Annotated in this window: 45 protein-coding genes, 1 tRNA gene and 3 pseudogenes; 23 read left to right on the top strand and 26 right to left on the bottom strand. The window is 63.5% G+C overall.

Features of this window, described 5'->3' with window-relative positions:
* Window positions 1-65: 65 nt before the first annotated feature.
* The 5 genes from HU729_RS06800 to HU729_RS06780 all read right to left on the bottom strand — a co-directional run bounded on the left by HU729_RS06800 (window position 66) and on the right by HU729_RS06780 (window position 5461).
* Entirely contained in the window at window positions 66-800 is a 735-nt protein-coding gene (locus HU729_RS06800) for a phosphoadenylyl-sulfate reductase (protein ID WP_054895447.1), read from the bottom strand.
* Window positions 801-950: 150 nt separating this feature from the next.
* Window positions 951-2294, bottom strand: coding sequence for an aminodeoxychorismate synthase component I (pabB, locus tag HU729_RS06795; RefSeq protein WP_186669559.1), 1344 nt, complete (start codon window positions 2292-2294; stop codon window positions 951-953).
* Between the two features lie 109 nt (window positions 2295-2403).
* Entirely contained in the window at window positions 2404-3384 is a 981-nt protein-coding gene (locus tag HU729_RS06790; RefSeq protein ID WP_063544141.1) for an alpha-L-glutamate ligase-like protein, read from the bottom strand.
* On the bottom strand, window positions 3384-4919 hold the full coding sequence (locus tag HU729_RS06785) for an inactive transglutaminase family protein (protein WP_186669555.1): 1536 nt from the start codon (window positions 4917-4919) through the stop codon (window positions 3384-3386). Before HU729_RS06785 ends, HU729_RS06790 begins: the two co-directional genes overlap by 1 nt.
* A gap of 5 nt (window positions 4920-4924) precedes the next feature.
* Window positions 4925-5461: an ATP-dependent zinc protease gene (locus HU729_RS06780; RefSeq protein WP_186669553.1), complete on the bottom strand. Its 537-nt coding sequence runs from the start codon at window positions 5459-5461 to the stop codon at window positions 4925-4927.
* 276 nt (window positions 5462-5737) lie between these two features.
* On the opposite strand from HU729_RS06780, the gene HU729_RS06775 reads away from it, so the two are divergent.
* The 5 genes from HU729_RS06775 (at window position 5738) to prpF (ending at window position 12717) form a co-directional block, all read left to right on the top strand.
* Window positions 5738-6454 carry a GntR family transcriptional regulator gene (locus HU729_RS06775; protein ID WP_186669550.1) on the top strand — a complete coding sequence of 239 codons (717 nt, stop codon included), beginning with the start codon at window positions 5738-5740 and terminating at the stop codon, window positions 6452-6454.
* Window positions 6451-7341: a methylisocitrate lyase gene (prpB, locus tag HU729_RS06770; protein ID WP_186669548.1), complete on the top strand. Its 891-nt coding sequence runs from the start codon at window positions 6451-6453 to the stop codon at window positions 7339-7341. The genes HU729_RS06775 and prpB overlap by 4 nt, the downstream gene beginning before the upstream one ends.
* Window positions 7342-7499: 158 nt before the next feature.
* Window positions 7500-8627 (top strand): 2-methylcitrate synthase, encoded by a 1128-nt coding sequence (gene prpC, locus HU729_RS06765; protein ID WP_186709263.1) that lies wholly within the window; start codon window positions 7500-7502, stop codon window positions 8625-8627.
* Window positions 8628-8789: 162 nt separating this feature from the next.
* Window positions 8790-11378, top strand: a complete 2589-nt coding sequence (gene acnD, locus HU729_RS06760) for a Fe/S-dependent 2-methylisocitrate dehydratase AcnD (protein WP_186709267.1) — start codon at window positions 8790-8792, stop codon at window positions 11376-11378.
* A 145-nt stretch (window positions 11379-11523) separates the two neighbouring features.
* Window positions 11524-12717: a 2-methylaconitate cis-trans isomerase PrpF gene (gene prpF, locus HU729_RS06755; protein ID WP_186669544.1), complete on the top strand. Its 1194-nt coding sequence runs from the start codon at window positions 11524-11526 to the stop codon at window positions 12715-12717.
* Between the two features lie 104 nt (window positions 12718-12821).
* On the opposite strand, the gene acnB is transcribed toward prpF, so the two are convergent.
* Window positions 12822-15431 (bottom strand): bifunctional aconitate hydratase 2/2-methylisocitrate dehydratase, encoded by a 2610-nt coding sequence (acnB, locus tag HU729_RS06750; protein WP_063544151.1) that lies wholly within the window; start codon window positions 15429-15431, stop codon window positions 12822-12824.
* A 408-nt stretch (window positions 15432-15839) separates the two neighbouring features.
* On the opposite strand from acnB, the gene HU729_RS06745 reads away from it, so the two are divergent.
* Complete coding sequence (locus HU729_RS06745; RefSeq protein WP_186669542.1) at window positions 15840-16307, top strand: DUF1289 domain-containing protein; 468 nt, start codon at window positions 15840-15842, stop codon at window positions 16305-16307.
* A gap of 54 nt (window positions 16308-16361) precedes the next feature.
* Here HU729_RS06745 and queD read toward each other — a convergent pair whose 3' ends face one another.
* Together queD and HU729_RS26040 are read right to left on the bottom strand one after the other, a co-directional pair.
* The gene (gene queD / locus HU729_RS06740) at window positions 16362-16718 is read right to left on the bottom strand and encodes a 6-carboxytetrahydropterin synthase QueD (RefSeq protein ID WP_186669540.1); all 357 of its coding nucleotides are present in this window, start codon (window positions 16716-16718) and stop codon (window positions 16362-16364) included.
* 63 nt (window positions 16719-16781) lie between these two features.
* Window positions 16782-16993, bottom strand: a pseudogene (locus HU729_RS26040) (AlpA family transcriptional regulator).
* An 871-nt stretch (window positions 16994-17864) separates the two neighbouring features.
* Between HU729_RS26040 and HU729_RS06730 the strand changes: the two are divergent.
* Together HU729_RS06730 and HU729_RS06725 are read left to right on the top strand one after the other, a co-directional pair.
* Window positions 17865-19190, top strand: a complete 1326-nt coding sequence (locus HU729_RS06730; RefSeq protein WP_186709261.1) for an HDOD domain-containing protein — start codon at window positions 17865-17867, stop codon at window positions 19188-19190.
* A 111-nt stretch (window positions 19191-19301) separates the two neighbouring features.
* The gene (locus HU729_RS06725) at window positions 19302-21404 is read left to right on the top strand and encodes an EAL domain-containing protein (protein ID WP_186669536.1); all 2103 of its coding nucleotides are present in this window, start codon (window positions 19302-19304) and stop codon (window positions 21402-21404) included.
* Between the two features lie 58 nt (window positions 21405-21462).
* On the opposite strand, the pseudogene ychF reads toward HU729_RS06725, so the two are convergent.
* From ychF to HU729_RS06705, 4 genes and pseudogenes are all read right to left on the bottom strand, one after another.
* A pseudogene (ychF, locus tag HU729_RS06720) lies at window positions 21463-21579 on the bottom strand (redox-regulated ATPase YchF); the annotation flags it as partial.
* A gap of 75 nt (window positions 21580-21654) precedes the next feature.
* The gene (locus HU729_RS06715) at window positions 21655-21972 is read right to left on the bottom strand and encodes a hypothetical protein (protein ID WP_186709259.1); all 318 of its coding nucleotides are present in this window, start codon (window positions 21970-21972) and stop codon (window positions 21655-21657) included.
* Window positions 21973-22382: 410 nt separating this feature from the next.
* Window positions 22383-23175: pseudogene (locus tag HU729_RS06710) on the bottom strand (transposase).
* A 353-nt stretch (window positions 23176-23528) separates the two neighbouring features.
* A complete protein-coding gene (locus HU729_RS06705; protein WP_186709257.1) occupies window positions 23529-24608 on the bottom strand; it encodes a patatin-like phospholipase family protein in 1080 nt (359 codons plus the stop codon).
* Between the two features lie 167 nt (window positions 24609-24775).
* Here HU729_RS06705 and HU729_RS06700 point away from each other — a divergent pair, with 167 nt between their 5' ends.
* The 5 genes from HU729_RS06700 (at window position 24776) to HU729_RS06680 (ending at window position 28786) form a co-directional block, all read left to right on the top strand.
* On the top strand, window positions 24776-25084 hold the full coding sequence (locus tag HU729_RS06700; RefSeq protein WP_186709248.1) for a PepSY domain-containing protein: 309 nt from the start codon (window positions 24776-24778) through the stop codon (window positions 25082-25084).
* Complete coding sequence (locus tag HU729_RS06695) at window positions 25084-25398, top strand: PepSY domain-containing protein (protein ID WP_186669530.1); 315 nt, start codon at window positions 25084-25086, stop codon at window positions 25396-25398. The genes HU729_RS06700 and HU729_RS06695 overlap by 1 nt, the downstream gene beginning before the upstream one ends.
* Complete coding sequence (locus tag HU729_RS06690) at window positions 25399-26070, top strand: response regulator transcription factor (RefSeq protein ID WP_186709246.1); 672 nt, start codon at window positions 25399-25401, stop codon at window positions 26068-26070.
* Entirely contained in the window at window positions 26067-27386 is a 1320-nt protein-coding gene (locus HU729_RS06685) for an ATP-binding protein (RefSeq protein WP_186709244.1), read from the top strand. The genes HU729_RS06690 and HU729_RS06685 overlap by 4 nt, the downstream gene beginning before the upstream one ends.
* A gap of 242 nt (window positions 27387-27628) precedes the next feature.
* Entirely contained in the window at window positions 27629-28786 is a 1158-nt protein-coding gene (locus HU729_RS06680; RefSeq protein WP_186709242.1) for an HPP family protein, read from the top strand.
* Here HU729_RS06680 and HU729_RS06675 read toward each other — a convergent pair.
* Window positions 28760-29626 (bottom strand): LysR family transcriptional regulator, encoded by an 867-nt coding sequence (locus HU729_RS06675; protein WP_186669522.1) that lies wholly within the window; start codon window positions 29624-29626, stop codon window positions 28760-28762. The two genes, HU729_RS06680 and HU729_RS06675, sit on opposite strands and share 27 nt — an antisense overlap.
* Window positions 29627-29724: 98 nt before the next feature.
* On the bottom strand, window positions 29725-31017 hold the full coding sequence (locus HU729_RS06670) for a leucine-rich repeat-containing protein kinase family protein (protein ID WP_186709240.1): 1293 nt from the start codon (window positions 31015-31017) through the stop codon (window positions 29725-29727).
* 160 nt (window positions 31018-31177) lie between these two features.
* Here HU729_RS06670 and HU729_RS06665 point away from each other — a divergent pair, with 160 nt between their 5' ends.
* Entirely contained in the window at window positions 31178-33067 is a 1890-nt protein-coding gene (locus tag HU729_RS06665; protein ID WP_186709238.1) for a propionyl-CoA synthetase, read from the top strand.
* A gap of 30 nt (window positions 33068-33097) precedes the next feature.
* Here HU729_RS06665 and zapE read toward each other — a convergent pair whose 3' ends face one another.
* Both zapE and HU729_RS06655 read right to left on the bottom strand, forming a co-directional pair.
* Window positions 33098-34174: a cell division protein ZapE gene (zapE, locus tag HU729_RS06660; RefSeq protein ID WP_186709236.1), complete on the bottom strand. Its 1077-nt coding sequence runs from the start codon at window positions 34172-34174 to the stop codon at window positions 33098-33100.
* Between the two features lie 109 nt (window positions 34175-34283).
* The gene (locus tag HU729_RS06655; RefSeq protein WP_186709228.1) at window positions 34284-34526 is read right to left on the bottom strand and encodes a hypothetical protein; all 243 of its coding nucleotides are present in this window, start codon (window positions 34524-34526) and stop codon (window positions 34284-34286) included.
* 291 nt (window positions 34527-34817) lie between these two features.
* Here HU729_RS06655 and HU729_RS06650 point away from each other — a divergent pair.
* Window positions 34818-34892, top strand: a tRNA-Gln gene (locus tag HU729_RS06650).
* Between the two features lie 98 nt (window positions 34893-34990).
* Here HU729_RS06650 and HU729_RS06645 read toward each other — a convergent pair.
* From HU729_RS06645 to HU729_RS06635, 3 genes are read right to left on the bottom strand one after another with little or no spacing between them, the layout of a single operon-like run.
* On the bottom strand, window positions 34991-37378 hold the full coding sequence (locus tag HU729_RS06645) for a response regulator (protein WP_186709226.1): 2388 nt from the start codon (window positions 37376-37378) through the stop codon (window positions 34991-34993).
* 11 nt (window positions 37379-37389) lie between these two features.
* The gene (locus HU729_RS06640) at window positions 37390-37851 is read right to left on the bottom strand and encodes a response regulator (RefSeq protein ID WP_186669516.1); all 462 of its coding nucleotides are present in this window, start codon (window positions 37849-37851) and stop codon (window positions 37390-37392) included.
* A gap of 24 nt (window positions 37852-37875) precedes the next feature.
* Window positions 37876-40119: an ATP-binding protein gene (locus tag HU729_RS06635; protein WP_186709224.1), complete on the bottom strand. Its 2244-nt coding sequence runs from the start codon at window positions 40117-40119 to the stop codon at window positions 37876-37878.
* 289 nt (window positions 40120-40408) lie between these two features.
* On the opposite strand from HU729_RS06635, the gene HU729_RS06630 reads away from it, so the two are divergent.
* The 7 genes from HU729_RS06630 (at window position 40409) to HU729_RS06600 (ending at window position 46765) form a co-directional block, all read left to right on the top strand.
* On the top strand, window positions 40409-40936 hold the full coding sequence (locus HU729_RS06630) for a spore coat U domain-containing protein (RefSeq protein WP_186669513.1): 528 nt from the start codon (window positions 40409-40411) through the stop codon (window positions 40934-40936).
* Window positions 40937-40969: 33 nt separating this feature from the next.
* Complete coding sequence (locus HU729_RS06625) at window positions 40970-41503, top strand: spore coat U domain-containing protein (RefSeq protein ID WP_186709219.1); 534 nt, start codon at window positions 40970-40972, stop codon at window positions 41501-41503.
* A gap of 17 nt (window positions 41504-41520) precedes the next feature.
* Window positions 41521-42054 (top strand): spore coat protein U domain-containing protein, encoded by a 534-nt coding sequence (locus HU729_RS06620; RefSeq protein ID WP_054894731.1) that lies wholly within the window; start codon window positions 41521-41523, stop codon window positions 42052-42054.
* 3 nt (window positions 42055-42057) lie between these two features.
* Entirely contained in the window at window positions 42058-42561 is a 504-nt protein-coding gene (locus tag HU729_RS06615) for a spore coat U domain-containing protein (protein WP_186669510.1), read from the top strand.
* Between the two features lie 51 nt (window positions 42562-42612).
* The gene (locus tag HU729_RS06610) at window positions 42613-43392 is read left to right on the top strand and encodes a molecular chaperone (protein WP_186669508.1); all 780 of its coding nucleotides are present in this window, start codon (window positions 42613-42615) and stop codon (window positions 43390-43392) included.
* A 107-nt stretch (window positions 43393-43499) separates the two neighbouring features.
* The gene (locus HU729_RS06605; RefSeq protein ID WP_186709265.1) at window positions 43500-45797 is read left to right on the top strand and encodes a fimbria/pilus outer membrane usher protein; all 2298 of its coding nucleotides are present in this window, start codon (window positions 43500-43502) and stop codon (window positions 45795-45797) included.
* A complete protein-coding gene (locus HU729_RS06600; RefSeq protein ID WP_186709218.1) occupies window positions 45794-46765 on the top strand; it encodes a spore coat U domain-containing protein in 972 nt (323 codons plus the stop codon). The genes HU729_RS06605 and HU729_RS06600 overlap by 4 nt, the downstream gene beginning before the upstream one ends.
* Window positions 46766-46793: 28 nt before the next feature.
* Here the strand turns inward: HU729_RS06600 and HU729_RS06595 are convergent, their stop codons facing one another.
* From HU729_RS06595 to HU729_RS06585, 3 genes are all read right to left on the bottom strand, one after another.
* The gene (locus HU729_RS06595) at window positions 46794-47942 is read right to left on the bottom strand and encodes a carboxypeptidase family protein (protein ID WP_186669504.1); all 1149 of its coding nucleotides are present in this window, start codon (window positions 47940-47942) and stop codon (window positions 46794-46796) included.
* Window positions 47943-48052: 110 nt separating this feature from the next.
* Window positions 48053-48568, bottom strand: coding sequence for a DUF4880 domain-containing protein (locus tag HU729_RS06590; protein WP_186709217.1), 516 nt, complete (start codon window positions 48566-48568; stop codon window positions 48053-48055).
* Window positions 48569-49008: 440 nt separating this feature from the next.
* Complete coding sequence (locus HU729_RS06585; RefSeq protein WP_186709216.1) at window positions 49009-49317, bottom strand: hypothetical protein; 309 nt, start codon at window positions 49315-49317, stop codon at window positions 49009-49011.
* Between the two features lie 130 nt (window positions 49318-49447).
* Here HU729_RS06585 and HU729_RS06580 point away from each other — a divergent pair, with 130 nt between their 5' ends.
* On the top strand, window positions 49448-50107 hold the full coding sequence (locus HU729_RS06580; protein ID WP_238343291.1) for a S24 family peptidase: 660 nt from the start codon (window positions 49448-49450) through the stop codon (window positions 50105-50107).
* A 96-nt stretch (window positions 50108-50203) separates the two neighbouring features.
* Here the strand turns inward: HU729_RS06580 and HU729_RS06575 are convergent, their stop codons facing one another.
* Genes HU729_RS06575 through HU729_RS06560 form a run of 4 tightly spaced genes read right to left on the bottom strand, consistent with a single transcriptional unit; the run spans window position 50204 to window position 55762 of the window.
* The gene (locus tag HU729_RS06575) at window positions 50204-52159 is read right to left on the bottom strand and encodes an acetyl/propionyl/methylcrotonyl-CoA carboxylase subunit alpha (RefSeq protein ID WP_186669498.1); all 1956 of its coding nucleotides are present in this window, start codon (window positions 52157-52159) and stop codon (window positions 50204-50206) included.
* Window positions 52156-52968, bottom strand: a complete 813-nt coding sequence (locus tag HU729_RS06570) for a gamma-carboxygeranoyl-CoA hydratase (RefSeq protein WP_186669496.1) — start codon at window positions 52966-52968, stop codon at window positions 52156-52158. The genes HU729_RS06575 and HU729_RS06570 overlap by 4 nt, the downstream gene beginning before the upstream one ends.
* A gap of 3 nt (window positions 52969-52971) precedes the next feature.
* Entirely contained in the window at window positions 52972-54579 is a 1608-nt protein-coding gene (locus HU729_RS06565) for a carboxyl transferase domain-containing protein (RefSeq protein WP_186709214.1), read from the bottom strand.
* A gap of 19 nt (window positions 54580-54598) precedes the next feature.
* Complete coding sequence (locus tag HU729_RS06560) at window positions 54599-55762, bottom strand: isovaleryl-CoA dehydrogenase (protein ID WP_186669492.1); 1164 nt, start codon at window positions 55760-55762, stop codon at window positions 54599-54601.
* Between the last annotated feature and the right edge of the window lie 40 nt (window positions 55763-55802).

Genomic DNA, 55802 nt, shown 5'->3' with positions numbered 1-55802 from the left:
GGCCCATCGCGGGGCAAGCCCGCTCCTACAGGTTTTGTGTAGGTGCGGGCTTGCCCCGTTTGTTTTCAGGCCTTGCTGATCAGGTTGCCGGCGTGCAGCCCGCATTCCTTTTGAGTCGACTCTTCCCACCACCAGCGTCCTTCACGCTCGTGCTGGTTCGGCAGCACCGGGCGGGTGCAGGGTTCGCAGCCGATGCTGATGAAGCCGCGTTCGTGCAGGCTGTTGTACGGCAGCTCGAGCATGCGGATATAACCCCAGACTTCCGCGCTGCTCATCTGCGCCAGGGGGTTGAACTTGTACAGGGTGCGTTCGGGCGTGGAGAACGCCGAATCGATCTCCAGTGCCGCGACCTGGCTGCGGGTGCCAGGGCTCTGATCGCGGCGCTGGCCGGTGGCCCAGGCGCTGACGGTGGCCAGCTTGCGACGCAGCGGCTCGATCTTGCGGATGCCACAGCATTCGCCATGGCCATCCTTGTAGAAGCTGAACAGGCCCTTTTCCTTGACGAAAGGATCGAGCTTGGCGCGATCCGGGCTGAGGATTTCGATTGGCAGGTTGTACTGCTCGCGAACCTGGTCGATGAAGCGATAGGTTTCCGGGTGCAGGCGACCGGTGTCGAGGCTGAACACCTTGACTTGCTTGTTCAGCTTCCAGGCCATGTCTACCAGCACCACGTCCTCGGCACCGCTGAAAGAGATCCACAGGTCGTCGCCGAAGTGTTCGAAGGCGAGCTTGAGAATGTCCTGCGGGGACTTGCTGGCATAGGTCGCGGCCAGGGCGGCGACGTCGAAGGGTTGGCTCATCAGGCGGTTTCCATCGTGTGTATGGCGCTGTGCGCTCGTAATGGGGCGATGGTAACAAAAAATGGCGGGGTAGACGGGCTCGAATAGAGGGTGCCTGCTTCGCGGGCAAGTCGGGGCGCCGAACCGCCGCTCCTACAGGCGAATCATCGGCTATAGGCCCTGCAAGGTCTCCATCAACACCCGCACCTTGGCGATCGACTCCTCGTATTCGGCCTCCCACGCCGAATCAGCCACCACGGCGCCACCGCCCCAGCAACTGACCTGGCCATCCTTGATCAGCAGGCTGCGGATGGCGATCGAGCTGTCCATCTCGCCGCGCACGTCAACGTATAGCAGCGACCCGCAGTACAGTGCCCGGCGTGTCGGCTCCAGTTCATCGATGATCTGCATGGCGCGGATCTTCGGAGCCCCGGTGATCGAGCCGCCGGGGAAACTGCCGGCGATCAGGTCCAATGCATCCTTGCCGACGGCCAGGCGTCCGGTGACGCTGCTGACCAGGTGGTGGACGTTGGGGTAGCTCTCCAGGCTGAACAATTCCGGCACCTTCACCGAACCGATCTCGCAGGTACGGCCGATGTCGTTGCGCAGCAGGTCGACGATCATCAGGTTCTCCGAGCGATCCTTGGTGCTGGCTTGCAACTCGCGAGCGTTGCGCAGGTCTTGCTCCGGGTCTGGCGAGCGTGGGCGGGTGCCTTTGATTGGGCGAGTCTCGACGTCGCCCTGATTGACTCGGATGAAGCGCTCTGGCGAAAAACTCAGCAGTGCGCTGTCTGGGCTCAACTGCTGGAAGCCGGAGAAGGGCGTCGGGCAGGCGCTGCGCAGCGCTTGGTACGCCTGCCACGGGTCGCCCTGGCAGGGGGCGCGAAAGCGCTGCGTGAGGTTGATCTGGTAGCAGTCTCCGGCGTGGATGTAGCGTTGTACCTGATCGAAGGCCGCGTGGTACTGCTCGGCACGAAGGTCGCCCTGCATGGGCGCGAGCAGCTTGAAGGTTCCGTTGGGTGACCTGTCATCGCCCTCGAACAGGCGGATCAGGCGCTCGCGTTCGCTGCTGGGCAAGGCGGGATGGAACACCAGTTGGCTGGTGCGCAGCTGGTGGTCGGTGATGGCAGCCCAGGCGTACAGGCCCAGTTGCGCATCGGGCAGGCCGAGGTCGTCTGTCGCCAGGTGCGGTAGATGCTCCAGGCGCCGGCCGAAGTCATAGCTCAGGTAGCCGATCAGTCCGCCGGCGAACGGCAGTTTGCTGCCCTCGGGCAGCGTAGCCTCGCCAAGTCCCGCCAGCGCCTCGCGCAACCGCTGCAGATAGCTTTCGCCGCTTTCGCCGTTCTGTGCTTGCAGTTGTTGCAGCGGCCAGGCACTGAACAGGTCGAAGCGCCCGCGCTCGGCGACCGGACGGGCGCTGTCGAGCAGGATGGCGCCGGGGGCCAGGCGCAAGCGGCTGAAGTAATGCGCAGGATCGGGCTGGTAGGGCAGGGGGTGCAGCGTACAGGTCGGCATCGGAATGGACGGCGATGAAAATCAAGGAGGGGGATTGTAGGCCGCTGTAGGAAAAGTGCCTAGCACCAGTTGGAGCAGGCCGCCCCTGCAGGGACGGCCTGTGCTGGAGTCATTGCTGGACGACGTGGCCGAACAGCCCCTGTGCCACCCGCACGCGAGTCTCGGCATCTTCGCTGATGCCGTCCTTGGCCAGCGCCTCGATATGCGCCTCGATGGCGTGGGTGCGCTGGGTCAGGCCGCAGTCGTTGGCGATCTGGATGTTCAGGCCGGGGCGGGCGTTGAGCTCCAGGATCAGCGGGCCCTTGTCCTGGTCCAGCACCATGTCCACGCCGATGTAGCCCAGCCCGCACAGCTCGTAGCAACTGGCAGCCAGCTTCATGAAGCCGTCCCAGTTCGGCAGCTGCACGCCGTCCACTGCGTTGGTGGTGTCCGGGTGTTTGCTGATGATCCGGTTCAGCCAGGTGCCGCGCAGGGTGACGCCAGTGGCGAGGTCCACGCCGACGCCGATCGCACCCTGGTGCAGGTTGGCCTTGCCGCCGGACTGGCGGGTCGGCAGGCGCAGCATGGCCATCACGGGGTAGCCCATCAGCACGATGATGCGGATGTCAGGCACGCCTTCGTAGCTGATGCTCTTGAAAATCTGGTCGGGGGTGACGCGGTACTCGATCAGGGCTCGGTCGCGGTGCCCACCCAGCGAATACAGCCCGGTGAGAATGCTCGAGATCTGGTGCTCGATTTCCTCATGGCTGATGATCTTGCCAGAGACCGTGCGATAACGGTCCTCGAAGCGGTCGGCGACTACCAGGATGCCATCGCCGCCAGCGCCCTGCGCTGGCTTGATCACGAAGTCGCTACGCCCGCCGATGATCTCGTCGAGCTTTTCGATCTCTTTTTCGGTTTCGATGATGCCGTACATCTCCGGCACATGGATACCGGCCGCCAGTGCGCGCTCCTTGGTGATGATCTTGTCGTCGACGATCGGGTACAGGTGGCGTTTGTTGTACTTCAGAACATAGTCCGCGTTGCGCCGGTTGATACCCATGATGCCCCGGGCCTCCAGGGCTTTCCACGTCTTGATCAGTCCGAACATCAGGCGTCAGCCTTCTTCAGGAATGCCTTGAAGCGAACGAGCTCGGTCAGGCGGTAGCCGCGATAGCGACCCATCGCCAGCATGAAGCCCACCAGGATCAGCAGCACGGCCGGGAAGGTGAAGACGAAGTACACGGCTTCCGGCACGGTCATCAGCAGGTGCGCCAGCGAGGCTGCGAACAGGGTGCCGACGGCGACTTTCATCGCATGGCCGCCGCCACGTTCTTCCCAGGTGATCGACAGGCGCTCGATGGTCATGGTCAGGATCACCATCGGGAACAGCGCCACCGACAGCCCGCGCTCCAGGCCCAGCTTGTGGCTGAACAGGCTGATCGCAGCGATCAGCACCACGACGAAGGTCAGCACCACCGACAGGCGGGGCAGCATCTGCAGCTTCAGGTGTTCAAGATAGGAGCGCAGCGAAAGGCCCAGGGCGGTGATCACCGTGAACAGCACGATGCCGAAGCCTAGCTGCGTTTCGCGGAAGGCCAGGGCAATCAACACCGGGGTGAAGGTGCCGAGGGTCTGAATGCCGATCAGGTTGCGCAGTACGAGGATGACCAGCACGCCGATCGGGATCATCACCATGATCATGAAGGTCTGCTGGGTTTGCAGCGGCAGGCCGTACAGGGAGTATTCGAGGAAGTCGGCATCGGTGTTCTCGTCGGTCAGCTTGGCCAGGCGGATGGCGTTCATCTCGCTGTTGTTCATGCTGAAGGTGACGGTGGCCTTCTTGCCACCATCGACGGTGATCAGGTTTTCATCGCCGGTCCACCACAGCAGGCGGTCACTGGGCAGGCCTTGCTCGCCGGTTTCCGGGTTGAAGTACAGCCAGGCGTTGCCGTTGAAGCTGCGGAGCCACAGCTCAGGGCTCTGCGGGGTGTCGGCAACCAGGCGGATGGTATGGACCTTTTCCATCGGCACGTGGGCGATCGACAGCAGCAGGTCGATGACCTGGGCTTTCTTCATGGGGGAGTTGTCGCCGGCCAGCAGCAGCTTGGCGTTGTCGTCGTTGGCGTTGTTGACACGCTTGATGGTTTCGCTGACGAAGGTCTCGACGTCGGCAGAGTGTTGGCGAATCGGTGCCATCAGTGCTTCGGCGGCGATCTTTTCGGGGCCTTCGACCGCCAGGCTGTCACGGAAGGTCGGACCCTTGATCTTGGCTTTCTCGGTGCTGTAGCGCTTGGTCAGGACCAGGCGGTAGTAAAGGGTCTGGTTGCCACTGGCGCGGCGAGCCGACCAGGTGACCTTGCGATTGCCGTCGGTGCGATTGACGCTGACCCCGTAGTTGTTGGAGATGAAGCTCTCGTTGAGGCTCACGTAGTCGCGGTTCAGCGGCGGCACGAACATCTGGATCTTCACCGGGTCCTTGGGACTGGCGACGAACTCGACCTTGGCGTCGATGTTCCACAGATCGTCGGTCTCGTCTTCGGTCACCGGGATGCCCAGGATGAAGATCTGGTAGCAGGTGACCGTCACGCCCAGCAGCACCAGGATGGTGATCAGGACTTTCAGGTGCAGGGTAAGAGAGCGCATCGGAATTACTCTACTTTGGGAGCTTCGGTGGCACAGGCAGGTTTGCCGGCGGCGTATTTGAGGCTGGGGTCGACCAGCGCGTCGAAGTGCTTGAGTGCCTCGGAGCCAATCAGCAGCGGGAACTGGAAGGCGCTGCGGTCGGTGAGGTTGACTTCGATGGTGCGCAGGGCCTGGCCCATGCAGATGTTCAGTTCGATCACCGGACGGGCGGTGTAGGCCTTGCCTTCGTCCGGGTCGTAGTCACCGGCACGCCGCTTGATCTTGCTGACGCGGGCCAGTGGGCGTTCGATGGGGTGCTTGTGGGCGGCGTCGATGGCCAGGTAGAAGCGCACCCAGCTTTCGCCATCGCGCTTGAAGCGCTTGATGTCGCGTGCGCTGAGCGAGGCGGTCTTGGCGCCGGTGTCGAGCTTGGCGGCCACTTCAAGGTCGAGATCGCCCAGGCGGGCGTATTCGTTCAGGCCGTACACGGTCTTTTCGGCCGCATGGCCAAGCGCCGGCAGCAAGGCGAGGCTGAACAACAGTGAATAAAACGTGGGTCTCATAGTCCTGGCGCGGTGCTGTCTGTGTTCGGGGCAGGGCGCAAGCGCCTCGTTCATCTGTCAACAGCATGAAATGATGACAGGCACACTATCCGTAATCCTTGGGAAGCGCGGCATTCTATCACGCCGACGTCTTGACGCCAGCGCGCTGCGATGAGACCGCGACAGTGCGGGGTAAGTTCGTTATTAGACAATTGTCGACAATGTTGTTTTTGTCTTTGACTATGCGCCTTCATTTGGCTAGTTTTGGCGCTATCAATTTGCAAGGTGTCGACAATCATGCTTGAAGCCCCTCAGGCCCTCGCACCGGTTGCAGATGAGTCCGAAACGCTTTCAGAGAATGTCTTTCGGCGCATCCAGGCGGCCATCGTGAAGGGGGATATCGCCCCGGGCAGCAAGATTTCCGAGCCGGAGCTGGCCCGCACCTACGGCATCAGCCGCGGCCCGCTGCGCGAGGCCATTCATCGCCTCGAGGGTCAGCGCCTGCTGGTGCGTGTGCCGCATGTCGGTGCGCGGGTGGTATCGCTCAACCATGCCGAGCTGATAGAGCTGTACGAAATCCGCGAATCGCTCGAAGGCATGGCCTGCAGGCTGGCCGCTGAGCGCATGACAGTGGCCCAGATCGACGAACTGCGCCAGGTGCTCGACACCCACGAGCGCGATGCGGCATTCCAGGCTGGGCTTGGCTACTACCAGCAGGAAGGCGATTTCGACTTCCACTATCGAATCATCCAGGGCAGCGGCAACCAGACCCTGGTCAAGATGCTCTGCGGCGAGCTGTACCAGTTGGTGCGCATGTATCGCATCCAGTTCTCGGCCACCCCCAACCGTCCGCGCCAGGCCTTCGCCGAACACCACCGCATACTCGATGCCATCGCCGACCGTGACGGCGAGCTGGCCGAACTCCTGATGCGCCGCCATATCGGTGCGTCCAAGCGCAATATCGAGCGTCACTACCAGGACGCCCACAACAACAGCCCACGAGGTGAGTCATGACTGTGAAGAGCACCCCCGGTCAGCGTTTTCGCGACGCCGTAGCCGCCGAGCATCCGCTGCAGGTAGTCGGAGCCATCAACGCCAACCATGCGCTGCTGGCCAAGCGCGCCGGGTTCAAGGCCATCTACCTGTCCGGTGGCGGTGTCGCTGCCGGCTCCCTGGGCCTGCCGGACCTGGGCATCAGTGGGCTGGACGACGTGCTGACCGATGTCCGCCGGATCACCGATGTGTGCGATCTGCCGCTGCTGGTGGATGTCGACACCGGCTTTGGTGCCTCGGCGTTCAACGTCGCCCGCACGGTGCGCTCGATGAGCAAGTTCGGCGCTGCGGCCATTCACATCGAGGATCAGGTCGGTGCCAAGCGCTGTGGTCATCGGCCGAACAAAGAGATCGTCTCGCAGCAGGAGATGGTCGACCGTATCAAGGCGGCAGTGGATGCGCGTACTGACGACAGCTTCGTGATCATGGCGCGTACCGACGCCCTGGCGGTGGAAGGCTTGAATGCGGCATTGGACCGTGCCCAGGCGTGCGTCGAGGCCGGCGCCGACATGATCTTCCCCGAAGCCATCACCGAGCTGCAGATGTACAAGACCTTCGCCGACCGGGTGAAGGCGCCGATCCTGGCCAATATCACCGAGTTCGGTGCCACGCCGCTGTACACCACCGACGAGCTGGCGTCGGTCGATGTATCGCTGGTGCTGTATCCACTGTCGGCGTTCCGCGCCATGAACAAGGCTGCCGAGAACGTCTACGCCGCCCTGCGCCGCGACGGTACTCAAAAGAATGTGATCGACACCATGCAGACTCGCATGGAGCTCTACGATGCCATTGGTTATCACGCGTTCGAGCAGAGCCTCGATGCGCTGTTTGCGCAGAAGAAAGGGTAAGCCATGCCGGCGGTGTCGGCCCCATCGCGGGGCAAGCCCGCTCCCACAAGGATCACGCAGTCCTCTGTAGGAGCGGGCTTGTCCCGCGATAGGGCCGATGCGATCGCTGCAGATTAGCCAGAACGACTTCATAACAAATTCAAGAAAGGAGAAACACCATGGCCGAAGCAAAAGTACTCAGTGGTGCCGGCCTGCGTGGCCAGGTGGCCGGGCAGACCGCGCTGTCGACCGTCGGCCAGGCCGGTGCCGGCCTGACCTATCGTGGCTACGATGTGCGCGACCTGGCCGCTGGCGCCGAGTTCGAGGAAGTCGCCTACCTGCTGCTCTATGGTGAACTGCCGAGCAAGTCCGAGCTGGCCGACTACAAGCACAAGCTCAAGGGCCTGCGCGACCTGCCGCAAGCGCTCAAGGAAGTGCTCGAGCGTATTCCGCGCGACGCCCATCCAATGGATGTGATGCGCACCGGTTGCTCGGTGCTCGGTACCCTGGAGCCGGAGCTGACCTTCGACGCCCAGCGCGACAAGACCGATCGCCTGCTGGCGCTGTTCCCGGCGGTGATGTGCTACTGGTACCGCTTCACCCACCACGGTGTGCGTATCGACTGCAGCAGTGACGAGGACACCCTCGGTGGCCACTTCCTGCACCTGCTGCATGGCAAGAAGCCCAGCGACCTGCACGTGAAGGTGATGAACGTCTCGCTGATCCTCTACGCCGAGCACGAATTCAACGCCTCGACCTTCACCGCACGGGTCTGTGCCTCGACCCTGTCGGACCTGTACTCCTGCGTCACGGCAGCCATCGGCTCGCTGCGCGGGCCGCTGCACGGCGGCGCCAACGAGGCGGCGATGGAGCTGATCGAGCGCTTCCAGAGCCCGCAGGAGGCCGCTGCCGAACTGCTGCGCATGCTTGAGCGCAAGGACAAGATCATGGGCTTCGGCCACGCCATCTACAAAGAGTCCGACCCGCGCAACGAGGTGATCAAGGGTTGGTCGAAGCAGTTGGCCGACGAAGTGGGCGACAAGGTGCTGTACCCGGTGTCCGAGGCCATCGACAAGACCATGTGGGAGCAGAAGCGCTTGTTCCCCAACGCCGATTTCTACCATGCCTCGGCGTATCACTTCATGGGCATCCCGACCAAGCTGTTCACCCCGATCTTCGTCTGCTCGCGCCTGACCGGCTGGGCGGCGCACGTGTTCGAACAGCGTGCCAACAACCGCATCATCCGCCCGAGCGCCGAGTACACCGGCGTCGAGCAGCGCCAGTTCGTGCCGATCGACAAGCGCTGAATAGATATAGAGAGGCAACCCGTTTCCCCTGTGGGTGCGGGCTTGCCCGCGAATGCGTCCGTTCGGGCAACCGCTTCGCACCTGCTGACGCATTCGCGGGCAAGCCCGCTCCCACAGGGGCGGTGAAACCTTCCGAATCCTGTGAACGAGCCTGATTCCATGATGAACACCGCATACCGCAAGAACCTGCCAGGCACCACCCTGGACTATTTCGACACCCGCGCGGCGGTCGAGGCGATCAAGCCCGGCGCCTACGACGGGCTTCCCTATACTTCCCGCGTGCTCGCCGAAAACCTTGTGCGCCGCTGCGATCCGGCCACCCTCGACGCCTCGCTCGGGCAATTGATCGAACGCAAGCGCGACCTCGACTTCCCCTGGTTCCCGGCGCGCGTGGTGTGTCACGACATTCTCGGCCAGACCGCCCTGGTCGACCTGGCTGGCCTGCGCGATGCCATCGCCGACAAGGGTGGCGATCCGGCCCAGGTCAATCCGGTGGTGCCGGTGCAATTGATCGTCGACCACTCGCTGGCCGTGGAGTGCGGCGGCTTCGATCCGCAGGCATTCGAGAAGAACCGCGCCATCGAAGACCGACGCAACGAAGACCGTTTCCACTTCATCAACTGGACCAAGCAGGCGTTCAAGAACGTTGATGTGATCCAGCCGGGCAACGGCATCATGCACCAGATCAACCTGGAGAAGATGTCGCCGGTGATCCACAGCGATCGCGGCGTGGCCTACCCGGACACCTGCGTCGGCACCGACAGCCACACACCGCATGTGGACGCCCTGGGCGTGATCGCCATCGGCGTGGGTGGCCTTGAGGCCGAGAACGTCATGCTGGGTCGCGCCTCGTGGATGCGCCTGCCGGAAATCGTTGGCGTCGAGCTGACCGGCCGACTGGCACCGAACATCACCGCCACCGACCTGGTGTTGGCCCTGACCGAGTTCCTGCGCAAGCAGAAAGTGGTTGGCGCCTACCTCGAATTCCATGGCGAGGGTGCCCGGGCGCTGACCCTGGGCGACCGCGCCACCATTTCCAACATGGCACCTGAATACGGCGCCACCGCGGCGATGTTCGCCATCGACCAGCAGACCATCGACTACCTGCGCCTGACCGGTCGTGACGACCAGCAGGTGCAACTGGTCGAGACCTACGCCAAGGTCGCAGGCCTCTGGGCCGGCAGCCTGGCCAAGGCCGAGTACGAGCGCACGCTGACCTTCGACCTGTCGAGTGTAGTGCGCAACATGGCCGGCCCGTCCAACCCTCACGCCCGCGTGGCCACCAGCGATCTGGCGGCAAAGGGCATTGCAGGGGCTTGGGAAGAAGTGCCAGGACAGATGCCTGACGGTGCAGTGATCATCGCCGCCATCACCAGTTGCACCAACACCAGCAACCCGCGCAACGTCATCGCCGCCGGCCTGCTGGCGCGCAACGCCAACCGGCTCGGCCTGGTGCGCAAGCCCTGGGTCAAGTCGTCGCTGGCGCCGGGCTCCAAGGCTGTGCAGCTGTATCTGAAGGAGGCGGGCCTGGAGCAGGAGCTCGAGCAGTTGGGCTTCGGTATCGTTGCCTTCGCCTGCACCACCTGCAACGGTATGTCTGGCGCACTGGACCCGGTGATCCAGCAGGAGATCATCGACCGTGATCTCTATGCCACTGCAGTGCTCTCGGGCAACCGTAACTTCGACGGGCGCATTCATCCCTACGCGAAGCAGGCGTTCCTGGCGTCGCCGCCGCTGGTGGTGGCCTACGCCATCGCCGGCACCATCCGCTTCGATATCGAGAAGGATGTGCTCGGTGTGGTCGACGGCAAGGAGATCCGTCTGAAGGATATCTGGCCAAGCGACGAAGAGATCGACGCAGTGGTGCGTGCCTCGGTCAAGCCCGAGCAGTTCCGCCAGGTGTATATCCCGATGTTCACCATCGAGGAAGACAAGGGGCCGAAGGTTGCGCCGCTGTACGAATGGCGCCCGATGAGCACCTACATCCGTCGCCCCCCTTACTGGGAAGGCGCCCTGGCCGGTGAGCGCACCCTGCGCGGCATGCGTCCGCTGGCGGTATTGCCGGACAACATCACCACCGACCACCTGTCGCCGTCGAACGCCATCATGCTCGACAGCGCTGCTGGCGAGTACCTGGCGAAGATGGGCCTGCCGGAGGAGGACTTCAACTCCTACGCCACCCACCGCGGCGACCACCTCACCGCGCAGCGGGCGACCTTCGCCAACCCCAAGCTGTTCAACGAAATGGTGCGCAAGGAAGACGGCAGCGTGAAGCAGGGGTCGCTGGCGCGCATCGAGCCGGAAGGCAAGGTGACGCGCATGTGGGAAGCGATCGAGACCTACATGGCGCGTAAGCAGCCGCTGATCATCGTCGCCGGTGCCGACTACGGGCAGGGCTCGTCGCGGGACTGGGCGGCCAAGGGCGTGCGTTTGGCGGGCGTCGAGGCGATCGTCGCCGAGGGCTTCGAGCGCATCCACCGCACCAACCTGATCGGCATGGGCGTGTTGCCGCTGGAGTTTCAGCCGGGCACCACGCGCGTGACCCTGGGCCTGGACGGCAGCGAGACCTACGATGTGGTCGGTGCGCGCACGCCGCGCGCAACCCTGACGCTGGTGGTAACCCGCCGCGATGGCGAGCGTGTCGAAGTGCCGGTGACCTGCCGCCTGGACACCGCTGAAGAAGTGTCGATCTACGAGGCGGGCGGGGTGCTGCAGCGCTTTGCCCAGGACTTCCTCGAAGCGACGGCCTAATGACCTGAACCCCGCCTTCACCCTGTAGGAGCGGGCTTGTCCCGCGATTGCGTCAGCAGGAGCAATATCGCTGTCTGTTCTGACGCCATCGCGGGGCAAGCCCGCTCCCATAGGGGACGTGTGGGGCCTTGAAGGATGAGTGCTCATGGCATCTGTAGCGCAAGTGAAAATCCCCGCCACCTACATCCGTGGTGGCACCAGCAAGGGCGTGTTCTTCCGCCTGCAAGACCTCCCCGAGCGCGCCCAGGTGCCAGGCCCTGCGCGCGATGCCCTGCTGTTGCGGGTGATCGGCAGCCCCGACCCCTATGGCAAGCAGATCGACGGTATGGGCGGTGCGACTTCCAGCACCAGCAAGACCGTGATTCTTTCGCCAAGCATCAAGGCCGATCACGATGTCGACTATCTGTTCGGCCAGGTCGCCATCGACAAGGCCTTCGTCGACTGGAGCGGCAACTGCGGCAACCTGTCGGCGGCCGTCGGTTCGTTCGCCATCGCCAGTGGCCTGGTGGATCCGGCACGCATTCCGCGTAACGGCATGGCGACCGTGCGCATCTGGCAGGCCAATATCGGCAAGACCATCGTTGCCCACGTGCCGATCACCGAGGGTGAGGTGCAGGAAACCGGCGACTTCGAGCTCGATGGCGTGACCTTCCCGGCAGCGGAAGTGCAACTGGAGTTCCTCGACCCTGCAGCCGATGAAGACGGCGAGGGCAGTGGGGCGATGTTCCCTACCGGCAACCTGGTTGACGACCTCGAGGTGCCGGGTGTCGGCACGTTCAAGGCGACCCTGATCAATGCCGGCATCCCGACCATCTTCGTCAATGCCGCCGACATCGGTTACACCGGTACCGAGCTTCAGGATGCGATCAATGGCGATGCCGCCGCGCTGGCGCGTTTCGAGACCATTCGCGCCCATGGTGCGGTGCGCATGGGGCTGATCGAGCACATCGATCAGGCCGCTGGCCGCCAGCACACGCCAAAGGTCGCTTTCGTCGCGCCCGCTACGTCTTACACCGCTTCCAGCGGCAAGGCCGTGGCGGCTGGCGATATCGACCTGGTGGTGCGGGCGCTGTCGATGGGCAAGCTGCATCACGCCATGATGGGGACGGCGGCGGTGGCTATCGGCACGGCTGCAGCGATTCCGGGTACGTTGGTCAATCTTGCCGCAGGTGGCGGCGAACGCAGTGCGGTGCGTTTCGGTCACCCGTCCGGCACCCTGCGGGTGGGCGCCGAGGCGCAGCAGATAGACGGACAGTGGACGGTGACCAAGGCCATCATGAGCCGCAGTGCGCGGGTGTTGATGGAAGGGTGGGTGAGGGTGCCTGGCGACGCCTTCTAACCCTGGGTTTGGCGATAGGGCCTCCACTCACTCCACAATCGCCCAGCCACGAAAAAGCCCCGGTATTTCTACCGGGGCTTTTCATTTACAACCGACTGCTCGGCTTACGCCTGAACCACCGGGATCTTGGCGTTGGCCGCCGCTTCACGGAACTCGGCGATCTGGTCGAAGCTCAGGTAGCGGTAGACGTCGGCAGCCATGCTGTCGATATCCTTGGCGTACTGCAGGTACTCTTCGACGGTCGGCAGCTTGCCGAGGATCGATGCGACTGCAGCCAGCTCCGCCGACGCCAGGTAGACGTTGGTGGCATCGCCCAGACGGTTCGGGAAGTTACGGGTCGAGGTGGAGACCACGGTCGAACCGGTCTGCACACGTGCCTGGTTACCCATGCACAGCGAGCAGCCTGGCATTTCCATGCGCGCGCCAGCCTTGCCGTAGATGCCGTAGTAGCCTTCCTCGGTCAGCTGGTGGGCGTCCATCTTGGTTGGCGGCGCCAGCCACAGACGGGTCGGGATACCGCCCTTGACCTTGTCCAGCAGCTTGCCGGCAGCGCGGAAGTGACCGATGTTGGTCATGCACGAACCGATGAACACTTCGTCGATCTTCTCGCCTTGTACCTGCGACAGCAGGCGGGCGTCGTCCGGGTCGTTCGGCGCGCAGAGTACAGGCTCCTTGACGTCGGCCAGGTCGATTTCGATGATCTCGGCGTATTCGGCATCGGCGTCGGCCGACAGCAGCTCAGGGTTAGCCAGCCAGGCTTCCATCGCTTGTGCACGGCGCTCCATGGTGCGAGCGTCGCCGTAGCCTTCGCTGATCATCCAGCGCAGCAGGGTGATGTTCGACTGCAGGTACTCGGCGATGGCCTTTTCCGGCAGCTTGATGGTGCAACCGGCAGCCGAACGCTCGGCCGAGGCGTCGGACAGCTCGAACGCCTGCTCGACGGTCAGCTCGTCCAGGCCTTCGATTTCCAGGATGCGGCCGGAGAAGGCGTTCTTCTTGCCTTTCTTCTCGACGGTCAGCAGGCCCTTCTGGATGGCGTAGTAAGGGATGGCGTGGACCAGGTCACGCAGGGTGATGCCCGGTTGCAGCTTGCCCTTGAAGCGCACCAGTACCGACTCCGGCATGTCCAGCGGCATGACGCCGGTGGCAGCGGCGAAGGCGACCAGGCCGGAACCGGCCGGGAACGAGATGCCGATCGGGAAGCGGGTGTGCGAGTCGCCACCGGTGCCGACGGTGTCAGGCAGCAGCATGCGGTTCAGCCAGCTGTGGATGATGCCGTCGCCTGGACGCAGGGACACGCCGCCACGGGTGCGGATGAAGTCCGGCAGGGTGTGGTGGGTGTTGACGTCGATCGGTTTCGGGTAGGCCGCGGTGTGGCAGAACGACTGCATGACCAGGTCGGCGGAGAAGCCCAGGCATGCCAGGTCCTTCAGCTCGTCACGGGTCATCGGGCCGGTGGTGTCCTGGGAACCGACGGTGGTCATCTTCGGTTCGCAGTAGGCACCCGGGCGTACGCCTTGGCCTTCCGGCAGGCCGCAAGCGCGACCGACCATCTTCTGTGCCAGGGTGAAGCCCTTGCCGGTGTCGGCAGGCTGTTCTGGTTTCTTGAACAGGTCCGAAGCACCCAGGCCCAGTTCGGCACGGGCTTTTTCGGTCAGGCCACGGCCGACGATCAGCGGGATACGGCCGCCGGCGCGGACTTCGTCCAGCAGCACTTCGGTTTTCAGTTCGAAGGTGGTGACCAGCTCGCCGCTGTCGTGACGCTTGACTTCACCTTTGAACGGGTAGACGTCGATGACATCGCCCATGGCCAGGTTGGTGCAGTCGAATTCGATCGGCAGGGCGCCGGCGTCTTCCATGGTGTTGTAGAAGATCGGGGCGATCTTGGTGCCGAAGCAGAAACCACCGGCGCGCTTGTTCGGCACGTACGGGATGTCGTCGCCGAAGAACCACAGCACCGAGTTGGTGGCGGATTTACGCGAGGAGCCGGTGCCGACCACGTCACCGACGTAGGCAACCGGGAAGCCCTTGGCCTTGACCGCTTCGATCTGGGCCAGTGGGCCGACCGAACCTGGCTGCGAAGGCTCGATGCCGTCGCGGGCCATCTTCAGCATGGCCAGGGCGTGCAGTGGGATGTCAGGGCGCGACCAGGCGTCCGGGGCAGGGGACAGGTCATCGGTGTTGGTTTCGCCTGGCACCTTGAATACGGTCAGGGTGTACTTGTCGGCGATGGCTGGGCGCGAGGTGAACCACTCGCCGGCAGCCCAGGACTCCAGGACGGCCTTGGCGTGTACGTTGCCGGCCTTGGCTTTTTCGGCCACGTCGTGGAAGGCATCGAACATCAGCAGGGTGTGCTTGAGCTGTTCGCCCGCGACGGCGCCCAGTTCGGCGTCGTCCAGCAGCGCGACCAGCGTCTCGATGTTGTAGCCGCCCTGCATGGTGCCCAGCAGTTCAGTGGCGTGCTTGCGGTCGATCAGTGGCGACTTGGCTTCGCCCTTGGCGACAGCGGAGAGGAACGCGGCCTTGACGTAGGCAGCTTCGTCGACTCCTGGCGGAACGCGGTTGGTGATCAGGTCTACGAGGAAGGCTTCTTCGCCGGCCGGCGGGTTTTTCAGCAGCTCGACCAGGCCTGCAGTTTGTTCGGCGTTCAGCGGCTGGGGCACGATACCCAGGGCGGCACGCTCTTCGATGTGTTTGCGGTAGGCTTCAAGCACAGTTATTACCCTCATCAGTGGTCCCTAAAGGGAGTCCGGGACGCTCATCCAGCATTCCCTGCACCCATGCGCGGATCACGGCTTTTTGAGCCGTCCAGCCAGGGTCGCAGAGAATCCTTACAGAAGCTGCTTTCAAAGTTTTACGCCTGTAGAACGGAGCGTTGATGAGGGGTTGGCGCGGGTCATGCGAGGGGGCATGACCTGGGCCAACACCGTTCTACCGGATGAACTGTGCTCGTGACGCTTTGAAAACAGCTTCCAACGGACATTGTTGCCTTGAAAAGGCGGGATGATTCTACGGCAAAAAAGCACGGAAGGTAAGTTGCCGACGATGACTTTAACGAGTGACCCCGGTTAGACAAAGGGCTAACATGAAGCCGTGTTCCACCGCCAAGCCGTTGTTTTTCCATGTCCAATCAGTCCATCAAGACCCCTTGCGTCGGCCTTTGCTCAACTGTCTACGGAGACACCGTCTGCCGTGGCTGCAAGCGCTTTCACCATGAAGTGATCAATTGGAACGGTTATGACGAGGAGCAGAAGCGTGCAGTCTGGCTGCGCCTGGAGCAGTTGCTGGTGCAGGTGATGATGGCCAAGCTTGAAGTGTTCGACAAAGACCGTTTGCGCGAGCAGCTCGAACAGCGCTCGATCCGCTTTCTTGCACACCAGTCCGAATACTGCTGGGCCTACCAGTTGATCGCCCGCGGTGCCCGTATGATCCGTGACCTGGAAGCCTACGGCATGGCCCTGCTGCCGGAGTTCCGCGATTGGGAGCTGCCGCAGTTGCGCGATGCCATCGACCGGGAGTTCTTCCTGTTGTCGGAGGCGCACTACCAGCGCTACATCGCCCCGAGCTTTCTACGCGATGCCATCGGTTAGCACCTGTGCGGGAGCAGCACAAGGCTGCTCTCGCACAGGCAGACGCTGGCAGGTTCAGTCGCCGGTGTATTCGCAACCGCTGGTGCAGGTCTCGTGGATACGCACTTTCGACAGCTCCGGCAGCAGCGGCTTGACCTGTTCCCAGATCCACTTGGCGATGACTTCGCTGGTGGGGTTTTCCAGGCCGGGAATGTCGTTCAGGTAGTTGTGGTCGAGCCGTTCGTAGATCGGCTTGAAGATCGCCTTGACCTCGGCGAAGTCACGGATCCAGCCGGTGTGCGGGTCGAGCGGGCCGGTCAGGTGCAGGGCGACCTTGAACGAATGGCCGTGCAGGCGACCGCATTTGTGTCCTTCGGGGACGTTGGGCAGGCGGTGAGCGGACTCGAAGGTGAACTCTTTGAAAATTTCCACTAGTGGACCTGTAAAGCTTGTGGGGTAAGGGCTTGAGCTTGATCTTGCGTCTGGGTGTACTGATCAGTGTACTGATTGGTCGCTGCTGGGGTTCAGCGAGGCCATCCATTCGTTGATTCAGACTGGCGCCAAGCAACGGATTTCGGCCCTATCTTAACCTGTTTTGGGAAGGTGCCTTCCTTTATTCGTGTGTACACCGTGTTGCGACCCATGCCAGTGATCCGGAGCACGTCCGGCAGGCGAAGCAGGCGGTCAATTCCTTCTGTGTGTGCCATTTGAGCCTCCTCAGGCCAAAAAATGGTGCCGGACCTAGCTTCTTCGGTGCGAGCCATGAGCCGGGCCTTTTTGGCTTTTCCATATGCCTGGTACTCAGCTTCGACCCGCCAGCCGCCAGTTGGTAGCGCTGCGCAGGGTCGATATGCCCACGGCATCCGCAGCAGGCGTAGCGCTGCCTGACCACCGGTTCGGTCGTGGTCTGAATATCAGACATGCTTCGTCATCGCGCCCTGGGCAGCGCTGGCGGTTAGCTCAGGGGCATCGAAGCCTTTACTCTCAACGTGCCATCCGTGCATCACGGCAATGAATCGGCTCACCTAGGTGCCTAACAGATCAGGTAGACCATGTACATCAGGGGCAGGATCTTGGCGCCACCTGCTTGCGGTAGCCTGCATCGTGAAACTTTAAACCCATACTGTTCAGATTCATACCTGGCATCCAGGCACATTTGTCGCGCAGCCCGCGACGCTCTTCAGCTGCTGCTCTTGGCTCAAAGCATGATCTGGACGCCGTCGCAGAACCGGTGCGCAAAGCTGCTGTCTTACGATGCTTAAACGTTTCTTCGCGTGATTGACAGCGCTATCTCGTGGAATTCTCGTTTTTTTGGAGTTTAAGATCCTTCTTATGTTGCCTAAGGGCCATCTTGCTTAGGCTATCCACTAGCCATTCAGTTTTGCCGCGCGCTCCTCATTTTCAGGCCTCCAGCCAGGTAAAGCGTCAGTCACGCTTTCCTTGCCGCTTACCCCGCACAAGCATGGTCCTGCTTCCCTCGGTGCAGGGCAGGTTTCCACTCAGGACAACAGGCATCGCGACTTTCTGATGGATGTCTTGAACTACTGGATGACGTGCTCGGACACTTGAGAGTTACCAATGAACGCTAAAGATGACCTCGCTCCACGAATTCTTATCGCAGAAGGCGATCCTTCGGTGCGAGATATGCTGCGGCAAATGCTGCTTAGCATTCGCGGCGATGCTCATCTGGAGATTTGTGAGGATGGCGCTCAAGCCCTTGCGGCATTTTCGACGGATCCAGATGTGATCATCGCAGGGCGAGAGCTGGCGGGTATCAGCGGCCTGGATCTGCTGCGGAATGTGCGCGGTAATAGTGACAAACCGCAGTTGCCGTTCATTCTCATGAGCGAGCATGTTGATGTTGCCAGCGTGCGCGAAGCGCTGCCGTACAGTCCCACCGCTTACCTGGGTAAACCCCTTAACCTGGACAGCTTGCGCATACGCCTCGAGGGGCTTTTGCTTGAAGTCGGCCGGCAGATTGGCTGCTCGACACCTGCGGTGCAGCCCGGCGTCAGCCTATCGGCCTTTCTGGACCAGCGCCGCGCAAGTACCGATGGTGGTCCGCTGTTTGCCGATGTGAGTAGGCTCGTGCTCAATACGTCAGATGCCCAGGAGCTGGACTTGGGCAGGCTCGAGCAGCAGTTGTGCCAGGACCCGCAGCTAACCGCAGTGCTCATCGCCGCCGCCAACAGTGCGGAAGCACACTGTGATGGCTCTGTGCAGACCTTGCCGCAGGCATTGAACAAACTGGGCAGTGCCCAGAGTCTGAGCCTGATCATGGGGCTGGAACTGAAACGTAGCGCGCGCCTGAGCGATCCGCTGTTGGCGCGGCACGCTGAGCATTTTCTGAACCTGTCGCTGCAGGTTGCCGAGTTCGCCCACACCCTGGCGGGCATGTTGAACGTAGACCAAGCGCGTTGCTATTACGCAGGTCTGCTGCATTGCTTGGGTGATCTTGCGGTGATTCGAAGCTTGCAGCAATGGCGCACACAGGGTGGCGAACTGGACGACGACATGGTGCAGGTGTCGCTAAACCGTTATGGCGCGCCATTCGGCTCGGCCTTGCGCGCTCTCTGGCGCCTGCCTTTTCGACTGCGGGGGCTGGTTGCTGCAATTTATCATTTGTGGGGGGGCGTATACGCTCGCGACTGTCTGGTGATGAACCTGGCGGGCCAACTCGCATACGCTTCACCCACCCAGAGCAACGCGGCGATCGCCGGCAGTACCGCTGCGCGCCTGCTCAAAGTGGATCTGCCGACGCTCGACATGCTGCGAGAACCTTCAGCAGTACCCATCCAGAAGCGCACAGGCGTCGCGCGCAAAGAAAGCCCAGCCAGTCATCCGGCGGCAGCGATGTGCGGGCCGTGGGCGGACAGTCGTGTTCGACAAGCCAGAACGGCGTGACTTCGTCATGGATGGTCACAGGGAGGGCGCGCGAGCGCCCTCTAAAAGCCTTTTCACACACCATCATGAAGCCAGCTTTTGGAAATGTTCTCGCTGTGCTGGGGGTACTGTATGTTGATGGATGCTAGTTCTGATGTGATGTATCGGCTGCTGGTGCAAAGTGTGGTGGACTACGCGATCTATTTGCTCTTGCCCAACGGAGTGGTCGCTAACTGGAACCCCGGCGCGCAGCGTGCAAAGGGTTATGAAGCCAGTGAGGTGGTCGGAAAGCATTATTCGATGTTCTTCACCGAGGCGGATCGCACTGATGGCGTGCCGGCAGCCAATCTTGAACATGCCCGTCTTTTTGGCAGATTCGAGGATAATTGCTGGCGTTTACGCAAAGATGGCAGCTTTCTGCGCGCACATGTCGTGATCGAAGCAGTACGGGACGATGATGGGGTACTGGTGGGGTTTGCGAAGATCACCCGGGATATCTCCGAGCGCTATCGTAGTGAGTTGGAAGTGCTGCAGGCCAAGCAGTTAGCCGAGCAGTACAGTCAAGAAATGGGCAACCTCTCGCAGTTTCTCGACTCTGTGATCGCTAATATCCCCGCCTGCGTCATCGTCCAGGACCTCGCTAGCCGACGTGTGCTGTTGGCCAACAAGCATGCAGATCGGCTTTTCAGCGGGGTAAATGCGCAACTTGTGGGGCGATTGCCACAGGAGTGTGCATTGCCGGGCGCGGCTGAGTTTCTAGAAGAGCAATTGACGCGGGGGGCCTGCACGGTCAAGGGCTACGCCGCCGAGACCCGCGTACAGACGGCCATCGGTTGGCGCACATTGAGAAGCCGCGCGCTCCTGAGTCAGAACATGGGCAAGCAGGCAGACTACGTCCTTTTCATTGCCGAGGATGCAACCGACGAGCTTGCCGCGCACGCGCAGATACACCACATGGCTCACCATGATGCGCTCACTGGACTGCCCAACCGCACATTGTTCAACGAGCGCCTCGAGAAGGCGCTCGCTCAGGGGGCAGGGAGCGGCAGGCTCACAGCGATACTGTGCCTGGACCTCGATAACTTCAAGAATATCAACGACTCGTTTGGTCATGGCTTCGGCGACAAGCTGCTGCGAGCCTTGGGCAAGCGCTTGCGCGATGAGCTGCGCGATGCGGACACGCTAGCCCGGCTGGGCGGAGATGAGTTTGCGGTGGTCCTTGCGGAACTGGATTCCTCAGAGTCAGCCCGCGCTGCGGCACAGCGTCTGATCGAAGTGATCGAGCCGCCTTTCCATATCGAAGGTCATCAGTTCTCTGTCGGCATGAGCATTGGTATTGCTTGCGCGCCTGAGGATCATGGTAGCGCTGAGCAGCTGCTCAGTTACGCTGACATGGCCCTCTACGAAGCCAAACGAAATGGCCGTAACCGCTATGAATGCTTCAACGTTGGACTTTATGACGCCGCGCACAAGCGCCGCCTGGTCGAAACCGACCTGCGTAAGGCGTTGCACCAGGGGCAGTTGCAGTTGCACTACCAACCGATCATGGATCTGCAGAGCAACACAATTTCTGGCTATGAGGCGCTGATGCGCTGGGAACACCCGAGCCGCGGCATGATCATGCCAATGGATTTCATTCCGGTAGCCGAGGAGACCGGGCTCATCCACGAGCTTGGTGCCCGGGCCTTGAACCTTGCCTGTCAGGAGGCTGTTACCTGGGAGGGGCAGGAGAGTGTCTCGGTTAACTTGTCCCCTGTGCAATTCAAGAATGCCGGGCTTATACGCACTGTAGCTCTGGCACTGTCGGACTCCGGGCTGGCCCCGCAGCGGCTGGAACTGGAAATTACCGAGTCGGTACTGCTGGGCCAGACTGACGAAAATGCGCGGGTTCTGCGCGAGCTGAAAGACCTTGGGGTAGGGATTGCCCTCGACGATTTTGGCACTGGCTACTCGTCGCTGGGTTACCTGCGTGCTTTCCCGTTCGACCGGATCAAGATTGACAAGTCGTTCGTTAACGATATGTGTGAAAGTGCCGAGGCCCTGTCGATCATCCGCGCGATCACCGAGCTTGCCAGAAGCCTGATGATCAATATCACTGCCGAGGGGGTAGAGTCTGCAGAGCAACTGGAAAGGCTGGTGGCCGAAGGGTGTTCGCATGTGCAGGGGTACTTCTGTGGGCGCCCGGCACCGGCCAGCGAGCGCATGAAGCAGGTGACGGGAGTGGCGAAAGGCTAATCAGGGCAGTCCTGAATACGCTGAGCTTGGCGGCGTAAAGCGTTGCCAGCGGAGGCTCCTGAGCGTCGTGCTTGGGATCGACGTTGTTGGAGGCGTGGATCATGTTCTCGTCTTCGAAGCAGCGCACTACGTGGGCGATGGCGTCGTTCTCGCGAATGTTGGCGAGGAACTTGTGCCATGGGGGGCAGCGCCGGCCGCAGAGTGCAGCGCAGCGGCCCTGGCTACCTCACGTTGTCGCGGTCATGGGGTTTTACTCCTGGATCGTGTCCTGGGAGAGATCGGTGCTTACTCCCAGGCGATTGGCCTCCATTTTTAATATGAGTTTTCCAGCGGCGCGATCGCCGCCATGAAGACGATCAAAGAGGAATGCGAAAATAACGAGCATCAAGTATTCGGCATTGGCGGGCGAGTGATGATCGAATCGTATATTCTCGGCTTTGAATTTGGCATTAGCGGCTGACTCAGCGTCATGGATTGATGTCATGACGCGCTTGATTAATTCTTGCTCAGCATCGTGAAGTGTTTTAACGATAAACGCATGTTGTGATTTAGTGTGCGTGCCACTCATAAAGGTGCCTTTTCAAGGAAGGGAATCGATCGTCGCTAGTGGAGGGTGGAGAACGTGTGCCCGTTAAGTCATAGGCTGAGGGCGGGCCGGGCGCTATAAGACGCATCTTAAATGTGGAGGTTTTTGGATGTCGCTCCAGGGTTTATGGGGGGCAAGCAGTTGCTAGGCGCAGTAAGAAAACCGTGATACTCGGTGATGCTGCGTTGAAAACAGCCTGGTGTGCCAGCCCGGTCGGAATGCTCTTTTCAACCCGTAAAGTCGAGCGCGAATACGACCGTTCCTCGGCAGTTTTCGCCTTGCCTGACCTTCGTCTCAAGGCTTTTCATACAGACCCTAGCCTCGCCGATTTCTGGAGGAGGGTATGTGCGCAAAGATTGTTTCCGCATCTCTCGCGCTAGCGTCCTGAGCGCTTAATTCATTAGCTTATTTTTGATCACGCTCAGCTTTGGCATATGTACCGAGCTGATGGTGGTCGCTGCGGTTTTTGTCCATTTGAACGACTTGGCTGAATGTTCGTTATGAGCAGTGATGAACTGGCGGATCGCGACTTTCAGATCAGTGCACTGGTGAAGACACCTCGATACAGCGCGCGTCTCTCCAGCCGTGAAAACCAGCCTTCCACCGCGTTCTGCCAGGACGCACTGGTCGGCGTGAAGTGCAGCTTGAAACGTGGATGTTTTTCCAGCCAGGCCCTGTTCGCTGCGGTTTTGTGGGTTGAACCGTTGTCCTGGATCACATGGAGATCCAACTCGGCAGGCTCGCCGTGCCATGGCGCTTGTAATCATGGGGTCGTCGCTCGGCCTGCCCAGCCCGAAGTTGCAGCATTGGCTGGGTAGAATCCAGTGCTTGGAACTAAGTTTTTTCGTCAACACACAGCACCATGGCGTTGTCCGGAGGGCTCAGGTAGAGCCCGTCCACATCAATCACCTTCTCAGCGCCCAGCTTCAAAGGCTGGCCGCTGCGCGGCAGGTCGCTCTGGCTCTCCGTGCCCGTCTCCAGATAGCGCTTTGGCCACTGAACACGGTCGGTGTCGTGATCTGCAACTGCCCCCAGATGGCAATGGACGTCCCCCCATCATTGAGCAAAAGCAATATCTGCAGCCCGCTGCGCAAGGCTCTGCGCCAGCGTATTCATTCGCAGCCAAGCTTGAAGCGTAACAACGTCGGCGGGTTGCAGTGCGAAGGGCGCGATCGGACGAGGCATGCCGGAACCATCTCTGGGCGAGGGGCGCACAACCCCGGCGAGGTGTAGTGCGCTGGGTGACCTGGTCCTGCTGAGCATCGACCAGCGGCCGGAAGTGGCAGGTGGTGGCCCAGATGCCGACGGCGATACCCAGCTGGATCAGCAGAACGGCGCCGGCGAGGCAGCCAGGTGTTCATGCCAGCACGCACAGCCAGGTCATAACACGTTTTGTGCTCAGTTGCGCCATGCGGGCGCCTAACTGCTGTCGTGACTTGTCGGTTTTTGGCGGGAGCCCATCGTGGAATCTTTGAAAATTTCCACGCTGGCAGAACTCTGTGTGAATCAAGAATGCGCGCGGTCTACCAGCATGCTTGCTACAAGGCTTGCAAGCGTTCATGCAGCCGCCCGGTGGCGACCAGTTCCAGCAGCTCGTCGCCCAGGCGCTGGCTTTCGGCGATGGCCTTGTACCAATAGCGCTTGCGTGTCGGCGCATCCCCCATGAAACGCTTGAAGTCGTTGCGGTCCGGCAGCTTGCCATAGGGCAGGGCGGCCAGGTAATGCGGCGATGGGGTCATCAGCAGCACATTGTGCAGGCGTGTGGCATCGCCGCGACGCCAGGGCAGGGCTTTGTCGAACCAGCCGGGCACGACCTTGTCTGTGAAGTGCGGATAGAGCACCAGGTCGTCGCCTCGATAGGGCAGGTCGAGGTGGTAGTCCAGCAGGCCGCCGTCACGGTAGGTGCCGTTGCCAGCGCCGGGAATATCGCGCACGCCCTCCATCACCATCGGGATCGAGCCCGACGCGAGCAGCGCCTGGCGCAGGTTGCCCAGGTCCAGGGGCAGGCAGCGCGAGGGAAAGTCGGTCAGTGCGTCCAGCGGTGGTGCGCTACGGCTGTCATGCAGGATGATGCGTTCGAAGTGGCGGCCCAGCCGCGAGCGCCCGAGCAGATTGCTGGCAATCACCGAGGACAGGCCCATGCCCAGCCGCGCGGGGTGATCATGGGCAAGCTGGCCATGGCTCTTCACCACCAGGATATTCAGGCGATAGTGCGCATTGGCCAGGATCTGGTCGTCACGGCCCTGCAGCAGATCGTCGAGCATGCGCTGGCAGCTCTGGCTGATCTGCGCAGGGGTCACGCCCTTGGCGAAATCCTGCTCGGTGTACAGTTCGCCCAGGCGCCGCAGACCGGCCACGGGATCGTCCAGGCAGGCGCTGGCAAAGCGCCAGGAGCCGATCGAGGCGCCGATCAGCGAGCGCTGCCGCGGTGCCGACGGCAGCAACTGGCCGAACAATGCCAGGTCCAGGCCCTGTATACCCAGCGACTTGGGGCCGCCGGCCGCGCCCGGCAGCACCCCGACATCGACAGCCCGCAGGCCGCGCTCGCGGATCTGTGCCAGGGCGCGTCGGCCGGCCTTGAAGGTCAGGGCGGGGTACTTGATGTGGATGGCGCTCATGGCTGTCTCTTGAAGGGCAGGTGCGCATTATAGGCAAATGGGGTTCGACAGGCGCTCGGAGGCTGCGAACGGCGCTATCATGTCGCCAGCTGTTTTCAGGTTGAGTTAAGGACCGGTGGTTAATCTTAACCCCGTAGACAACATACGCACCTCGATGGAGAGACACTATGAAAACGTTGACTGCCCTGTTCACCGCTGCCGCCCTGACCTTCGGTGCCACTGCCGCCTTCGCCAAGGACGTGCAGCCCGACGAAGTGGTCAAACTGGTGAATGCCAAGACCATCAAGTCGCTGGATGAACTCAAGGCCGCCGCCGTGGCCAAGCATCCCGGCTCGACCGTCACCGACTCGGAGCTTGAAGACGAATACGGCCGCTACATCTACAAGGTCGAACTGCGCGATGCGCAGAACGTCGAATGGGACGTGGCCCTGGATGCCAAGACCGGTGAAGTGCTGAAGGACGAACGAGACAACTGATGAACACGCTGCCGCGAGCGGTGCCCTGCCTGGCACTGGCATTATGGGTCGCCTGCTCGCCGGCGACCGCCCGCGATTTGGACCAGGACGAAGCCCTGGAACTGCGTCAGCAGGGCATCATCCTCCCGCTTGAGCAACTGCTCGAGGCAGCTCTGGGGCGTTACCCCGGGGCGCGCCTGCTGGAGGCCGAGCTGGAAGAGAAGCACGGCCGTTACGAGTACGAGGTCGAGCTGCTGACCCCGGCCGGTGTGGTGCGTGAAATCAAGTACGACGCCCGTAGCGGCGTTTTGATCAAGGACGAGGAAGACGACTGAATGCGCCTGTTGCTTGTCGAGGACAATGTGCCTCTGGCCGACGAATTGATCGCCAGCCTGCAACGCCAGGGCTATGCCGTGGACTGGCTGACCGACGGTCGTGATGCGGTCTACCAGGGGCAGAGTGAGCCCTATGACCTGATCATCCTCGACCTCGGTCTGCCCGGTCTGCCGGGGTTGGAGGTACTGACGCAGTGGCGTGCCGCTGCGTTGGCCATCCCCGTGCTCATCCTCACCGCTCGCGGTTCCTGGGCCGAACGCATCGAAGGACTGAAGGCCGGAGCCGACGACTATCTCACCAAACCCTTCCACCCCGAAGAACTGCAACTGCGCATCCAGGCCCTGCTGCGCCGTGCCCGTGGCCTGGCCAATCAGCCGCGCCTGGAGGCGGCGGGCCTGCACCTGGACGAAGGGCGCCAGTGCGTCGTGCGCGAGGGGGTGGATGTGCAGCTGACCGCCGCCGAGTTTCGCCTGCTGCGCTATTTCATGCTGCACCCGCAGCAGGTCCTGTCCAAGAGCCACCTGGCCGAGCATCTTTACGACGGGGAAACCGAGCGTGACTCCAACGTGCTCGAGGTGCACGTCAATCACCTGCGGCGCAAGCTGGGGCGCAGCGTGATCGAGACCCGTCGCGGCCAGGGCTATGTCTACGCCGGGAGCAGCAACGGGTGAAGTCGATCCAGGCACGCCTGAGCCTCGGCCTGGTGGCCGTGCTGGTGGTGGTCGGCGTGGCGGTGGCGCAGGTGACCCTGTGGTTGTTCGAGGCCGGGTTGCAGCGCTATCTCGAAGCCGGGTTGCGCAAGGAGAGCGAGAACCTGCTGGTGGCGCTGGTCCGGGGCCCCAGCGGTCTGCAACTGGACGAGCGGCGTATCTCGGCGGCCTATCAACGGCCGTTTTCAGGGTATTACTTTCGCATCGATTTCGACCAGGGCACCTGGCGCTCCCGCTCGCTGTGGGACCTGGACATGCCCAAGCTCGCGCGCCCGGGGCTTGAAGATGGCCATGAGCTGGGCCCGGAAGGCCAGCAACTGTTGGCCTATCGGGGTGATTACCGGCGCCTTGGCCAGGATATCTCGATCAGCGTCGCTCAGGATTACTCGCCCGTGCGCGAGGGTTTCAGGCGCTTGCAGCAGATCGGTCTGGGCATGGGTGTGCTGGCGCTGCTGTTGATCCTGATCCTGCAGCGCATCACCGTGACCCGCTCTCTGCGGCCGCTGGAGCGCGCTCGCCAGCAGATCGCCCAGTTGCAACAGGGGCAGCGCTCCCAGCTCGATGCCCAAGTGCCCAGCGAACTGCAACCGCTGGTGGATCAGGTCAACCACCTGCTGGTGCACACTGAAGACAGCCTGCGCCGTTCACGCAATGCGCTGGGTAACCTCGGCCACGCCCTGAAGACCCCACTGGCGGTGCTGCTGAGCCTGGCGTCGAGCGAACGCCTGCGCGATCTGCCCGAGGTGCAGGCGCAACTGCGCGAGCAACTGGAGCAGATCCAGCAGCGCCTGGCCCGCGAATTGAACCGTGCGCGGCTGGCGGGTGATGCCTTGCCGGGCGCGCAGTTCGACTGCGACGCGGAGCTCCCCGGGCTGCTCTGCACACTTGGCATGATCCATGGCGAGGGGCTGCTGCTGGCGCGTGATGTACCACCGGGGTTGCTGCTGCCCTGGGATCGCGAGGACTTGCTGGAGCTGCTGGGCAACCTGCTGGACAACGCCTGCAAATGGGCTGACAGCGAAGTGCGCCTGGGTATCGAGGCAACTGCCGAGGGTTACCGGCTATGGGTCGACGACGACGGGCCAGGGATTCCCGGTGAGGCACGGGAGCAGGTACTGGAGCGCGGGTTGCGGCTCGACGAGCAGGTGGACGGGCATGGCCTGGGGTTGGGGATCGTGCGGGATATCGTCGAGGCCTGGGAGGGGCGGATCACCTTGCTCGAGAGCCCGCTGGGCGGGCTGCGCGTCAGCATCGAGTTACCACGCAAGGGGCGCTGACAGGTTTCGCGGCCCTTGAGTGATCGATCAAGGAGCAGATCCTGCAAAAAAATTGCAGTCCAGACGCATTTTTTTGAATTGGCACCAAAACGGTGCGCTCGGCACAATCCCCACCACGGAACCCTCCGGTTTCCATCTCTCCACGGACGGAGCCAATTGTCATTGCCTTGGTAATGCAGGGCCCAGACCCTCTCGGCTGGGCTTTCTTTTTTAAATCACCCAGTACGATTGCACCTGATTCGATGCCTGCCTCGCGTCCTGAAAACCGTCTGCAGCGCCTGTTGCCGGCGCCTTTGAATACTTCTCCACGGGAATGGCTGCGTGCCGCTGTCGGCGCGCTGCTGGGCCTGTTCCTCGCCGGATGGCTGTGCAGCATGGCCTACGGCCCCTCCATCGCCTTGCACCTGCTTGGCCCGCTGGCCGCCTCGGCGGTACTGGTGTTCGCCGTGCATTCCGGCCCACTGGCGCAGCCCTGGCCGGTACTCGGCAGCTATGCCCTGGCCGGGATCCTCGGGCTGGCGATGCGCCAGGGCCTGGGCAGCGAGCTCTGGGTAGCCGCAGCGGCCCTGGCGGGCTCGCTGCTGTTGATGTGCTGGTTGCGTTGCCTGCATCCTCCGGGCGGCGGCGTGGCGGCCAGCGTGGTGCTGGCTGACCCTGGGCTGGTAGCAATGGGCGACCATTTGCTCGAGCCGGTGCTGCTCAACGCGTTGATCCTGGTGGCGGTGGCGGTGCTCTACAATCGCCTGACCGGCGTGCGTTACCCCAAGGGCGCAGTACCGCGCAAAGACCCGCATCACACCCATGATCCACTGCCCAGTGCACGCGTCGGCATCAGTGGAGAAGACCTGGATCTGGCACTGGAGGAGCTGGGCGAGTTCGTCGACGTCACCCGCGATGAGCTCGAACGTATCATCCTGGCCACCGAGCAGCACGCCCTGCAGCGCAGCCTGGGCGGGATCACGGCGGCTGCGCTGATGTCCCGCGACGTACAGTTCGCCTCGCCGGACACGACCCTGGAACAGGCCTGGAAGATGCTCGCCAGCCATCACCTGAAGACGCTTCCGGTGCTGGAGCACGGGCGTCTGGTCGGTATCGTCAGCCTCAGCGACCTGGTCGGCCCGGCGATGGCACAGGGGCGCTTCAGTTGGCGAGCCCTGTTCCATCGCCCGTCGACACGCATGGCACAGGTCATGAGCCGCCAAGTGGTCAGCGTAGGTAGCGAACATCCATTGGAGCGACTGCTGCCGCTGCTCAGCGAGTACGGGTTGCATTGCTTGCCGGTGCTGGACGGTGAGCAACTGGTAGGAGTGATCACCCAGACCGACCTTATCGCCGGCCTGAAACGTCATCTGCTCAACGCGGCAACGCAGCGCTCAGACCAGCGGGTCCCAGCGTTGTGACCAGTCGCTGGCGCCGTCGGCCACCTGACGGCGCAGCACCGCGAGCGCCTGCTGCAGCGCTTCGCTGTCACGCTCGCGGGCATAGACCAGGAATGTCGGGTAGGTGAACTCCGGCGCCTGTGGCACGCGCTCCAGCACGCCACTATCCAGATAGGCCTGCACCACACGGGTACGGAAATAGCCGCTGCCGCCCTGGTCGAGGATGAACTGCAGCGCCAGGGGGCCTAGGTTGAAGCTCAGCGCCGGCCGCGCGCAGTGGGGCAGGGCCGCGTCGTGCTGGCGTCGGAAGGCTTCGCCCCAGTCGATATAGATGTACGGCTCGGGCAGATCGACGCGACGGATGCGAATCAGCTTTTCTTCCATCAACTGTTCGATCTGCAACCCTGGGCCGTAGGTCGGTTGATAGACCAGCGCCGCATCCAGCAAGCCCATCTCTACCTTGCGCAACAACGCCTCGCCCTCGCTCACTTCGCTGCGGATCGCCTGGTCGGGCAGGGCCCGATGCAGCGCGCTGACCCAATCGAGCATCAGCGGATTGCCCAGGCTCACCTCGCCCCCCAGGTGCAGCACCTTCTGGCAGCCTTGTGGCAGCGGCAGGTCACGGCGTGCCGCTTCCCAGGTCTGTACCAGTTGGTTGGCGTAGGTGACGAAGGCCTCGCCGTCGCCGGTCAAGCTGGCGCCGTTGCGGCTGCGCACGAACAGCTGACAGCCGAGTTGTTGTTCCAGGCGCTGCACCCGCGCCGAAATGGCGGTCTGTGAGACGAACAGGCGCTCGGCGGCGGCCACCAGGCTGCCGCAGCGCACGATTTCCAGGAAAGTACGGGCCTGATCGATGTCCATTGAGTGCTCGGCTGTGGGGTCAGTGAGCCATTCTAGGGGCTTTGCACTGGATTGGGGCGGGTAAATGGTCCAGGGGGGCTGGGCGCCCCAGCGTACCCTCAATGCCTGTGCAGCGCCTCGAGCACCTGTGCGAACGCCGGGCGTCGCTGTACATCCGCTTGCTGGCAGTGCTCGGCCAGGGCGCGCAGTCGGGCCTCGTCTTCTTCGCAGCGGTCCAGCAGTTCGTCGATGAGAATGCCGAAGGCGCGAACCTCCAGGCGCTCGATGGCCTCGCCAGCCGCGCCTGCAGCCAGCGAGTGGAACGACGCCGCGCCGAAGTCCCCGAGCAGGCAGTCACCGTCCGCTGCGCAGAGGATGTTGTGGGCATACAGGTCGCCGTGGTTCAGGCCCCGTGCATGCAGGTGCGCGGCCACCGAAGCGATACCGGCCAGCAGATGCTGCACGGCGTTCAGGCTGAAATGGCGCTCTGCCGGGTAGCGGTCACGGGTGCAACTGTCCAGGCTCGGTGGGCCGGCAAGGTTGAACCAGCTTGGGTCTATCCGCTGCATCACCAGTGCAGGGCGTTGCTGAGGGTGGTTGTCGATGCGCCCGAGCAGCCGCACCAGTTGCGGGTGGTCCCCGGCTGCCAGGCAGGCGCTCACCTCTGCCAGGGGCGAGCCATCGCTGGTGATCTCGCCTTTGTACAGCTTGACCGCAACCGACGCCTGCTGGGCGGGCCAATGCGCCAGGTGAATCACGCCCGAGGCGCCACGCCCGAGTTCTTCACCCAGTGTGAGGTCCGCCCAGTCGATACGCTGGCCGCTGGATTCTGCCATGGGCGTGCGCAGCGCCTGGGGCAGCGGGTTGTCGGCATAGGCCAGCCACGCCAACCGCGGCATGCGCAGCAGCCAGTCGGGCAGGGCCGTCAGGCGGTTGCTGGCGACGCGCAGCAGTTCCAGGCGTTCGCAGCGAGCGAGGCTCTCGGGCAGATCGGTCAGGCGGTTGCCGGCGAGCATCAGCTTCTGCAGATGGGGGCAGTCGCCAATCTGCTGCGGCAGGGTTTCGAGCAGGTTGTCGGTCAGTACCAGCGAGCGCAGGCTGGCGGGTAGCGCCTGCGCATCGACCTGGCTGATGCGGTTGCTTTTGAATCCCACGGTTTCCAGGCGCGCGCAGCGGCCGATGCCGTGGGGCAGGTGGGTGAAGCGGTTTTCCGAGCAGAACAGCACTTTCAGCCGGGTCAGTCGGTGCAGGTCATCGGGCAAGGCGCTCAGGGCGTTGCCGGTCAGGTTGAGCACCTCGAGTGTGTCGGCGAGGGTGAAGATCTCTGGGGGGAAGTCGGTCAGGCCTTCGCACAGGTCAAGGCGGGTGATGCCTTGGAGTCGGCCGGCTTTGAGGTCTTCGAGGCTGTGCATGGTGCGCGCTTATGGCTTGGAAAGACCGCCATTCTAGAGGTGCGCCAGGCCATTGCAAATCTGCACAAGGGTTGCGACTTAAGTCCGATGGCAGGGCTGCAATGCCGGTCCATACTCAATGCTCGCCCTTCAATAACAACAAGTACCGGGTTGCGAACCAATGACCTATCAGCACAGCTATGCGCATTCCATCACCGACCCCGCCAGCTTCTGGCAAGCCCAGGCCGAGCAGCTCGCCTGGCACCGCAAACCCACTCTCACCCTGCAGGAAAACCAGGACGGCACCCACCGCTGGTTCGCTGACGGGCGCCTGAACAGCAGCTACCTGGCCCTGGACCATCAGATCGAGCAAGGCCGCGGCGAGCAGTTGGCGCTGATCTATGATTCGCCCGTGACCGGCGCCGCGCAGACCTTCACCTTCCTTCAGTTGCGCGACGAGGTCGCGCGCCTGGCCGGTCTGCTGCGCGCGCTCGGCGTGGGCAAGGGGGATGGGGTGATCATCTACATGCCCATGGTGCCGCAGGCGGCCATGGCCATGCTGGCCTGCGCGCGGATCGGCGCGGTGCACTCGGTGGTGTTCGGCGGTTTTGCCGCCAACGAATTGGCCCTGCGTATCGACGATGCGCGTCCGACCCTGCTGCTCACCGCGTCCTGTGGCCTGGAGTTCGACCGGGTGATCGAATACAAACCGCTGGTCGATCGCGCCCTGCAGTTGGCCCGGCACCAACCCCGGCATGTGCTGGTGCTGCAACGTCCCCAGGCCCGCGCGCAGTTGCAGCCTGGGCGCGACCTGGATTGGCAGAAGGCGGTGGCCGACGCCGAGCCGGTGGCACCGGTCGAGCTGGACGCAGGCGACCCGCTGTACATCATGTACACCTCCGGCACCACCGGAAAACCCAAGGGTATCGTGCGTGAGAATGGCGGCAATGCGGTCGCGCTGTGCTACGCCATGCGTCACGTCTATGGCATGCAGGCGGGCGATGTGTGGTGGGGGATTTCCGACGTGGGCTGGGTGGTCGGCCATTCGCTGATCGTCTACGGGCCGCTGATGAGCGGCTGCACCACGGTGTTCTACGAAGGCAAGCCGATTCGCACCCCGGATGCCTCGGCGTACTGGCGGGTGGTCGAACAGTACAAGGTCAATGCACTGTTCTGCGCACCGACCGCCATGCGTGCGATCCGCAAGGAAGATCCGGAGGGCGAGCTGATCCGCCGTCATGACCTGGGCTCGCTGCGACAGTTGTTCCTTGCCGGCGAGAAACTCGACTCCAGCACCCACCAGTGGCTGGAGCGGGTCAGTGGCAAACCTGTGCACGATCACTGGTGGCAGACCGAGACCGGTTGGCCGGTGACCGCGCCGTGCGTGGGGCTCGAGGGCAGCGCTGCACGCCCGGGATCGAGCAATCGCGCAGTGCCGGGCTATCACGTGCAGGTGCTGGACGATGAGGGGCGACCCCTGGGGCCGAACCAGCAGGGCGCCATCGTGATCGCCTTGCCGTTACCGCCAGGTTGCAGCCAGACACTCTGGGGCGACCACCCACGCTACCTGCAGGCCTACCTGCACAGCTATCCGGGCTATTACCACACCGGTGACGGCGGCTACCTGGACGATGACGGCTTCGTCTACATCATGGGGCGCACCGATGACGTGATCAACGTCTCCGGGCATCGGCTGTCCACCGGCGAGATGGAGGACCTGGTGGCGCAGCATCCGGCGGTGGCCGAATGCGCGGTGATCGGCGTGCACGACGAGATCAAGGGCCAGGTGCCGCTGGCGCTGGTGGTACTCAAGGACGGGCAGGGCATTGCCGAGCAGCAGTTGCAGGCCGAACTGGTGGCCAGGGTACGCGAGCAGATCGGGGCGCTGGCCTGTTTCAATCGAGTGCGTCTGGTCAAGCGCCTGCCCAAGACGCGGTCGGGCAAGATCCTGCGCGCGGTGCTGCGCAAGATTGCCGATGGCGTGGACTACGTGGCACCGTCCACGCTGGATGACCCGGCGGTCCTGGGTGAGATAGAGGGCGTGCTGGCGGACTTGCCGCGGGTGGGCTAAGGCTGTGCTGTCAACGGCAGGCGCGCGCCCTCAGGCCGCAGGCCCCATCTGCTGCAGTTGCCCTAGCCGGCTGCGGGTGCGCATCAGGTCGTTGATCGCCCCGCCCAGGCTTTGCTCCAGGCTGCGCCTGCCCAGCACCAGCAGCGACTTGTCCTGGTCGTACAGCACATCGATCAGGTTGACGAAGCGCTGCTGCGCGGCCAGTGAACAGGCTGACAGGTCATCCAGGCCATCGATGATCCATTGGTCGAAACGTTCGGCCAGGGCCAGATAGTCGATGACCGCAGTGGGCTGCTCGCACAGGTCGTCGAAGGCGAACATCACCTGTCGCCCATGGCTGTGCAGCGCACGCAGCGGGCGGCGATTGACCTCCAGCGTGATGGCCTGGGCGGCAGGCACGGCAAGGATCTGGCGCTGCGTGGTGTCGGCCGGCCAGACATAGTGCCCTTGGGTAAAGCGCTGCTGCTCGCGATTGGCCGGCAGGCTGCGAAAATCGGTTTCACCGCCCACTTCCAGCACCTGCATGCGGTCATTGATCAGGCGGATCACCGGCAGGAAGCGCTCGTGATACAGCGGGTTGGGCAGCAGCCCTTCAGGAGCGTAGTTGGACGTTACCAGCAAGAACACACCACGCTCGAACAGTGCACCGAACAAGCGGGTGAGCAGCATTGCATCGCCAATGTCATGGACGTGGAATTCGTCGAAGCACAACACCTGGCAATCGCCTAGCAATGCATCCAGGGTGGCCCCCAGTGCATCGTCCAGGGCGCGGTGGCGGTGCATGCCTTCGTGCAGGCGGGCGAAGAAATCATGGAAGTGCAGGCGGCGTTTTGCGGTGGTCGGCACGGCCTGGAAGAACCCGTCGAGCAGCCAGCTCTTGCCTCGACCGACCGAGCCATGGAGGTACAGGCTGCGCGCCTGGCCTTGGTCGAGGGCGGCGAGTTGCGTGGCCATGGCCTCGATCACCCGGTGTTGGCCTTCGCTCAGGGTATAACCGCGTTCGTGGGCCTTGCCCTGGAAGTGCGTCAGCAGCGTGGCGTCGGCCGGGGGCGAGGCACGCAGGCGCTGGCCGAGGTGGCGCAGAGAGTTTTGAATCCAGGCGGACAAGGCGACAGCTCCGAATGACGAGGGCAGACGCAGCTTGCGCGAGCCTGCGTCGTTTGACCAGTCGAGAATGTGCGCCGCCGTTATCGCATGACGCGATAGGTCGTGCCGATCAGGCTTTGCGCTCCAACTGCCGTTCGATCATGAACTTGACGGCCAGGCGCTTTTCCTTGAGATGGCGCAGGTCTTCATCCATGAAGTTGCCCGCCGAAATCGATTCGGCCGCCAGCACCTGGTTGTCGAGGTCCATGTAGTCGTCCAGCAGGCGGTCCAGCGTCTTGTCCTGCTGACGCCGTTGTTGAACGATTTCGCGTGGGTAGTGCAGGTCCTGATACAGGTCGTGTGAGACTGGCATGGCGCCCTCCTTGTGATGCGCAAGCGGTGGTTAATTGCTTGGAATGGGCAAAGGCGCATGTGTTGAAGCGAGGCGGAAAAAAACCGACGGATGGTTATCGGTGCCGAGGCTTTCAGGGGCGAGCAGTGTCCCTGGCAACGGGTGTGAAGGCATCATCTCGTGGGCGTGGGCACTAACTTGCTGTTTTCCGGCAATTTTTTTCAACTCGGGGGTTCCCAGTCGAAAAGAATGTTGGTAAAGTGCGGCCCATTCCAGCACAGCAACACACGTAGCTGTCAGTGAATTCGATACAGGGGCGTCGCCAAGCGGTAAGGCAGCAGGTTTTGATCCTGCCATGCGTTGGTTCGAATCCAGCCGCCCCTGCCATTACTTCCAAGCATTCTCAAGCGTCCAGCCTGCAAGCCAGCCTGGCGATTTCTTGTGTCTGCTGGTCAGATGAAGCGCGCACGGCGCGCCATCCTGGCTTATCCCGCGTCCCCCAGCAAATCGTTCAGTGCCCGGGTCAGATCCTCGGCTTGCACGGGCTTCTGTATGACCAGGCTGCCAGGCAAATCCAGCCCTTCCAGTTCGGCGTAGCCCGTGAGAAACACCACGGGCAGGCGAGGGTAGCGCTCGCGCGCGGCGTGGGCCAACTGGGCGCCGTTGAACTCGGGCATGGCAAAGTCGGAGAGCAGCAGATCGATGCGCTCGTCGAGCAAGGCCAGGGCCTGTTCGCCACTGTGGGCCTGGCGTACCTGGTAGCCATGCAGGCGCAGCACGTCTCCGATCATGTCACGGACCAGGTGATCGTCATCCACCAGCAGCACCACTCGGTCATGGCCGTTGAGCGATGTACCCTGCGACTGTGCGAGATTCTGCGGTTCGTCGAGGTCGGTTCGCTTGACCGCCGGCAGGTAGACGCTGACCTGGGTGCCGAGCCCGGGCGCCGTGTCGATGCGTACGCCCCCGCCTGATTGTTTGGCGAAGCCGAACACCTGTGCCAGGCCCAGGCCCGAGCCCTTGCCGATATCCTTGGTGGTGAAGAAGGGTTCGAAGACCCGGGCCACCACCTCTTCGCTCATGCCGCAACCGGTGTCGCGAATCGACAGCATCACGTACTCGCCAGGCTCGGGGTCTTCCGGGCGCTGGGCGAGGGTATCGATTTGCATGTTGCGAGTCGACAGGGTCAACTGGCCGCCGGCCGGCATGGCGTCGCGGGCGTTGATCGCCAGGTTGAGGATGATCATCTCGGTCTGGGTCGGGTCGGTCAGTGCCTGCCAGAGGCTGCTGTCCAGATCCAGGCGCACCGAGATATTGCCGCCCAGGGTGCGACTCAGCAGTTCCTCGAGGCCGCCCAGGGTGCGGTTGAGGTTCAATGGCACCGGCTCCAGGCGCTGGCGGCGCGAGAAGGCCAATAACTGCGAGGTAAGCTTGGCCCCGCGTTCACCGGCTTCGCGCACATGCTTCAGGCGGCTGCGCGCCCTGACCAGGTCGCCTTTGTCGAGGTCTCGCTCGACGAAGCTGGCGCCGGTGAGGATCACGGTCAGCAGGTTGTTGAAGTCGTGGGCCACGCCTGCGGTGAGTTGGCCCACCGCTTCCAGGCGTTGCATCTGTTGCAGGGCTGCCTCGATGCGCTCGCGCTCGACGATCTGGTCACGCAGGCGGCTGTTGGCCTCGGCCAGCCCCAGCGCCGCTTCGCGCTCGCTGGTGATATCGCGGGCGACCACGTACAACAGCGTATCTTCCGGGACCACCGCCCAGGACAGCCAGCGCTGCTGCCCGCCGGCATGCTGGATACGGCCGATGAAACGGGCGCTGGTGCGCCCGTGGGCGAGGGCGGCCAGCTCTTCGAGAAAGGCTTCCTGCTCGGCTTCGGGTAGCAGGTGCAGCAGCGACGTCTGGCTCAGGCGTTCGCGGCTGATGCCCAGTACCGCTTCCCAGGCCGGGTTCAGCGCTACTGGCGTGAGGTCTTTGTTCAACACCGCGAGCAGGTCTTGCGACAGCTCCCAGGCCCGGTCGCGCTCGCGGGTGCGGCGCTCGACCCGTTCGCCGAGCATTTCATTGAGCTGCTTGAGCGCCTGGGTGGCCAGGCGTTGCTGGTGGATGTCCTGCAGCACGCCGGAAAAGCGCACGCAGCGGCCATCGACAAACTGCGTCTGTCCGGTGGACAGCAGCCAGTGCGGTTCCAGGTTGCCGGGTGCGGTAATGCGGAATTCGGCGCGGTAGTGGCCGTCGCTGTCCGGCCGCATCGCCAGCTCCACGGCCTGGCTGACATGGGGCTGGTCCTCGGGATGGATGCCGGCGTAGAACACCTCCAGGCTCATCTCGGTGTCGACCGGCAGGCCGAACAGGGTCTTGCAGCGGTCGTCCCAGAGCAGCAGGTCTTCCTGCGGGCGGTAGTCCCAGGTGCCCATGCCGGCGGCGTCGATGGCAATGCGTGCACGTGCTTCGACATCGGCCAGCGCCTCTTCGGCACGGCGCCGCCGCTGGCGCTCCTGCACCTCGGTCAGTGCCCGGCGCACGGCCTTGGGCAGCAGCGGCAGGTTTTTCTTCAACACATAGTCGGTGGCGCCCAGGCGGATCATCTCCACGGCGTGCTCTTCGCCGTAGATGCCGGAAAGGAAGATGAAGGGCACGTCTGGTGCCAGGCGCTGGGCGATGGCCAGCACTTCGGTGCCGGAGGAGCCGGGCAGGACGCAGTCGCACAGGATCAGGTCGTAGCGGCCCTCGAGCAGAGCGTGTTCGACTCCGGCATGTTCGAACACCAGGCGCGACTGGACTTGAAAACCACTGCGCTCAAGGCGCAACAGACTCAGCTCGGCGTCCATCGAACTGTCTTCGACCATCAGCAGTTTCAGCGCGGTAGTTTGCATCGTCGACGCCTTCAGTTGCCGCCACGCCGGTTCAGGCGCAGCGAGCCGGGCGGAGGTTCGTTGAGCACGGCCCAGAACACCCCGAGGTCGGAAATGGCGGCAACGAACTCCTTGAACTCCACCGGCTTGACCACGTATGCGTTGACGCCCAGCTCATAGGCGCGCAGCAGGTCGGGTTCCTCGCGCGACGAGGTCAGCATGACGGTGGGGATGCTGCGCAGCTCTGGCGTGGAGCGTACTTCCTTGAGCACTTCCAGGCCGTCGACCTTGGGCAGCTTGAGGTCGAGCAGCAGCACCGCCGGGTTGCCGTCGTCGCGTTCGGCGTAGGCGTTGCGCCGCAGCAGGTAGTCGAGGGCATCGGCGCCATCGCGCAGGACAATGACTTCGTTGGCCAACTGGCTGCGTTCCAGGGCCAGGAGCGTCAGTTCCAGGTCCCGGGGGTTGTCTTCGACCAGCAGGATCGGTTTGAGCATGATGTGTACGGTTACCTCAGGTATTCAACGGATGACAGGCAGGGCGAAATGGAAGGTGGCGCCCTTGTCGACTTCCCCCTCGGCCCAGACTTCGCCATCGTGCCGCTCGATGATGCGGCGCACGCTGGCCAGCCCGATGCCGGTGCCTTCGAAGTCTTCCATGCGGTGCAGGCGCTGGAAGACGCCGAACAGCTTGCTGGCGTAGGTCATGTCGAAGCCCACGCCATTGTCGCGCACGAAGACCTCGATCCGGTCTGCGTGCTCGTGTGCACCGATCTCGATGCGTGCAGGCTCGCGCCCGCGGGTGTATTTGATCGCATTGGCGATCAGGTTCTGCAGCACCAGGTTGATGAAGGCAGGATCGGCGATCACCTTGGGCAGGCGCGCGATCTCCCAGACAATCTCGCGGCCGCTGTAATCCGGGGCGAATTCCAGGCGGATGTTGTCGACCAGCGCATTGAGGTCGACATCCGAAAGACGCAGGGCCGAGCGGCCCATCTGCGAGAAATTGAGCAGGTTGTCCACCAGTGTGCCGGCGAAATGCGCGGCCTCGCCGATGTGCTTGAGGAAACGCTGGCCGCGTTCGGACAGACCTTCGCCCTCGACCTCGCTGAGCAGTTCGGAGTAGCCGGCAATGTGCCGCAGTGGGGCGCGCAGATCGTGGGAGACGCTGTAGGAGAAGGCCTCGAGTTCCTTGTTCGAGCGCTGCAGTTCACCGCTCAGTTGCGCCAGCTCCTCGGCTTTGCGCAACACGATAACCAGCACGGCGGAGCGCAGCTCGGCCACGCCATCGATGACCAACGGGTTCCAGGCGGCGCAGAAGCCGCGGACCTCTTCCTGCCAACTGTCGAAACTGTGTCGTGGGCTGAGGCTGCCCTGGGCGCTGACCTCCTTGAGCGGTTGGCCAGCCCAGTTGACCGTGCGCACCTGCTCGGGACGGAACCACAGCAAATAGTGCGAATGGATCTGGGAGATGGCCACCGCCAACAGCCCCCCCGCATGTTCGGCCAATGCCGGCAGCTCAGGGATGTCGCGGCCCAGGTTGTCGCTGCTGAACACGCCATCGTCCCCGCGGCTGGACAGCCATTGCACCAGTTCATTGACCAATGTTTCGGGCGGTGCGTTGCCGATCAGGTCGCAACGTTCGGCGCTGATGATCGCGGCACCGCTGGCGCCGACGAAATCCAGCAGCACGTCGGGCAGGCTGAGCAGCCCTTCGCTGACGCTGTCGTAGTCGGCCATGGCTGACAGCATGTGGACGATACGCTGGCGCAAGTCGAGCAGGGTTCGGGTTGCGCTGTGTGCCTCGTGGGACTCGATCTGCAGCGACAGCACGCTGCCCAGCAGTTCGCAGGCGGCGCGGGTGCGAAAATCCAGGGCACGCTGCTGTTGGTGGTGGCAGGACACCAGGCCCCAGAGCTGGCCATCGACCATGATCGACAACGACATCGACGCCAGCGTGCCCATGTTACGCATGTATTGCAGGTGCACGGGCGAGACGCTGCGCAGCGCCGCGAAGCTCATGTCCAGCGGCTTGCCGGTGCGAGGGTTGTGGCTGGGAATCAAGGGTGAGGCCTGGTAGTTGGCATCCTCGATCAGGCGGATACGGTTGATCCTGTACAGCTCGCGAGCCTGGCGCGGAATGTCCGAGGCCGGGAAGCACAGCCCCAGGTAGCTTGGATAGCCGGGGTCGGCAGCTTCGGCGAGTACCTGGCCGTTGCCCTCGGCATCGAAGCGATACGCCTTGACCCGACCGAAACCGGTGATGCGCTTGATCTGCAGCACCGACTGCTGGAGCAGTTCCTCGATGCTCGTGGCCTGGTGCAGGCTGCTGACGAAGGCGCGCACCAGGGGATAGTAGTCGTCGTGTTCACTCAGGGAGTCGGCCGGGCCACAGGGCTCGAATTCGGCGATCAATACCTGGTCGTGGCGGTGTACCAGCAGGCGCAGATGCTCGGCGCAGGGCGCACCTTCACGCAGTTTCACGTCGCCGATGTGGAAGGGAAAGATTTCGTCCTGGGGCAGGCGCGCAAACTGGCGACGGGCATCGAAGCCTTGATCCATCAGCTCGGGCAGGGTGCAGCCGATCAGTGCCGGGGTGGGGATGCCAAGCCAGCGCTCGGCGTTCTCGCTGCCCTGCAGGATGCGCAGATCCTGTTCGTCGAGTACCAGCAGAAAGCCGTGGGGCCGGATGCTGCCTGGAATCTGGATGGGCTCCTGGGCGCAGCGTTCCACGGCTTGATCGAAGGCGTTCTGGGCGGTGGTCAAGAAAAGCTCTCCCGTCGTGGCTGCAAGCGGTGGCCATAGGCGTCTGGCACAAAGTGTGTACTGTGCAAGGTATCAGAAAGTCAGCATGTTCGCCGGGGTTATGGCCATTTGAGGGCTATTGCTCGGGGAGGTTCTATGTGACGCTGAAATTTGTATAAGTTTCCCGTTGCAGGCCCTAGGGCAAGGCTTAGCCGAGGGCTGCCAATCCTGGAAAATTCCCGCGCGCTAGCAGGATCCAATCCTACTGCTACGCTCAAGACAGCACAGGGAACACTGGAAGGGAGATTCGGTGACGGAGCGCTTGCTGGCCTCGCTGTTGGGCCTGTTGTTGAGTGGTGGTGCCGTAGCGGCGGATTTTCTCGTCGAAGTGCGGGTCCAGGTGCAGCGAGGCTGCATGCTGGTGAACCAACCGCGCGACGCGGGTGCACAGGCCCTGGGTCGAATCGACCTGGGCAGTGCCGCGCGCCTGGACGGCCCTGATGCGCCACTGAGCGGCATACTGCTTGCCCAACGCCCGCCTCGCCTGGAGTGTAATCCCGATACGCCGTATCAAGTCAAGGTCGATGGCGGCCAGCATGGCGGCGTGGGCGAGTTGCGTTATCTGGGCGACGCTGATCGGCAGGCGCGCCCCATTCCCTATCGCCTCTATCGCGACGCTGCCTGGCGTGAGCCACTGGCCGTGGACGTCGCACAATCGGCGCGGGTGCCGGACAGCGGTTCGGTGGAGCTGCCCTTGTACGCGCGCATCGATCGACTGGCCTGGGTACCGAAAGCCGGGCTGTACACCGACCTGGTCAAAGTCACGGTCACCTGGTAGGGAGCGGACCCACATGCGCAAGGACGCGCCGACATGAACCGTACTTCTTTGCTGCTGTTGACCCTCGGCCCATTGCTGCTGCCCGGTGCCTCGGTGCATGGCAGCACCACGGGATTCATCCAGGCGCGCCTGGTGATCAGCTCTGCCTGCCAGATCAGCAGCGACCAGCAACCGGCGACCCTCGCCAATCCCGGGCTGATGGACTTTGGCTCGCAGGCCCCGAGCTGGGATGGTCCGCTGCGCACCCGCGTGGATGATGCGGGCGGGCAGGGCAGCCTGCAGATCAGTTGCACGCCTCAGGTGCGCGCTTTCAGCGTGCGCATCGACGAAGGACGCAATGGCGCAGGGGGTGTGCGACAACTGAGCAACGGGCGCGTGCTCATCCCTTACCAGCTGGCTATCGACCCGGGCGGCAACACCCGATACGGCATCGGCCAGGCGCGCACCTTCACCATCCAAGGCACCCAGCAGGTGCCCGTCCCGATCTACGGCGTGGTCGTCGCCCAGCCGCGCGCGCTGCCGGCCGGGCTGTACCGCGACACCCTTCGAGTAACCCTGGACTGGTAAAACGCAAGGAGATTCCCATGGCAAGCACATCGATTCGCTGCATCCTTACCGCCCTGGGTCTCGCCCTGGCGGCCCAGGCCCAAGCGGCCACCGTGACCGGGACGATCAACTCGACCTTGACGTTGATCTCGGCCTGCCAGGTCAATGGCAGCGCCGGCACCTCCGGGCTCAATTTCGGTAGCCTGAACTTCGGCACCCAGGATGCTCTGTTCACCACTGCCAATGGCCAGGTGCTCGGTGGCGGCGGCGGGGCCATGAGCATTCTCTGCTCGGCTGGCACGGTGCCGGCGATCCGGGTGCGGGCCGGTGCCCACGACGGTGCATCCAGCGGCGGGACGCGCGCGCTGGCCGACGGCGCTGGCAACTTCGTACCGTACGACTTCTACACCGATACCGGTCGTACTCAACTGCTGGCCATCGACGGCACCATCACGCTGCCGACCAGCACCGGTGTCGCCCAGACCGTCAACCTCTACGGCCAGGCGCGTGGCAAGGCGGGCCTGCCGGCCGGGGTGTACACCGACACGGTCGCGGTCGAGCTGACCTTCTGACCCATGCGCGGTTGGCCCCACGCACTGCTGGCGGGCCTGTGGCTGGTGTGGACGTCGCCCTCGACGGCAGCGACCACCAGTACCTTCCAGGTCAGCGCGCAGATCACCGCAGGCTGCTTGGTGGTCGGCGGCGTGAGCGCCTACGGCGTACTTGATTTCGGCACCCAGTCGGCGCTGTCCACCGCCACCCTGAGCACCGCGCTGGGCGGCACCACGGTGACCTTTCAATGTACGCCGGGCGTGACCCTTGGCATGAGCCTCGATGGCGGGCAGAACAGTGCCAGCGGCACGCGCAATCTCAAGCGCAGTGGCGGCACGCAGCTGGTGGCCTACCAGCTGTTTCGCGATGCGGCGTTGAGCCAGGCCCTGACCATCGGCACCAGCGTGCCGGTGAGCTATAGCGATCCGACGGCGATCAAGTTGCCGGTGTATGGCCGCACCCAGTTGCCCGGCAATGTGCCGGCGGGGACCTACACCGATGTAGTGCAAGTGACAGTGGCCTGGTGATGCTGATCCGCACGTCCAGGCACGGCTATCGACAAGACAGAGGAGAACGGCATGGGGGCAGGCGCGAACACGGCGCGGAACATCATCATCGGGGCATTGCTGCTGGCCAGCCTGCCGGTGCCAGCCGCGACGTCGGTGCTGATCTGGCCGATCGATCCGGTGCTCGAGGCCGACCAGAAGGCCGGCGCGCTATGGCTTGAGAACCGCGGTAGCGCGCCGGCCAGCCTGCAGGTGCGGGTGTTCGCCTGGCGCCAGGGCGATTATCAGGAGCAGTTCCAGGCGCAGCGCGAGATCATCGGCAGCCCCCCTGTGGCCAATATCCCGCCAGGTCAGAAGCAACTGATCCGGCTGACCCGCACCGGCAGCTCGCCGGTGGGCCAGGAGCAAGCCTACCGGATCATCATCGACGAGATCCCCTCGCCAACACCGGCCGATGCCAGCACCGAAGGGCCGAAGGCAGCCATTCGCCTGCAGATGCGCTATTCGGTGCCGCTGTTCGTGTATGGCGAAGGCCTGTGGGGCAAGCCCGACCCGGAGGGCAAGCGCAGCGCCGAAGGTGTCGGCAAGCCTCAATTGAGCTGGCGTGCAGTGACGGTACAGGGCAAGCCGTATATCGAGCTGCGCAATACCGGGCCGGTTCATGCGCGCCTCACCGATGTGGTGCTGCAGCAAGGGGGCCAGCAGAAGCCGCTGGTCGAGGGGCTGCTGGGTTATGTGCTGCCGGGGGCCAGCATGCGCTGGCCGGCACCGACCGAACTGGGCGCGAGCAGCGTGCTCAAGGGACGGGTCAATGGCCAGGAGGTGGCTCAGGCCATCCGCCAAGGGCAGTGACCTGCAAACGCGGGTAGTGGAGGGGCCAGGGAGGACCCGCCGATGGTTGGAAACCGTGTGTGAGTGGCTGGCGGCGGACGACGCGCCGGTGGTGGCTGGGCCTGGCGATGCTGGGGCCGATGCTGGGCGTGGCCGCCGATCTGCCGCCACCCCCGACAGAAAGCACCGCGATTGCCGATGCCACCCTGTACCTGGACATGCTGGTGAATCAGGTGCCCAAGGCTGAGCTGGTGCCGGTGCAGCAGCGTGCCGGGCGACTGTACCTGGCCAGCGATGCGCTGCGTGCGGCGGGCATCCTGGTGCCGGGCGATCCTCAGGGGGAGGTGGCGCTGGAGAGCATCGTCGGCCTGCATGTGGACTACGACAGCCCAAACCAGCGCCTGCTGCTGCAGGTGCCGCCGGCGTGGCTGCCCGACCAGCAGTTCGGTGGACGCAACCTGTATCCGGCCAGCGATGCGCGCAGTAGTTTCGGCGCCTTGCTCAACTATGACCTGTACCTGAACGACACCGATGATGCCGGCACCTATCTCGCCGTCTGGAACGAGCTGCGGGTGTTCGACAGTTGGGGCACCTTCTCCACCACCGGGCAGTGGCGTGAGTCATTCAACGGTGCCCCCCGGAATCAGAGCCGCGAAGGCTTTCTGCGCTACGACACCACCTGGCGTTTCACCGACGAGCAGCGCCTGTTGACCTACGAGGCAGGCGATCTGGTCACCAGCGCCTTGCCCTGGAGCAGCTCGGTGCGGGTGGGCGGCTTGCAGGTTTCCCGAGACTTTGCCGCACGCCCGGACCTGGTCACCTATCCGCTGCCGGCCTTTGCCGGAGAGGCGGCGGTACCCACGTCGCTGGATCTGTTCATCAATGGCTACAAGACCAGCACCACCGATCTGCAACCGGGGCCCTACACACTCACCAACGTGCCGTTCATCAACGGTGCCGGTGAAGCCGTGGTGGTGACCACCGATGCGCTCGGGCGCCAGATCTCGACGACCTTGCCGTTCTACGTGACCAGCAGCTTGCTGGCCGAGGGGCTGTCGGACTTTTCGGTGGCTGCCGGTAGCCTTCGCCGTGACTATGCCGTGAAGGACTTCGGCTACGGGCCCGCAGTGGCATCGGCGAGCTTGCGCCATGGTGTGTCCGATTACTTCACCCTCGAAACCCACGCCGAAACGGCCGAGTCGATGATGCTCGGTGGCCTGGGTGGCAACCTGCGCCTGGGAACCTTCGGTGTGCTCAACGCCGCCGTGGCGCAGAGCCGTTTCGAGGGCGACACAGGGCAGCAGGTGGCCTTGGGTTACCAGTACAACAGCCGACGTATCGGCTTCAACTACCAGCGGATCGAGCGCCATGGCGATTATGCCGACCTGACGCTGGTCGACAATCCCTATACCCGCCTGAGCACGCGCAGCGAGCAGGCGACCGTAAGCCTGAACCTGGATCGCTACGGCAGCGTCGGTGCTGGCTATTTCGACGTGCGCGCGGGGGATGGCTCGCGCACGCGGCTGATCAACCTGAGCTGGAGCAAGCCGTTGTGGCGCAACAGCAGCCTGTACCTGTCGGCCAACCGCGATGTCGGTGACAGCCAGTGGGCGGTGCAGGCACAACTGGTGGTCCCGTTCGATACCCATGGCACCCTGGCCTTCAGCGCCGAGCGCAGCAAGGACGGCCAGGACCTGCAGCGCGTCAACTACAGCCGCGCAGTGCCAGTGGGTGGCGGTGTGGGTTACAACCTTGGCTACGCCAATGGGGGGGATCGCGGCGCCTATCGGCAGGCCGATGTGACCTGGCGCCTGCAGTCCGTGCAGCTGCAGGCGGGGGTCTATGGCAGCAGCGAGGAGATGACCCGCTGGGCCGATGCCAGCGGTTCGCTGGTGCTGATGGACTCGGGCATGTTCGCCGCCAACCGTATCGATGATGCGTTCGTGGTTGTCAGCACCAGTGGCTACGCCGATGTGCCGGTGCGCTACGAGAACCAGATGGTCGGTCGCACCGACCGCAATGGCCACTTGCTGGTGCCGTACAGCAGCGGTTACTACCGTGGCAAGTACGAGATCGATCCAATGGAGCTGCCCGCCGATGTGATGGCTTCGACGGTCGAACAACGCGTCGCGGTGCGTCGGGGCAGTGGCTATCTGTTGGAGTTCCCGCTCAAGCGGGTGCTGGCAGCGAGCATCGTGCTGGTCGATGCCAACCAGCAGGAGCTCAAGCTGGGCAGCCGGGTGAGGGGCATCCAGGGCGGCAGCGAGGCCGTGGTGGGGTGGGATGGCCTGGTCTACCTGGAGAACCTGTCGGCGCACAATCGCCTGCAGGTCGAAGTCGCTGATGGCGGCCAGTGCCAGGTCGAATTCGACCTGCCTGAAGGGGAAGGGGCGATTCCGCTGATCGGCCCTCTGGTGTGCCGATGAATGCCCTGGGCAGGGTGGTGCTGGGGCTCGGCCTGTGTGCCGGTTGCGCTCAGGCGTGGTCGGCCTGTTCGGTGGGGGCCACGGTGCCTGCGTCCTTCGGCACGATCAATTCGACGCTGGTGCGCACCACGGTGCAACCGGCTTCGACCACCAATGCCGGGCTGTCCTGCACCGGCTCACTGTTGTCGCTGTTGACCAGCAACGACCATTTCTACGCCACCATCACCTCCGCCAGCACGGGCATGGTCGGCCCGACTGGCGATGTCATCCCCTATACGATCTACGCCAACAACACCACCAACTTTCCGATCAGCCGCGGCACGCGTTTCGATTTCGTCCCCAACGGCATCATCGACGCCCTGGGGCTGCTCAACGGCACCTCGCCCAAGTCGGTGCCGCTGTACCTGCGCACCGTGGTGGGGGCCAACGTTGCGGCCGGGGTCTACACCGAGACCCTGTCGATCTTCTGGGACTGGAACTATTGCTCAGGCTTCGGCCTGGGCGGTATCTGCCTGGGACGGGATATCGGCAGCGGTACGCAGACCCTGACAGTGACGCTGACCGTCAGCAACGACTGCCAGATCACCACCCCCAACATCAGTTTTGCCAGTGCGCCGGTGGTGGCCGGGTTTGCGACGGTGAACCAGAGCATCAACATCGCCTGTACCAAGGGCAGCAACTACACGGTCGGGCTGGACGATGGGCAGAACGTGTCGGGTGGGCGTCGGCGGATGAAGTCCACGGCCAACAACTACCTGGCCTACGACATCTTCAAGAGCGCTGGCACCGTGCGTTGGGGATCGGTGGGCGCGGCCCGGCGCGCGAGCAGCGACGCCAACGTGAACCCCGGTGCCGGCACGGGCACCGGCAGCCAGGTGTTCAACTACAACGCCAAGGTCTACACCGATCAGGCGACGCCGCCTGCAGCGACCTACACCGACAGCGTGATTCTCGACGTGCAGTTCTGAGCGGATCAATGGGCCGCTGTCTTGCGGATCAGCGCAACTCCTTGACCATCTTTTCCAACGTTTCCAGCACTGCGCCTGCCAACTTCTTGGAGCGCGCGCCCGACCAGCCGCACTTGGCGTCGGGGTTGTCGTCGTGGTCCTTGAACGGCATTTCCAAGGTCAGCGACAGGCAGTCGTAGGCCTGCCCGACCGCATTGCAGGCCAGCGTCATGTTCGCTTGGCCAGGCTGGTCGCGGGTGTAGCCGTGGACGGTCTGGAAGTCTTTGGTCACGCTGCACAGGGTGCTACGAAACTGCTCCTCCAGCTTGGCGATGCGTGGTGTGTAGCCCGGGTTGCCTTCGCAGGCCGCGGTGAATACATGGGGGATTTCCTCGTCGCCATGGGCGTCGACGAAGGCATCCACGCCGTACTGCTTCATCTGGCTCTGGGCGAAGAACACCTCCGGGCTGAGCTCGACACTGGCGTCCTGCCAGGCACGATTGAGGTCCTTGCCCTTGAAGTTGGTGCGCAGATGGCCGAGGAAGGCGCCGTCAGGGTTCATGTTGGGGATCAGGTACAGGTCGGCTTGGGCAAGCAGGCGCTGGACCGTTGCATCGTTGCTCTCAAGGCAGTCGATCACGCCTTCCATGAACCACTCGGCCATGTGTTCACCGGGGTGCTGCTGGGCGATGATCCACAGTTTGCGCTTGCCGTCGGCGCCATCACCGGCACGCAGCAGCGGGATGTCGCGGCCCTGCACGCTACGACCGCTGGCCAGCAGCGTGACGCCGGGAATATGCCGGGCCCGCTCGATGAGCTGGTTGTGGCGCGCGCGTGGGTAGGGTTCGAAATAGGCGAACCAAGCCTGTGGCTGTTCGGCCGTGAAATCGAACGCCAGGGCCTTGCCGTCGAAGCTGCTGGGTACGCGGAACCAGTTCTGCTGGTCGTACGACGCCACGGCGTGGTAGCCGTCCCAGGCGTTCTTGTAGGAGGACTCATGGGCGTTGTCGAGGCTGAAGCGGTGGGTCTGGCCGACCGTCAGGCCGCTCACCTTGAAATGGAACCACTGGAAGTGGCCGCTGTGGGTGTCGGGGCGGATGGCCAGGCGCACCTGGCGCGGGTCACTGGCATCCAGTACCTGGATATTGCCGGAATCGAAATCGCAGTCGATCTGCAGTGGGGACAGCGTCACGGTCATTGCCAGACTCCTGTGGCTTTGTTGTGACGCTACTGTAGCTCAACGACAGGTGGGGTGTCTTTGCTGGCCCCTTACGCGACAAGCTCCCGCGCGAGGGCGGCGCCTGCGTATCAGGCGAGCAGCCCGAGGGCGATCAATGCGGCAACGCCCAGGCCTACGGAAATCGAACACCCGCCCAGCGATAACGCGGCACGGCCATTGCGATACCCGCCATCCTGGCCCAACTGGCGAGCTGGAGCCAGCAGGCTGCGCCAGCACAGTTCGATCTGCTCAAAGGCCTGCAGGTGCTGCGGCGCGGCGTCCAGCCAACGGCGGAAATCGATGCGCTCGCAGGTTGTCGCCTCCGGGCTTTGCAGGCGCACGTACCATTGGCCGGCAATGCTGGCCAGGCGGTCGCCACGTGGCAATGCGCTTTGCAGTGCCTGGAAGAGATGGCGTTCGATGGTCAGCAGGGGCAGGTCGAGGCGGGCAGCAATGTCGGCAATGCCGAGCTGGTCGAGGCGATTGAGCAGAAACACCTGCTGGACCCGGCGTGGCAAGCGCCTGAGACCATGCAGCAACGCGTCTTCGGTAGGCGGGCGGGCGACTTGCGGGCCATGCTCGAGGGGCAGCAGCAGACGGGTCATGGACGGCTCCTTGCGCGAGAAGAGGGGGAGAGGGGGCATCCTCCCTGATGCGCAGGCAGCTTAATCTTAACGAGATTGATTCTCAAGTGCTGTTTGCGCAAAACGCTGTAACACGCATTCACGAATTGACACACCTTTGCTATCATCGCGGCCATTCAACGCGGTAACCCTTCTTCATTAGCCTGAAGAGCCAAAAAAAATGACCCGGCAAAAAGCCGGGTCAAAAACCGTGATTAGCCTGATGAGGAGATAATCTGAGCGCCCGACCTGAGGGCTCCAGGTTATCCAGCGGGTCTCGCGACCTGCTGAGTGCAATAATAATCGTTATCATTTGCAAGTCAAATGATTTTTCTGTCCTCCAGAAAAATAATTTCTTGCGCACTTCCTCTGTCCGGCAACCGGGCAGTGTCAGTTACCCGGTCATCACGTACTCCCGTCTTTCACAGCCCTTGTGGCGCATGCCGTTGCTCCAGCATCGCGCGGGCCATGTTCACCATATGCATCAATGCGAACAGCACCTCGCGGGTCGTGCCCTGTTGGTGGCTGCCGGTCTCTTGTGCCGTGGCTGCTGCGCAACGCAGCAGGGCCATGGCGTGGGCGCTGGCCTGCTCTGGGGAGACCTCCTCGCGAAGGGTCCAGGGAACGCTGTCGATGCTGGTGTGGGGGGGCGTCGGGTTGAGGTAGTAATCGAGCGCGCGACGCGCGGCCTCGCTGTCCAAATCCTTTTCTGGATGTGTCATCGGTTTCATCCTGTTACCTGTTGAGCGTGATAGGGAAATCAGTACACTCGAATACTAATACGAAAAGTACTTATGCCTATCAGATTAATAATACAATATGTGTATTGAGCGCTGATGGGCAGTCCGTATCGTTCGGGCGATGGAAAAATGGATCGCGCTGGTCAAGCAAAGGATGCGGGAGCTGGGGCTTTCGCAGGAACAACTCGCCGAACGTGTTGGGGTGACCCAGGGCGGTGTCGGCCATTGGCTGCGTGGCACCCGTCAGCCGAAGGTGGGCATGATGAACCAGGTCCTGCAGGCCCTGGGGATGGCGCACCTGCATGTTTCGCTGCGCATGGTACGCATCGACCAACTGGCCGAGCCCAATGGCGCCTACGCCGCCGAGGCAGGCGGGGATGACGACGACCTGCTGCAGTACATCATGTGCTTCCGCTATCCGGTGCTGGCCTGGACCGAGCTGGAGGGGCCGTGGCCCGAGGGGTGCATCGTCTATGAGCAGACCGACTACCCGGCGCTGGGCAAGGCATTCTGGTTGCCGGTCGAAGGCGACCTGATGAGCGCCGCCACCGGCCCCAGCGTGCCCGAGCAAACGCTGGTGCTGGTGGATCCTGGGGTGCCGGCGGCGCCAGGCAAACTGGTGATCGCCCGGCAGAAGGGCACCTCGGCGATGTTCCGGCAGTTGGTCGAGGATGGCGGGCAGCGGTATCTCAAACCGTTGAACCCGACCTACCCGAAGCTGCTGTGCGGCGAGGATTTCGAAGTGCTGGGCGTGGTGGTGAGGTCGCACGGGCGGCATTGAGCCCGCCCGGCCATGTGGTGCGGCTAGTCTTCATCCAGGCGCTGAAAACCAGGGCAATCCCTGCAGGAGCGGCACATGGCCGCTCCTGCAGGCCCCTCAGCTCTCTTCCAGTTCCACCAGCACCGTCCCTTCGCTGACCATGTCGCCTTCCTGGCAGAACAGCGCCTTCACGATCCCCGCCTGCGGTGCACGAATACTGTGCTCCATCTTCATCGCCTCCAGCACCACCAGCGCTGTTCCGGCTTCCACTGCCTGACCCGCTTCGACCAGCACGCGCACGATGCTGCCGTTCATGGGCGCGCCCAGCCCCCCCTGATGGCCATGGCTGGCCTCGGCGGCGGCAATCGGATCGAACGCCGTGACTGCGTGCAGTTCGCCCGCCCATTGCAGGTACAGCACGCCCTCGCGACGAATGGCCAGGTAGCGCCGCCGCAGGCCATCCTGGTCCTGCACCAGTTGCTCGCCGAACAATTGGAACGCTGAGGGCGCGCTGTTCTGCAGCGCCACGGCCTGGTCCTGACCCTCGCATGACAGATGCAGGCTGCTGCGGGCTGGCAGGCCCAGGCGCAAGCCATCGCAGCGGGCCCAAGGCGAGTTGCCGTCGTCTGTGCGACGTCGTGGCGAGCCGCTCTGCAGCCAGGCTTCGGCAGCGGCTTGCCAGAACAGCGCCGGACGCTCGCCGGTGGCGGGCAGCAGCACTTCGTGATGACGGCCAATGAAGCCGGTATCCAGTTCGGCGGCCGCGAAGGCCGGATGGGCGAGGATGCGCCGCAGGAAGGCGATGTTGGTTTTCAAGCCGCCGATGGCGAACTCGTCGAGCATGGCCAGTAGTCGCAAGCGCGCCTGTTCGCGATCCTGTCCCCAGGCGATCAGCTTGCCCAGCATCGGGTCGTAGAACGGCGAGATCACATCGCCCTCGCTGACCCCGCTGTCGACCCGGCGCCCTTCGCCTGGCGCCGATTCGCGGTACAGCGCCAGGGTGCCGGTGGCCGGCAGGAAGTCATTGGCCGGATCTTCCGCATACAGCCGCACCTCGATGGCATGGCCAACCAGCGGCACCTGCTCCTGGGTGATCGGCAAGGCCTCGCCGCAAGCGACACGGATCTGCCAGGCCACCAGGTCCAGCCCGGTGATCGCCTCGGTGACCGGGTGTTCGACCTGCAGGCGGGTGTTCATTTCCATGAAGAAGAACTCGCCGCGGGCATCGAGCAGGAACTCCACGGTGCCAGCGCCGACATAACCGATGGCCTGGGCCGCGCGCACCGCCGCCTCACCCATGGCTTGGCGCAGTTGCGCCGACAAGCCTGGGGCCGGAGCCTCTTCGACAACCTTCTGGTGGCGACGCTGGATCGAGCAGTCGCGTTCGTTGAGGTACAGGCAATGGCCGTGTTGGTCGGCGAACACCTGGATTTCCACGTGCCGAGGCTTGAGCACGTACTTTTCCACCAACATTCGCGCATCGCCGAACGACGATTGCGCCTCGCGTTGTGCCGAGGCCAGGGCGTCGGCCAGCTCGCTCTCCTGCTCGACCACCTTCATGCCCTTGCCGCCACCCCCGGCACTGGCCTTGAGCAGCACCGGATAACCAATGCGTTCGGCAGCGGCACGGAAGGTCTCCAGGTCCTGGGCGTCACCGTGATAGCCGGGCACCAGCGGCACCCCGGCGGCTTCCATCAGGGCCTTGGCCGCCGACTTGCTGCCCATGGCGTCGATGGCGCTGGCCGGTGGGCCGAGGAAGATCAGCCCGGCCTGCTCGATGGCGCGGGCAAAGCCTGCGTTCTCGGAAAGAAAGCCGTAGCCGGGATGGATCGCCTGTGCGCCACTGGCCTTGGCTGCAGCGATCAGCTTGTCGATCACCAGGTAGCTGTCGGCGGCCTTGGTGCCGCCCAGGTCGACGCGGATATCGGCTTCGCGGCTGTGCCGGGCGTCACGGTCGGTGGCGCTGTGCACTGCGACGGTGGTCAGGCCCATGGCCTTGGCGGTGCGCATCACCCGACAGGCGATCTCGCCGCGGTTGGCGACCAGCAGGGTGGTCAGCGGGGGGTGGCTCATGGGCGAGGTTCCTTGTCGACGGGCTGCCAGGCGGGGCGGCGTTTTTCCAGGAAGGCGCTCAGGCCCTCCTGGCCTTCGGGGCTGACACGAATGCGGGCGATGGTGTTCTCGGTGTAGCGGCGCAGGGCAGGGCTCAGTTCGCCATCGTCCACCTCGCGCAGCAGGTCCTTGGTGGCGCGCAGGGCCTGAGGGCTGTTGAGCAGCAGGTTGTCGATCCAGGCCTGGACCTGGGTGTCCAGTTCGCTGGCAGGGTACACCTCGGCCAGCAGGCCCAGCTCGCGGGCGCGCGCACCACTGAAGCGCTCGGCGGTCAGGGCATAGCGGCGAGCGGCACGCTCACCGATGGCCTTGACCACGAACGGGCTGATCACCGCCGGTGCCAGGCCGATGCGGACCTCCGACAGACACAGCTGTGCATCTTCAGCGCCGATGGCCATGTCGCAGCAACTGATCAGGCCCAGCGCACCACCGAATGCGGCGCCCTGGACCACGGCCAGGGTCGGCGCCTTGAGGCGATGCAGCGCGTACATCAGCTCGCCCAGTTCATGGGCGTCGTCCAGGTTGGTATTGAAGTCCAATTGCGCCGACTGCTGCATCCAGGCCAGGTCAGCACCGGCGCTGAAGTGCCGGCCACGGCCACGCAGCAGCACGAAGCGCAGGCGGCTGTCTTCGCCCAGTTGGTCGATGGCAACGATCAGCTCGCGAATCATCTGGGCGTTGAAGGCGTTGTTCTTGTCTTCCCGGCTCAGCCACAGGGTGGCGAAGCCGCGAGGGTCCTTTATCACTTCGAGGGTGGCAAAATCGCTCATGGGTCACATCCGGAAAATGCCGAAGCGGCTCTGTTCGATCGGGGCGTTCAGCGCGGCGGACAAGGCAAGGCTCAGCACTTCACGGGTTTGCGCCGGGTCGATGACGCCGTCATCCCACAGCCGGGCGCTGGAATAGTAAGGGTGGCCCTGGCGCTCGTATTGGTCGAGGATCGGCTGCTTGAGCTGCTTTTCGTCCTCGGCGCTGAACACCTCGCCACTGCGCTCGCTCTGCTCGCGCTTGACCTGGGCCAGCACGCCGGCGGCCTGTTCGGCGCCCATCACGCCAATTCGCGCGTTAGGCCACATCCACAGGAAGCGCGGATCGTAGGCGCGCCCGCACATGCCGTAGTTGCCAGCACCGAAGCTGCCGCCGATGATCACCGTGAACTTCGGCACCTGGGCGCAGGCCACTGCGGTCACCAGCTTGGCGCCGTGCTTGGCGATACCGCCCTCCTCGTATTTCTTGCCGACCATGAATCCCGTGATGTTCTGCAGGAACAACAGCGGGATGCCGCGTTGGCAGGCCAGTTCGATGAAGTGCGCGCCTTTTTGCGCAGCCTCGGCAAAGAGGATGCCGTTGTTGGCCAGGATCGCTACCGGGTAGCCATGCAGGTGGGCGAAACCGCACACCAGGGTGGTGCCGAACAGGGCCTTGAATTCATCGAACACGGAGCCATCGACCAGGCGCGCGATGATCTCGCGCACATCGAACGGTTGCTTGGCATCGGCCGGCACCACGCCGTACAGCTCCTGGGCGTCGTACAGCGGTGCGATCGGTGCCTGGCATTGCAGGCGCCCGAGTTTGTGCCAGTTGAGGTTGGCCACGCTGCGCCGGGCGATCGCCAGGGCATGCTCGTCGTTGTCGGCATAGTGGTCGGCCACGCCGCTGGTGCGGCAATGCACATCGGCGCCGCCCAGGTCTTCGGCGCTCACCACCTCGCCGGTGGCGGCCTTCACCAGCGGCGGGCCGGCGAGGAAGATGGTCGCCTGCTGGCGCACCATGATCGCTTCGTCGGCCATCGCCGGCACATAGGCGCCACCTGCGGTGCACGAGCCCATCACCACGGCGATCTGCGCAATGCCGAGGGCGCTCATGTTGGCCTGGTTGAAGAAGATCCGTCCGAAGTGCTCACGATCCGGGAACACTTCGTCCTGGCGTGGCAGGTTGGCGCCGCCGGAGTCGACCAGGTAGATGCACGGCAGGCGATTCTGCAGGGCGATGGTCTGCGCGCGCAGGTGTTTCTTCACGGTCAGCGGGTAGTAGGAGCCGCCTTTGACCGTGGCGTCGTTGGCCACGATCATGCACTCGACCCCTTCGACGCGGCCGATGCCGGCGATCACGCCTGCTGCCGGTACGTCTTCGCCATACACCTCATGGGCGGCGAGCTGGCCGATCTCGAGAAACGCCGAGCCCGGGTCGAGCAGGCGGTCGATGCGCTCGCGCGGCAGCAGCTTGCCGCGCGAGGTATGGCGCTGCTGGGCCTTGGGCCCGCCGCCCTGGCTGATCTGGGCCAGCAGGGTGCGCAGGGCATCGACCTGTTCGAGCATGGCCGCGCTGTTGCTGGCGAACTCAGCCGAGCGCGGGTTGATCTGGGTGTGCAGGGTAGCCATGGACGCCAGCTCCTTGTACTCAGCGGGTTTCGTTGAACAGTTCGCGGCCGATCAGCATCCGGCGAATTTCGCTGGTGCCGGCACCGATCTCGTAGAGTTTGGCGTCACGCAGCAGGCGGCCGGCCGGGAATTCGTTGATGTAGCCGTTGCCGCCGAGAATCTGGATCGCTTCCAGGGCCATCTGCGTAGCGCGTTCGGCGGTGTAGAGGATCACCCCGGCGGCGTCCTTGCGCGTGGTCTCGCCACGGTCGCAGGCCTGGGCCACGGCGTAGAGGTAGGCGCGGCTGGCGTTGAGCTGGGTGTACATGTCGGCGATCTTGCCCTGGATCAGCTGGAATTCGCCGATGCTCTGGCCGAACTGCTTGCGATCGTGGATGTAGGGCACCACCAGGTCCATGCAGCTCTGCATGATGCCGGTCGGACCGCCCGAGAGCACCACGCGCTCGTAGTCCAGGCCGCTCATCAGCACACGCACACCGCCATTGAGCTGGCCGAGGATGTTTTCTTCCGGCACTTCGACGCCATCGAAGAACAGCTCGCAGGTGTTGGAGCCGCGCATGCCCAGCTTGTCGAACTTGTTGCTGCGCGAGAAGCCCTTCCAGTCACGTTCGACGATGAATGCGCTGATGCCGTGCGGGCCCTTGTCCAGGTCGGTCTTGGCGTAGATCACGTAGGTGTTGGCGTCGGGGCCGTTGGTGATCCAGGTCTTGCTGCCGTTGAGTACATAGCGGTCGCCGCGTTTCTCGGCGCGCAATTTCATCGACACCACGTCGGAGCCGGCATTGGGCTCGCTCATGGCCAGGGCGCCGATGTGCTCGCCGCTGATCAGCTTGGGCAGGTACTTCAGCTTCTGTTCATGGGTGCCGTTGCGGTTGATCTGGTTGACGCAGAGGTTGGAGTGGGCGCCATAGGACAGTGCCACCGAGGCCGAGGCACGGCTGATCTCTTCCATCGACACCACATGGGCCAGGTAGCCCAGGCCTGCGCCGCCATATTCTTCCGCGACGGTGATGCCCAGCAGGCCCATGTCGCCGAACTTGCGCCACATGTCGGCGGGGAACAGGTTGTCGTGGTCGATCTGCGCCGCGCGCGGGGCGAGTTCGGCGGCAGCGAAGGTGCGTACCTGGTCGCGGAGCATGTCGATGGTCTCGCCCAGGGCGAAGTTCAGGGTCGGGTAATGCATGGGGGCACCTTGTTGTTCTTGAAATTCGAGGTACTGCACC

It is taken from the genome of Pseudomonas sp. RW10S2 (genome assembly GCF_014268985.1).
In the GTDB taxonomy this organism is placed as follows: Bacteria; Pseudomonadota; Gammaproteobacteria; order Pseudomonadales; family Pseudomonadaceae; genus Aquipseudomonas; species Aquipseudomonas wayambapalatensis.
The sequence above is the reverse complement of the archived record's forward strand: the minus strand, read 5'-3'. Positions and strand labels throughout refer to the sequence as shown.

Coding starts and splice junctions, on each gene's coding strand:
- HU729_RS06800 (WP_054895447.1), bottom strand. CDS start 800: ATGAGCCAACCCTTCGACGTCGCCGCCCTGGCCGCGACCTATGCCAGC.
- pabB (WP_186669559.1), bottom strand. CDS start 2,294: ATGCCGACCTGTACGCTGCACCCCCTGCCCTACCAGCCCGATCCTGCG.
- HU729_RS06790 (WP_063544141.1), bottom strand. CDS start 3,384: ATGTTCGGACTGATCAAGACGTGGAAAGCCCTGGAGGCCCGGGGCATC.
- HU729_RS06785 (WP_186669555.1), bottom strand. CDS start 4,919: ATGCGCTCTCTTACCCTGCACCTGAAAGTCCTGATCACCATCCTGGTG.
- HU729_RS06780 (WP_186669553.1), bottom strand. CDS start 5,461: ATGAGACCCACGTTTTATTCACTGTTGTTCAGCCTCGCCTTGCTGCCG.
- HU729_RS06775 (WP_186669550.1), top strand. CDS start 5,738: ATGCTTGAAGCCCCTCAGGCCCTCGCACCGGTTGCAGATGAGTCCGAA.
- prpB (WP_186669548.1), top strand. CDS start 6,451: ATGACTGTGAAGAGCACCCCCGGTCAGCGTTTTCGCGACGCCGTAGCC.
- prpC (WP_186709263.1), top strand. CDS start 7,500: ATGGCCGAAGCAAAAGTACTCAGTGGTGCCGGCCTGCGTGGCCAGGTG.
- acnD (WP_186709267.1), top strand. CDS start 8,790: ATGAACACCGCATACCGCAAGAACCTGCCAGGCACCACCCTGGACTAT.
- prpF (WP_186669544.1), top strand. CDS start 11,524: ATGGCATCTGTAGCGCAAGTGAAAATCCCCGCCACCTACATCCGTGGT.
- HU729_RS06745 (WP_186669542.1), top strand. CDS start 15,840: ATGTCCAATCAGTCCATCAAGACCCCTTGCGTCGGCCTTTGCTCAACT.
- HU729_RS06730 (WP_186709261.1), top strand. CDS start 17,865: ATGAACGCTAAAGATGACCTCGCTCCACGAATTCTTATCGCAGAAGGC.
- HU729_RS06725 (WP_186669536.1), top strand. CDS start 19,302: ATGTTGATGGATGCTAGTTCTGATGTGATGTATCGGCTGCTGGTGCAA.
- HU729_RS06715 (WP_186709259.1), bottom strand. CDS start 21,972: ATGAGTGGCACGCACACTAAATCACAACATGCGTTTATCGTTAAAACA.
- HU729_RS06705 (WP_186709257.1), bottom strand. CDS start 24,608: ATGAGCGCCATCCACATCAAGTACCCCGCCCTGACCTTCAAGGCCGGC.
- HU729_RS06700 (WP_186709248.1), top strand. CDS start 24,776: ATGAAAACGTTGACTGCCCTGTTCACCGCTGCCGCCCTGACCTTCGGT.
- HU729_RS06695 (WP_186669530.1), top strand. CDS start 25,084: ATGAACACGCTGCCGCGAGCGGTGCCCTGCCTGGCACTGGCATTATGG.
- HU729_RS06690 (WP_186709246.1), top strand. CDS start 25,399: ATGCGCCTGTTGCTTGTCGAGGACAATGTGCCTCTGGCCGACGAATTG.
- HU729_RS06680 (WP_186709242.1), top strand. CDS start 27,629: ATGCCTGCCTCGCGTCCTGAAAACCGTCTGCAGCGCCTGTTGCCGGCG.
- HU729_RS06675 (WP_186669522.1), bottom strand. CDS start 29,626: ATGGACATCGATCAGGCCCGTACTTTCCTGGAAATCGTGCGCTGCGGC.
- HU729_RS06670 (WP_186709240.1), bottom strand. CDS start 31,017: ATGCACAGCCTCGAAGACCTCAAAGCCGGCCGACTCCAAGGCATCACC.
- HU729_RS06665 (WP_186709238.1), top strand. CDS start 31,178: ATGACCTATCAGCACAGCTATGCGCATTCCATCACCGACCCCGCCAGC.
- HU729_RS06655 (WP_186709228.1), bottom strand. CDS start 34,526: ATGCCAGTCTCACACGACCTGTATCAGGACCTGCACTACCCACGCGAA.
- HU729_RS06645 (WP_186709226.1), bottom strand. CDS start 37,378: ATGCAAACTACCGCGCTGAAACTGCTGATGGTCGAAGACAGTTCGATG.
- HU729_RS06640 (WP_186669516.1), bottom strand. CDS start 37,851: ATGCTCAAACCGATCCTGCTGGTCGAAGACAACCCCCGGGACCTGGAA.
- HU729_RS06625 (WP_186709219.1), top strand. CDS start 40,970: ATGAACCGTACTTCTTTGCTGCTGTTGACCCTCGGCCCATTGCTGCTG.
- HU729_RS06620 (WP_054894731.1), top strand. CDS start 41,521: ATGGCAAGCACATCGATTCGCTGCATCCTTACCGCCCTGGGTCTCGCC.
- HU729_RS06615 (WP_186669510.1), top strand. CDS start 42,058: ATGCGCGGTTGGCCCCACGCACTGCTGGCGGGCCTGTGGCTGGTGTGG.
- HU729_RS06610 (WP_186669508.1), top strand. CDS start 42,613: ATGGGGGCAGGCGCGAACACGGCGCGGAACATCATCATCGGGGCATTG.
- HU729_RS06605 (WP_186709265.1), top strand. CDS start 43,500: ATGCTGGGGCCGATGCTGGGCGTGGCCGCCGATCTGCCGCCACCCCCG.
- HU729_RS06600 (WP_186709218.1), top strand. CDS start 45,794: ATGAATGCCCTGGGCAGGGTGGTGCTGGGGCTCGGCCTGTGTGCCGGT.
- HU729_RS06595 (WP_186669504.1), bottom strand. CDS start 47,942: ATGACCGTGACGCTGTCCCCACTGCAGATCGACTGCGATTTCGATTCC.
- HU729_RS06590 (WP_186709217.1), bottom strand. CDS start 48,568: ATGACCCGTCTGCTGCTGCCCCTCGAGCATGGCCCGCAAGTCGCCCGC.
- HU729_RS06585 (WP_186709216.1), bottom strand. CDS start 49,317: ATGAAACCGATGACACATCCAGAAAAGGATTTGGACAGCGAGGCCGCG.
- HU729_RS06580 (WP_238343291.1), top strand. CDS start 49,448: ATGGAAAAATGGATCGCGCTGGTCAAGCAAAGGATGCGGGAGCTGGGG.
- HU729_RS06575 (WP_186669498.1), bottom strand. CDS start 52,159: ATGAGCCACCCCCCGCTGACCACCCTGCTGGTCGCCAACCGCGGCGAG.
- HU729_RS06570 (WP_186669496.1), bottom strand. CDS start 52,968: ATGAGCGATTTTGCCACCCTCGAAGTGATAAAGGACCCTCGCGGCTTC.
- HU729_RS06565 (WP_186709214.1), bottom strand. CDS start 54,579: ATGGCTACCCTGCACACCCAGATCAACCCGCGCTCGGCTGAGTTCGCC.
- HU729_RS06560 (WP_186669492.1), bottom strand. CDS start 55,762: ATGCATTACCCGACCCTGAACTTCGCCCTGGGCGAGACCATCGACATG.